Here is a 55,537-nt window from a genome sequence, read left to right as displayed (position 1 = left end):
TGCAGCTTGCCGCCGACCGTGTAATAGGACGACATGGCCGGCAGAATTTCGGTTAGGTCGATACCGGCATCGGCCGCAACATCCTGCAGCGGAATGGCCACGTCCAGGTCCATCATCAGCGTGGTGCCGATTTCGTAGACCTGCACGATGGTCGGCGTGGCGGAGGCCTGGATAGCGGCGGTCAGCTTGGCGAGGGAATCGCCATATGCCCCCTGAAAGATCGGATCCACGCGGATTTCGCCGGCATGTTCGGCATTGAACTCGGCCACGAGGGCCTCCAGCGTGGGGGCATGGGCTGCGCCCATGGAATGCCAGAACGTCACCACTTCTTCCGCCTGGGCCCTGGCGATGAGGCTAAAGCTTGCCGTGGAAAGCAGCATGCCCACCAGCGAAGCGCGCGCGAAGCGGCCTGCCTGTACACGATTGAACGTCATAGTCTCTCCTCCTTGTCGGGTCTTCCCGGTTACATTTGCATTTTGGATATTACATTTGTAATAGAGATGCAACCCCGTCCGGCCCCGGCTATGACGAAGGTCGGAAATCAGCTTTCGGCTGTGGGCGTGGACGAATAGGGATATTGGTGCTGGACACGGGCCGCGCCGACAGCAGGAGGACAGCTATGAGCGCATCGGAAGACCAGGACTATGTAAGAGTTGCCTGGCTCTACTACATGGAAGGCGCGACCCAGGCCGACATCGCGAAAAAACTCGGCATGACCCGCCTGCGCGTCAACCGGATGCTGGCCGAAGCTCGGGAATCGGGGTTGGTCCGCGTGCAGATCAATGCCCGCCTGCAAAGCTGCGTGGAGCTGGAGCGGCAATTGGAGGCCGATTTCAATCTCGAAGCCGCCGTCATCATCCCTACCCCGGAGGATCAATCCCTGATCCCGGTCAATCTGGGCCGGGCCGGCGGTGAGTTCCTGGCGCGCTATCTCCAGGAGAACGAAATCCACGAAATCGGCGTGGGCTGGGGCGAGACGATCCTCCACATCATCCGCAACCTGCCCGAAACCCGCCATCCCGATATCCATGTCAACTCGCTGATGGGCGGGCTGACGCAGGGGCTGGAAATCAATACATTCGAGATTGCCCGCGAGCTCGCCCGTCGCCTCCAGGCGCGATGCAGCTATCTGGTCGCCCCCATCTATGCCGGCAGCGTCCAGTCCCGCGACATCATCCTGGACCAGGAGGTTTTCGCCTTGGCCGACAAGGGGCGCAGCAACGAACTGGCGCTGCTCAGCATCGGCGAATTGTCGCCGCGCTCGCTTCTGGTCCGCCATGGGCTTCCCAAGGACGTATCGATGCAGGAGCTGCAGGCGCTGGGCGCGGTCGGCGACGTCATGGGGCAATTCTTCACCCGCGAAGGCGTGCTCATCCCCCACGGCATCAATGAAAGGGTGATCGCGCTGAGCTTCGAAGAGCTGCGCAAGGTCAAGACCACCATTTTCGCCGCCGGTGGCCGCCACAAGACCGAGGCCATTGCCGGCGTGCTTTCGGCAGGCCTCGGATCGGTGCTGGTTTGCGACGAGGATACGGCAAGGGCGGCCGCCGCCATGGCGACGCGGCCACAACCACGAAATCCGTGAGGGACTAGAGGTAGAATGTGCCGCTTTCGTCGAGGAAATGGCACTGGTGGATGATGACATCATCCTGCCGCAGCAACACCACACTGTAGGACGGCGGCTCGTGGCTGCCGCGGACCCGGCCATCATTCTCGACGAGATCGAGGGCGACCTGATGGCTGAGGCCGGGAATGCCTGAGAACGAAATTCCCCGCCAGATGCCCGACACCGCCCGGTGCAGATGGCCGAAAAAGATGTGCCGGACATTGCCGGCCTCGGCCAGGATTGCCTCGAAGCCGGGATCGTTTATCGCCATCGTGTCCGAACTCGGCATGCCCACCGCCATCGGCGGGTGATGCAGGAACAGATAGCAGGGGCCGGTGGGGTCTTCCGTCAGCACCTGCCTGAGCCAGGCCAGCCGCGCCGCGTCCAGTACACCCTCATGGCTACCGGCCTGCACCGTGTCCAACATGATAAACCGTCGTCCGCCATACCGGACCACATATTGCACGAAGCCTGCCTGATCCGCCGCGACCTCGGGGAAAGCCCGCTGGAAGCTGGCGCGATCATCGTGATTGCCGATCAGCGGGTGCACCGGCAATGTCAGGGGCGCCAGCAAGGTGCGAATCTGCTGATAGGAAGCCACCGATCCGTCGTGGGTGAGGTCCCCCGTCAGCACCGCGAATGCCGCATCCCCATGATGGGCCGCCATATGCGCAACGCATGCCTGCAACCGCGCGGCCGGTTCGAGGCCGTAAAGCCGGAAGCTGCCCACATCGAGATGGGGATCGGTGAAATGGATGAACTTGACGTCCTGCAAAGCCACGCTCCCGGGCCATTGATACAAATGTATTTCTAGTATATCAAAAGTTCAAAACCGGCAAGATGGTGCGGTTCAGGGAGAATGGGCATGGCTCAAGTCGTCATCAGGGATACCTTCAAGCGCTATGGCTCGGTGCAGGTTCTGCACGACATCAACATCGATATCGAAGACGGCGAATTCATCGTTCTGGTCGGCCCGTCGGGATGCGGCAAGTCGACCCTGCTGCGCATGGTCGCCGGGCTGGAATCGATCACTTCAGGCACGGTGGAAATCGGCGGCCGAGTCGTCAACGATCTCGAGCCCAAGGAGCGGGACATCGCCATGGTGTTCCAGAGCTATGCACTCTATCCGCATATGACGGTCGAGCAGAATATGGGCTTCGCCCTCAAGCTCGCCGGCCTGCCCAAGGCTGAAATCGACGAGCGGGTCGGGCGGGCGGCGGCGATCCTGGGTCTCGATACCTTGCTGCAGCGCCAGCCCCGGCAGCTCTCGGGCGGGCAGCGCCAACGCGTCGCCATGGGCCGTGCCATCGTCCGCAACCCGCAGGTCTTCCTGTTCGATGAACCGCTGTCCAATCTTGACGCCAAACTGCGCGTGCAGATGCGGGCCGAGATCAAGGAACTGCACCAGCGCCTCAAGACCACGACCATCTATGTCACCCACGATCAGGTCGAGGCCATGACCATGGCCGACAGGATCGTGGTGATGAAGGATGGCGTCATCGAGCAGATGGGCGCGCCGCTGGACCTGTACGATGATCCTCAGACTACCTTCGTTGCCGGGTTCATCGGCAGCCCCTCCATGAACTTCATCAAGGGGAAGGCGACGCCGAAAGGCTTCGAGACGAAAGATGGCAGCGTGCTGCCCCTACCCGCCGGCCATGGCGGCGACGTGGCGCTTTACGGATTACGTCCCGAACATATCATGATCGACGCGAAGGGCGTGCCAGCCCAGGTCGTCGTGGTCGAGCCCATGGGCTCGGAAACGCAGGTACTTTTCAGGCTGGGCGGGCAGACCATCATCGGCCTCTTCAAGGACCGGCTGACTGCCAATGCCGGGGATATCCTTCACCTGTTGCCTTTGGTAGATCGCGTCACGCTGTTCGACGACAATGGAACGCGTGTGCGCCTGGGAGGGTGACGGTCCACCAGGCGGTGTCAACATAGTTGCGGCCATTCGAAACCATGCTGCCTCAGGTAGGGATAGGCGGTTCACGCCCCTCACCTAAAGCGAACATTGGCTGTGGAGGGTGTATGCCTATCGGTATGATATCTAGATCAGGGGCGGCCAACACATTGCAGTACAGCCTCGATATCTGCGCGGTTGCTATAGGCGTGCAGGCCCATGCGGAGCTGGCCACGACGTATGGTGCTGACGACACCCGCATCCGTCAGCCGGCTATGGTATTGCATGATGGCAGGATCGGTGGAATAGCCATGGCCGCCGGCATCGACCGTACCCACCGTGACCAAATGTGCGGGCAGGCGCGGGATGAAGACCGGCAGGCCGAGACGTTGTAGCCCTTCGCGCAACTCTTCGGCCAAGGTTAGCACATGGGCTTCGATCGCCTTGGTGCCAAGACCCAGGATAAGGTCCAACGCAGCATCCGCGGCATAAGCGCCAGCGAGATTGTAGCTGCCCAGCTCGAACCGCTGGGCATCGGGACGAGGGGTATAGCGCAGATCGCCCATGGCGGAGGCATCGTCGTTGTCGGCGCTGACGCCAGTGCGTGACATATGGACGGGCATCAGCCGGTCCAGCCAGGCCCGGCGCACGTAGAGGAAGCCATAGCCATAGAGACCGAGTAGCCCCTTGCTGGTCGAAGTCGCGAAGCCGTCGATCGGTTCTTGAGCGAAGTCGTGATGAAGGATGCCGGCCGACTGCACGCCGTCGATAAGGAGGAAGATGCCCCGCTTGCGGCATTCGGCGCCCAGCGCCACCAAGTCTGTGCGCTCCCCTGGGGCGAAGCTCACCGAGGCGACCGAAACCAGCCTGGTGCGCGCGTCCATGGCTGATACGAGAGCGCGGACGTCTACACGGCCCTCGGAAGCGGGAATGTTGCGCAATTCGATGCCGCGACGCTGCTGGTGCAGCCAGGGATAGATATTGTTGGGGTGCTCGGCGCCCAGGGCCAGCAGCACATTGTCGCCCTCGGCAAGGGGAAAGGCCGTAGCGATGCTGTTGATCCCGTCCGAAACATTGCGCATGACTGCGATCTCGTCCTCGCCCACGCCGACGAGCCGGGCGAATTTCCGGCGGGAACGGGTGACCATTTCCTCGTGATCCACGCGATTGGCCGAGGCCTGCGCCAGGCGATCGAGAAATACCTCGACGTTGCTGCGCACCGGATCAGCAAGGATGGTCTTGTCGCAGATCGATAGATACGTGGTGCGTGCCAGCGCGGGGAAAAGCGCGCGCACCGCCTCGGAGCCACAGGCAGGATGCGGGTCATGTGCTTGGACTGGGGCTGTTGTGGACATGAAAAGGGTCCTGATGGCGTCGAATGCGAGGTTCAGCCGCGGCCCAAAAGGGCGCAGGCCTGTTCGAGCATGTCGGCGTGATGAGTCGTAAAATTGTCGCGCGTCACCGGATAGGGGCGGTCCGGCATGGCCGGATTGCTTTCGAGCACCTCCCCGTTGGGGCGGATGGTATTGCCGCAGCTCCACTGGAAGGCGGCAATGGGCTGACCCGAGGGCAGACGCAATGTTTCAGTGCCAACCCAGGTTTTCGAAAAGCCTCCCAGCGGCATGCCGATATGGGCGATGCACATCTGGTTGTCGGCGATCTGGGCGGCGACTTGGTCGATATGCGAGCCGCCGAACGGCATGGTCAGCATGACCATGGGGCCGGTGAAATGGGTCACCGCCGGCTCGAGCCAGCCATCGCCATCCATGGGCTGGTGGGCGCATTTGAAGGGCACGGCGGGAGTGGAGCCGCCCTCGGGCAGCGAGGGCAGCACCGCCTCGAGCAGCCAGCGTTTGCGCCAGCCCACCGCAGTCACCTGGCCATCATTGAGCCGCCCTGAGGCAAGGGCCCCGTCGTCCTCGGCCAGCACCTCCTCGACGATGCTAGGAATGGCGTCGCAGCGTCGTAGATCGCCCAGATTGATCCGGAACCGGACCTTGGCGAGGACGCGCAGCAGATAGCCGCCATAATCTCCGCCACGGCTGATGCTGGCGTCGAAGATGAGACCATGGCCAAGCAGATTCTGCTCGATGCAGAGCGCCATCAGCGCATCGACATCGGCGCAAAGGGTCGGGCCGAAGCCGAGCCATTCGAGGGCGATGACGGCGGCATCCGGCGCTAGATGCAGGCGGCAACTTTCCCATTCGCCGAGGCAGGACCAGCCAGCATAGCGGATCGGCCTGGACGGAATGAAGGATTTGGGATCCCGATAGGGTAGTGTGATATCGACGGGGCCAGCGCCCGTCTCGAAAGTGAGCAGCAACTGTTGGCTATGTTCGGGAAGCTCGCTCCCCTGCCGCACGATGTGGTGCGGAAGATGGTACCAGAAGAAGGTCGGGGTCGAGTAGCAATGATAGGGTTCGATCCTGGCCACGTAGTCGGCAAGGGACAGGCCATCGACCGCGATGAGGGTTGCCCCGACCTCCAGACCAGCCGGGAGCGCCAGGCCGGACGCTACGGCGGCAAGGAAGATTCGGGGCCGGTTGCCGCCGAAATCGGTGGCCAATTCGATATCCAGGCGCGGTGCTCCATTGGTGTCGAGCGCCCCGTAATTGCGGATCTTGCGGACTTCGATATCGGGCGGCGGCTCGATGCCACCGGGCACCGCCTCCACCTGCAAATGCCGGTCATGGCGCGTATTGGAGAGCAGGTTGAGCGCATACCAGAGCTCGGCCGGCGTCGTGACATCCAAGAGGGCATCGCGATGCCTGCCCATGTCCCGCGCGACGTCGATGTCGAACAGGCGATTTTTGGCCGGCGAGATGGCCTGGCGCCGCAGGGTCGCGGCCACCAGATGCTCGAACAATTGCTCCCGGTCCGCCCGGGTGCCGATCAGATCGGCGCTATTGGTGTCATGCCAGCGTTCGGCGCTCATGCTGCGGCCTCCACGATAGGGCAGGCATGGCGGTGCGCCCCCGTGCCCATCAGGTTTGGAACGGAAAGGCTGCATTCCGGTCGCCGCAGCGCGCAGCGCGTGTGGAAGGCGCAGCCGCTGGGCATGTTGAGGGGCGAGGGCACCTCGCCGGGTACAGCCTGAAAGATCTGGTTGCGACGCGAGAGCCGGGGGGCGTTTTCGAGAAGCGCGCGCGTATAGGGATGGCGCGGATTGGCGAAGACTTCGGCGGCCGGCCCTTCCTCCACCACCCGGCCCAGATACATCACCATGATGCGATCCGAGATATGGCGGAGCACGCCCAGGTCGTGGCTGATGAAGGCGTAGGTGAGGCCGAACCTGTCCTTGAGGTCCATGAAGAGGTTGAGGATTTGTGCTTGAATGGAGACGTCGAGCGCAGCCACCGATTCGTCGCAGACGATGGTTTCCGGCCGGAGGGCCAGGACACGGGCGACATTGATGCGCTGGCGCTGCCCGCCCGAGAACTGATGCGGATAGCGGTTCATGACATCAGGGGCCATGCCAACCGTTTCGAGCTGGTCGGCCACGAAGTCTTCCAGGTCGCGGCGCGCCAGCAATCCATGCAGGATCGGCCCTTCCCCGATCAGTTCCTTGACCCTTAGGCGGGGATTGAGGACGGAGCCTGAATCCTGGAAGATCATCTGCAATTTGAGGTGGAGCGGCCGGCGCCCGCGCATCACCGGCTGACCGCGATAGGTCACGCTGCCGCCTGTAGGATGCATCAGACCGACCATGGCGCGACCTAATGTGGATTTGCCGCACCCCGATTCACCGGCAATGCCCAGAACCTCCCCTTTGCCCAGCGTGAGATCGACGCCGTTGAGGGCCCGGACGCGCGCCGGGGCGGTCCGCTTGCCGCGGATCAGCCGGACGCCCTTGTCGACCCAGTCCTCGCGGCGGCCAAAGACATGCTCGATGCCCTGCATTTCGAGCAGGGTCTCGATTTTTGCATCGGGCGTCATGGTGATTGCCCTTCCAATGGGTGCCAACAGCGCAGGGCGCGATCCCCGGCGGAACTGGTTTCCAGCATGGGCTGGATGTCGCATTGCGCGCCGGCCCGGTCGCAGCGAGTGCGAAAGGCGCAGCCTTCGGGCAGGTTGAGCAGCGATGGTGTATTGCCGGGAATCTGGTGCAAACGGCGGTCCGCCGCCAGTTCGCCCTCGCCGGGAATGGAGGCGATCAGTCCGCGCGTATAGGGGTGGCGGGGATGGTCTAGCAGGTCTTCGGTGGCGCCGAACTCCACCACCTTGCCTGCATACATGACGGCGATGTGCTGGGCCAGGCCCGCGACCACCGCCAGATCATGGGTGATCCAGATCCAGGCCGTGCCGGTCTCGCGCGCCAGCTTCTGCACCTCGGATAGGATCTGCACCTGCGTGGTGACGTCCAAGGCAGTGGTCGGCTCGTCGGCGATGATCAGGTCCGGCTCGTTGATCAACGCAATGGCGATGGCAACGCGCTGCCGCATACCGCCGGAGAATTCATGCGGAAAAGCCTGCATGCGCTGCTCGGGATCGGGAATGCCGACCCGGCGCATCACGTCCACGGCGCGGCGCTCCGCCTCGGACCGCGACGCCTGGCGATGAGCCAGGACTGTCTCGACGAGCTGGGTGCCGATGCGCAGCGACGGATTGAGCGACATCATCGGGTCCTGCATGATCATCGCGATGCGGTTGCCGCGCAGGCGCCGAAGCTGCTTTTCGCCCAGATGATTGAGCACCACCTCGCCATCCTCGGTATCGCGGAGCACGATCTCGCCGCCCACGATCCGGCCCGGCTCGTCCACCACGCCCAGAATCGAATAGCCGGTAATGGTCTTGCCCGAGCCGGATTCGCCGACCAGGCCCAAAACCTCGCCACGCTGCAGGGAGAAGCTCACATCGTCGACGGCGCGGATCGCGCCCATGCTGGTGAGAAAATGCGTCTGCAGGTTGCGGACTTCGAGCAGGGGCCGGTTCATCGCTTCAGCCTCGGGTTGAACATGTCGCGCAGCCGGTCCGACATGAGGCTGAGGGAGAAGACGGTAAGGCCCAGCGCGATGCCGGGCGCAACGCTGATCCAGTATTTGCCGCCCAGAAGATAGCCGAAGCCATTGGAGATCAGCATGCCCAGCGAAGGCTGCGTGACCGGCATGCCCAGCCCCAGAAAGGACAGGGACGCTTCGATCGACACCGCCGAGGCAAGCTGGATCGAGGCGATGACCATCAGCGGCGGCAGGCAATTGGGCAGTATATGGCGCCACAGGATGCGGAAGGTGGGAACCTGCGCCAATTGGGCCGCCAGCACATATTCGCGGCTCCGCTCGACTAGGGCCGAGGCACGGACATTGCGGGCGAAATAGGCCCATTGCACCACGGCCAGCGCAAAGATGGTCTTGTCGATGCCGCGCCCGAAGGTCACCATCAGCATCATGGCGACGAGAATGGTGGGAAAGCTCATCTGGATGTCGACGATGCGCATGATGAGCGAATCCACCCAGCGTCCCGCATAGGCCGAGACCAGCCCCATCAACGTGCCGAAGACCAGCGCGATGCCCAGGCTCGACAGCGCCACCATGAAGCTGGCCCGCAACCCGAATAAGAGGGCCGAGAGCATGTCGCGCCCATTGGCGTCCGTGCCCAGCACATAGGTCTGCCCCGCTCCGCCTATGGCCCCGGGCGGCAGTTCGCTGTCCATGAAATCGACCTGCATCAGGTCGTATGGGTCTTGCGGCGCGATGAGGGGCGCAAGGAACGCGACAGCGATCAGGATCAGGGTCATGACCAGACCGAAGACAGCGGCATGGCTCTGGGAATATTCGCGCCAGAACCGGCCCAACGGCCGCTCGGAAAAGCGCATGGTGGGGCGAGCGAGAGGAGTGGATGTCATCCTTGCAGCGCCTCGCGGGTCCGCGGGTCGAGCACGATGTAGCAGATGTCAACGATGAGGTTGATGAGCACGAAGGTGAAGGTGAAGATGAGCATGTAGGCGACGACCACGGGCCGGTCGAGCATGTTGATGGAATCGATCAGCAGCTTGCCGATGCCGGGCCATGCGAAGACGGTTTCGGTGATGATGGAGCCGGCGATCAGGCCGCCGATCTCTAGCCCGATAATGGTGATGATCGGGATCATCACATTGCGCAGGGCGTGGACAACTACAATACGGCGCGAGGGCAGACCCTTGATGCGCGCCAGCTTGATATAGTCGAGCAGCATGACTTCCTGCATGCCCGACTTTGCCAGCCGGAACATCAGCGCCATGTTGCCGATGGCCAGGGTCAGGGCCGGCATGGCCAGATGCGCCAGCCCGTCCCGGGTCAGGAAGCTCCAGGCTACGCCGTTGACCTCGACCGTCTGGCCCCGGCCGATGGCGGGGAGGATGGGAAACCACACGGCAAGGCAGAGCAGCAGCATGAGGCCGAACCAGAAATTGGGCAGGCTGAATCCCAACACCGACAGCACGCTTCCGCCACGCGACCAACGGCTTTTGGGAAATACCCCGGCGACAACTCCCAGCGGCAGGCCGATACCAACCGAGATGAGTAGCGAAATGACGGTCATTTCCAGCGTGGCGGGCAGGCGCTGCAGGATCATGGTGGAGACGGGCAGGCTGGTGACATAGGAGCGGCCGAAGTCACCCGCAAAGAGCCGTTCCATATAGTGCCAATATTGCACCCAGAGTGGCTGGTCGAGCCCGAGCCTTTCGGTGGCGGCCTGGATCTGCGCCGCTGTGGCCGATTCATCGGCCAGCACTTCCATGGGATTGCCGATCAAGTAGATGCCGGCAAAGGTGATGAAGCTCAGAACCAGCAGCGTCACGACAGACTGCAGCAGTCTGCGGATGATCATTTCGGTCATGACGTGCCTTCGCTTGCCGGTCGCAAGAGGGGGTGAAAGGGGCGGGCGTCCTGCGACGCCCTGCCCCGATTGGCGCTACTCAGCCGGGCGGGCGAAGAGCGCGTTGCTCACATTGGCCCGCGAGGGCGTATAGACCACCGAGGCGTTGGAGGCCCAGGTCGCCTTGCGGTTGTAGAGCGGGATCAACCCATAGTCCTCGGCGACCACGATGGCCATGGCACGCCGCAGCAGCTCTTCGCGTGCGGCATCGTCCACTGTGGAGGATGCTTCGGTCACCATGGCATCGACTTCCGGGTTGGAATAGCGGCCGCGATTGGAGGTGCCGATGCCATGCTCATGGTCACGGGTGCCGGCGATTCCGCGCAGGGTATAGGCCGCCTCGCCGGTCGAAGTGCCCCAGGAGTGGATCATATGGGCATATTCGAAGTCATTGGTCTTGGGGATGAAGACTGCGTGCGGCATGGTTTCCACCGTGGTCTGCACGCCGGCGCGGGTCCACATCTGAGCCACCGCCTGGATGGACCGGGCGCGCATCGTGTCATCATTGGAAGTCGAAAGCACCACCTTGAAGCCGTCGGGATAGCCCGCTTCAGCCAAAAGCGCCTTGGCGCCTTCTAGATCGAAAGGCTCCACCGGAATGTCGGGATTGAAGCCGAACATGCCCTCGGGCACCAATTGGCTAGCCGGATAGGCATCGTTGCTGAGCCCGCGTTCCACCAGCCCCACACGGTCGATGGCCATGGAGAGGGCGTGGCGCACGCGCTGGTCCAGCATCGGGTTGACCGGCAGGTCATTGCCGGCGAGGTCGGTCGCCTGGCCCGGAATGGGCTTTTCATGCTCGACGTCGATGGCGATGAAGGCGATGCTGCTGGTCCCGGTCGACCACAGGCGCATGTCGGGGTTGGCTTCGATGGTGGAGAAGTCGGTGACCGGCACGTCCGAGATCAGATCGACATCGCCCGACAGCAGCGCGGCGACGCGGGCCGGGTCGGAGCCGATGACGCGCTGCGTGACCGTTTCCCACGCCGGCGTTTCGCCCCAATAATCGTCATTGCGGGCGAATTCGTAGACTTCCCCGATCCGCGCCGACACGAATTTGTAGGGGCCGGTGCCGATCATGGCTTCGCCGGTGACGTAGTCATCGGTGGTCTTGCCCTCGCCCACGGCGCGCGAAACGATCTGCACATCAGCCAGGTTGATCGGCAGGTTCGGGGCCGCGCCCTTGGTGACGACTTCGAGCGTGTGCTCGTCGATGGCGCGGTAGGATTCGATATCGGCCAGCCGGGCGGTGAAAGGGCTGGGGCTGTCGGTGATGGTGGGCAGGCGGTCGAAGGTGAACACCACGTCATCGGCGGTGAAGGGCTCGCCGTTGTGGAAGGTCACGCCCTGGCGCAGGTGGAAGGTCCACACGCCATCCTCGGTCACGTCCCAGCTTTCCGCCAGGCTGGCATGAGGCTGCATGAACTCGTCCTTCCAGGTCAGGCCCTCGAAGACCTGGCCAGTCATGGAAATGTTGGAACTGTTGGCGTGGAAATGGGGATCGATGGAGGTGGGGGCGGACGCCATGCCCATGACCAGTTCCTGCGCCAGGACCGGGGCAGCCCCGAGCGCAGCGAGCAGAACCAGGCTTGTGGCGGTTCGCGCCAGATACATGCGAGAAGAGTCTAGAAATGACATCGTGGGCACCTTTCTCTATGTCAATCTATTGGAGGAAAAGCCGGAGGGCCCGGATATCCGGGATGTCCTCAAGCCCGAAGATGGTTTCGAGGAGGGCGTCGGTCCGTTCGCCCAGGATCGGACCGACGAGATCGCGCGCCTTGAGGATGATGTCCGGGCGCTCCATGGGATGTTCCACCACGCCCCTGACCGCATAGGTTCGCCGCTCGACCTGGCGGCCGTCGGCAAGCCGCGCCCGCACGATGGCCTGGCGGATCGGCCTGGCCTCGGCCAGCTCGTCGGAGGGCAGAAGGGCGATTTTGGCCTTCATCGCCACGACCGCCGGATCGGTGAGGCGGGAATAATCGTGCGAGGCATGGAAGCCGAAGCCGTCATCGACCAGCATCAGGGCCAGGCAATGCCGGCAATTGATGTCGGGAACACCGCGATCCTCAACCACATCGACCACGTGGCTGGGCAAAAAAGCCTCCATCGAGATCACATTGTCCCGGCTGACGTCTTCGTGTTCCATGAGATATTCGAGGGAATCCAGCGCCGCCTGGATGGGCGAGCCGACGCACCATTTCTTGATATTGGTCAGCATGATCTCGAAGCGCGACCCCAGTCCGTCGGTGAGAAGCGCACGCCGCGGCGCGTCGGAGAATGCATCCATGAAATTGCCGCGGCCATGCATGACGTCGTCGGTGCCGTTGAAGCCATGGGCAATCATCGAGGCGGCGGCGACGCCATTGCGCGCCGGCAGGCCGCCGAAATGGAAGGCCTTTTCCATGTGGTCGACATCGCGCATCCAGGTGGCGATGCCCGAGGTCTGCTGCGCGACGTTTGAGAAGACATAACGCATCCGCTCCCGGTCGATCCCATAGAGTGCCCCGGCCGCCGCGGCCGCGCCCCAGCTACCGCCGATGGAATAGGGGCCGTGACCACGGGCATAGATGTGGTTGGGACCCAGAGCCAGGTTCATGCGGGCATAATAGTCGTAGCCCAGCGCCACGGCCTTGAGGAAATCGGCGCCCGAGCGGCCATTGTGCTCGGCCGCCGCCAGCGCCGCCGGCACGATAGCGCAGCCGGGATGCCCGATGGCGGCGGGGTGGCTGTCGTCAGTCTCGTCGGCATGGGCGATGATGCCGTTGATCATGGCCGCATCGGCCGGATGCAGCAGACGCGGACTGCCCACGACGCTGGCGCCGTCCACCGTACCCAGCGTCGTGGAATAAGAAAGCGCCATCTTGCCCACATCCAGATGCACCCCGGTGATCATGGCGCAGAGCGTATCCAGGATATGGTGTTTGGCTTTCTCGACCACGGCGTCCGGCAAGGTGAGGGCCAGCGCTCCAGCCGCATAATCGGCCATCGGTACAATTTCGCTGGCAGTGTCGGGCGAGGCCATTTCGGTCCAGGGGGGCATTGATAGAACTTTTTCTCCAGCGGAATGCAGCTTGGAGAAAAAGCCTAGCGTGGGTTTGCCCCTGGGTACCAACCCATATATGGAATAGTGTTATTCCAAAAAGTGCATAGGTGGACCTGAACTCGGCATGGACCTGAATTGGATCGAGGACTTCCGCACGCTTGTGGAGACGCGCAGTTTCAGCCTGTCGGCGCGGCGGCGCAGCATCAGCCAGTCGGCCTTTTCCAAGCGCATCCGCTCGCTGGAGCGGGTGTTCGGGGGTGAGCTGGTCCAGCGCAAGCATTTGCCGGTGACGCTGACGCCCCTTGGCGAGCAGCTCTATCGCGACAGCGAGGCCATTGCCGAAAGCGTGCGCCTGGCGCTGGAAAATGCGGCCCAGCTTGAAGGCAAGGGCCAGAACGAGGTCATGTTCTCGTCGGCCAGCAGCCTTGCCCAGTCCTTCTATCCGCAATGGATCACGCGCAAGAAGACGTTAATGTCGGAGATCATCCCGCTGATGCTCTCCTCGCGCAGCTGGAGCGAAGACGGCATTGCCCTGCAGCAGGGCCAGGTCGATTTCTTCCTGAGCTATTGCTCCCCCGAAATCCCCACCGTGTTCGACCGGCCCGAATTCGATTTCCGTGTTCTGGGCCTCGAGCAGATCGTTCCGGTCAGCGCGCCCAGCGCCAATGGGCGCGAGCCCCTTTTCAGCCTCGACCGGGAAGGCATCGAGCCCATGCCCTATCTTGCGCGACTGCCCGGCTCCTATATCGGCCATATGGTGGATATGCTGATCGAGCGCCTGCATCCCCCCACGGTCCGGGCCTTTGCCGGCACCAATGGCGAGAACCTGCTGGGTTTGCTGATCCATGGCAATGGCATCAGCTGGATGCCGCAGAACCGTATCGGCGAGCAATTGGCCAAGGGAACCCTGCTACCCGCCGGCGGCGCGCGCTGGCAGCTCGAAGTCGAGGTCCGGCTCTATCGCCGGGCCCGGCGCGAACGGCCCATTGTCGAAAAGTTTTGGAACTCAATCAGTCAGCGCGGTGACGAATTCCCTGATCGAGCTGTTTAGGTAGGGTAGCCACGGCGTTCTAATGGTGGGCGAAAGCTGCCAATCCGTGCGGGAATACTGCCCCTTCATCCTACGCCAGGACGATCTGGTGCCCCGGAACTATCTTCGCTCTATCCTGGTGCCGTCGCTGTGCCTTCCAATAAGGTACACATTTGTCGGCAGCAAGGACGTCTCGCCGCCATCACCAATGTGAAACAAATTGGCGTTCAGTTTTCTGGACAGAATGGCGCACCCGCTGCGATATAGACGGGCACTGTAGTTGTTGGGAAATTTCAGTTCACACGACCAACTGAATGGCCGTTTAGCGCCCCATTTCGGCCATTCAGACCGCCCTTCAGCTTTCCTAAAAGCAGACATCGGCGTGCAACGAAGTGAGCGACCGTGTCGGGGGTGAGCCGACTGGCAGCTTTCGGCTTCAATCTCGCGAAAGCTTCCTTAAGTGATCCGTGTTCTGTGTCGGTGGAAGCTCCGAACAGCTTTAGCCGACCTGAGCCGTGGGACGGAACAAAATCTCGTTCACATCCACGTCCTCTGGCTGCTCGATCGCGAAGGCCACCATTCGCGCGGACGCGTCCGCGGAAATGCCGACGGAAGCAGCCTTGGTCGTTGCTTCCATGATGTCCTCGTCGCTGATGATGCGTTCCTACCGTCTGCGCGGGCGTGGATTTTGCTCGTAAAGCCGCCGCGGCTTCGACCCCCCTTATGAGTCCACCCTTTTGCGCCCGCTGCCTGAGAGTGGCCGCGCACCGCAGTGCTGTCGATCATGTGCTGCCAGTCGTCGGTGAGCCGCAGTTCCACCTGCGTTTCCAGCAAGGCGTCCCAGACGCCTTGCTCGGCCCAGCGCCCGAACCGGACATAGACCGTGTACCACTGGCCATAGCGCTCATGCATGTCACGCTAGGGGCAGCCGGCCCGCAACACATAGAACATTCCGTTCAGAAAGCGCCGGTTGTCCAGGGCAGGCCGAGGCCACCGACCACGCTCGGCTGGCAACAGCGCACCCGCCAGTGCCCACTCATTATCCGTCAAATCGCCCCGAGCCAAAACTGCCTCCCGGAAAGGAAGCATTGAATCAGTCACGCGGCGGATTTTGGGAATCCCTTGTCAACAGGATCTAGAAGATCATTGATGGCGATCGGCATGATATAATGGTGTTGGGCTCCACCTCTAAGGAGGCGCTGTACTGAGCGGCATTGATCTCGCCGCCGAGCCGCTCATTTCACCTTTTCAACCGTGAAGTCGAACGTCGCCACGACGACGTCGGCGATCTCCACGATGATTTTGTGATCACCGGTGGGATCGCCGTCGCCGACGCACCAGGCGTTGCCGATCCAGCCGTCATCGGGCACGAGCGATAGATGATTGGTGGCCGAACGGCCGTCATCGGAATAAAGTGTCGATGCGTGGGCCTCCCAGGTTCCGGCCGGCTCCGGCAGTGTCAAGGTTTCCACCACGTCGACCGCGCCCGCGTCAACGTCGAGGCGCAGTCCCCATGCCCAGCACCCCTCCCGGGGAAGGTAGGGAACGACATCGCCTTCGCGGACATCAGGCGTTCCATCCTGCCCACGCAGGTAGACGATGAAATTGCGATCCACCACCCGAGGGAGGACGGGCGCGGAAGGCTTCTCGGCCTTCGCTTCGGCATCGGGCGTGCCCATGCGCTGCTGATGCTGCCGCAGGTTCTCCTCGCGCTGGTGGTCGAGATGGATGGATAGCCAGTCCATCTGCGCCGAGGCTGGTCCTGCGAACGATCCGACACCGGCGGCGACGACGAGGGCGAAGACATATTTCATGGCGATCACGTTCTCCAACTAAGTGCTTCATCTAAACCTGAGACGCCGGGCGACCCTTCGGGATTGGTGGGGAAGCGCATTTTTTCATGACGCCGGCGCGCCTCGCGTAAAACCCGGCCTTCCGGCGCATGCCGCAGTATTGCCTCAAAATGGATCAGAGTGGCCCAAGGCGAAGGAGAGACATGACGATGCGAAAAAAATCTCTTGGTCCTCTTGGCCATCGCGCTGCCCGGAGCGAGTGGCATGGGACAGGTGGCGCTCGCGTCGCCGGTCCCCGGGCTCGTGCTGACCCAAGTGTCGCGCCTGCCATCTCCGCCCGCATCCGCGGATGCCGGATATTGCCAGCGTCTGTTGATCACCCCGGCTACTGAAGCCGGCGCATTGGCACGGGATCTCGGCTGGGCTGTCACCGCCGAGCTGAAGCTGGGCCCCTATGATGCCGTAAGCTTCGCGGGCGGGTTCGAAGCCGGCACCAGCGGTTCGTGCCGACTCATCGATGGCAATGTCGGCATTTTCGAGCGGGACCGGCTTGTGCATCTGGTCTACGCGGAGCCGGACGCCGAGCTCGGCATCGGCAGGATCGAGCCCTTCGAGACGACCGGCATCAGGATCTGGAGCGGAGACTTTCTTCCCCAACCCATCGCCGACCTCCATGAAGATGAGAACGGAACTGTTTCCCTCGAGATGCCGGCGGCGCTGGAGCGTTTTTGCGAGGGTGAGGCGGAGGTCCCCAATATTTACGGCATGCCAATAGCCCAGGCACGCTCGATATTGGCCGACCATGGCTGGTTGCCCTTTCGCTCCATCCTGCCGGGGCAGGAAGCCGATCCGCGCAGCCAGGCGCTGTTGCAAGCGGGAATGACCGAAGTCGAGACCTGCTCTGGTACCGGCTTCGGGTATTGCTCCTTGCTCTATGAAGGCCAGTTCGCGCGCCTGTCGGTGACGAGCGTGGGCGAGGGCGACGCTGCAATAACGCCGCCTGTCGCCGGCTACGCTGTTTCCTGTGCTCTTCCCGGCGGCTCTTGACCGTCAACATCGCGCGCCCGGCAACGAATTGCGAAAATTATCGTTCCCGACCAAAGGGACTGCCCGCCGCGGCGTCTTATGGATGACACGTATCAAGGAGGGCTTCTCATGCACCGTTTTCCGCTTACTGCCATCGCCGCCACCCTGCTGCTGGCTGCGCCCGCCCTGGCCCAATCGGACCAATTGGGCGTGCCGGGACCGATCTCCTTCGAGGACCGGGCTTATGAGCTGGCCTGGACCGCCCAGCCGAGCGACAATTACTTCAAGCAGGAATATGTGCCGGAAGGCCAGAGCGTCGAGACCTATAGCGAGATGATCCTCGTTGAGGCCGTCGCCGGCGCCATCACGCCCATGCAGGCCGCCGCCCTGCAGGTGCAGTCGCTCGAGGCGCGCAGGGGCAGCGATCCGGTGTTCAATTACGACATCATCCAGAACGAGGCGACGGGGGAAGTGCTGCTCGATTTCCTGGTCAGCGATCTGGCTGCCGACCCGGTGGTGATCGAATGGAACGCCTATCGCTATGTGCCGCTGGCCGAGGGCGAAGGGGTCGCGCTTTTCGCGGTCAGCCGCCGCGGCTATGGCGAGGAGGGCGCCCGCAGCTTCATGGGCGGGCTGGGCGCGATGCGGAGCGCGGCGATCAAGGCGCTGAGCGCGCACGACCTTCCGGCGATCGCCATCGCACCCTGACCGACCGGGAGGCAAAAGTCCCGTGCCCAAAGCGCATCTGGCGTCGATCCTGCTGGCCCTGTGCCTGTCCCTGCCGGTCTGGGCGGATGAGGCGGAAGACTTTGCCGAAAGGCTGAGCCAGGCCGTAACCGCCCACACGCTGGCCCATGCCTATCTCGACGCCTGCGACGCGGCCTATCCCGAAAGCAGGTCGGTGCGCCGCGACGTCATGGCCGGCTGGAGCCATCGCTCCGGTCTTGCCGACTATGAACGCCTACTGTCCGGCGCCGGCGACGCCTTTCCCGATCTCACCGCGGGGGTGGAAGCCTATCGGGCGCAAACGCGGGAAGCGGTGAGCGAGGCCATCGCGGCGGATGCGGCGCCTTGCCAGGATTTTGCCGCAACGCTGGCGGAGGAGCGGTTCGATATCGCCACGGCGATGCGGCGCCTGGTCCGGGACGCCGATGATTTCGGCATCGCCCTCCCCGCGCCGACGCCTTTGGCCCTGCCGGCGCTCATGGAGGAAGCCATACCGCTCGCGGCCCTATGGACGCGGGCGCTCGAGATCATGGACGCCGTCGGGAGCAAGGTGGGGGCCGAGGGCAATCGTGATTTACGCGAGGCGCGCGAGGACTATCTGCTCGCCTGGCTCGAGGCCCATGGCACGGTCCAGGCCATTGGCCGCGTCATCGCCGAGGACGAATTGCGCGAATGGCGCGGCGACCAGCAATCGAGCCTCAAGCTCAGTTGCAGCGGCTTCGCCAGTGCCGAGGATCGGGCCCTTATGGAGACCAGTATCGGGCAGGACATGCTGGTGGCCGGCGAGCCCAAATGGGTACTGGAGCAGGCGGTGGGCGGCGTCATCAATCTGGGCAATTGCCAGGTCGCCGCGGCCCCGGCGCCATCCAGTCCGAGCCTCGATGACAGCGCCGGGCTGATGCTGCGCCCGCTCGAATTCGACGAGGCCTTTGCCGGGCCCGATCAGGGGATACGCCTGAGCGAGGTGGACCGGGTGCTTTACCTCGCCGACTTCACCAATCGCCTGGATGGCTTCGGCAATGGCTATACCGACCGGCAGGAGGACATCTATGTTCTCTTGCGCGACGGCACGGCCTATCGCCACGACTGGGCCTTTGCCTTCACCGATCTCGACACGGAGCTGTCCCGCTATCGGGAGCCGCAACTTTGGTTCTCCTGGACCGAGCATGGGGGCAAGCCGGTTCTGCTGGACAGCGGCGGTCGCGAGATCGACCTGGCCGACGCGCAGCTTCTGGCACCCCTGCCCGATGACCAGCGGCTGGACCAGACCTACTATTATCTCAATGTCGGGACAGGCGGCGTGCGCCGCGACCGTGAATATGCCTTCGCCGCCGATGGCACCGTCAGCTATGCGCGCAGCGGGCTGGTCGCCGGCAATTTCGGCACCAGTTTCATCGCTGTGGTTCCGGGCGAGGCGGCGCCCTCCCGGCTCGGCTATCGCTTCGAGGATTTCACCATGATCATCGACGGGCCGGAAGGGAGCGAACGCCATTTCGCGGCGATGATCGCAGGCGACGATCCGAACGCCCCGGATGAATTGCTGATCGGCGGCCAGGTCTATTGGAACCGGGAGGGCCAATGAGGGGGACAAGTTGGAACGTTTCACCGATCTCCTGGTCAACCGCCGGGATCAAGCCCCAGCCGCTCCAGCACCGCCTCGCGCCCTTCCGCATCCCAGATTTGTCGGCTGAGCGCCGCCGAAACGGTGAATCCAAAGCCGTCATGGACGAACGCCTCCCAGCGCTGCAGCTCGCCGAAGCCGGACCGCACCACAAGAATGTCGGCCGGCTCCGCCCCGACCAAGAGGGCATCGGTGACGCTGATCGTTTCCGCCGCCGCCTTGGGTCCGGAAACGAGCTCCTGCTCCACCCCGCTCGGTTGCACGACATAGATGCCGAACCGCTCGCCCGCATTGCGGACGCCGATGCCGACCTCGCCGAATTGCCGCAGCTCGAGGGGAGCCACAAGGTCGAGATCGAGCGGCCGCCCAGGCGGATTGGGCTGCATGCCCATGCGGTATGGCTCGGCTGGAGGCGGCTCCGATTGCGGCGTGGGGACGCTGATTAAGGCCGGTGCTAGAACGAAGGCCAGCGCAGCGGCTGTCGAGGCCAGCCCGGCGCCCAGGATCGCCTCCATCCAGGTGCGGCCGAAAAAGGGTCGTTTCCGCTCCTTGTCCGGGCGGCGCATGCTTTGCCGCGCGAAAAGCTGCTGGGCCGTCGCGATGGTCTCCCCCATCCGCGCCGCCGAAGGCTCGGGGATATGGTCGGGCGGCAGGCGCGACAGTGGATCGTGTGACGCGGCGTTCATAGCAGCTCCCTCAATGCCTTGCGGGCATTGTGCAGATGCCAGGCGACGGTGACCTTCTGGCAGGACATGATGCGCGCCGCCTCCTCCTGACTCAAGCCCTCGCCATGCACGAGGATGACCGCTTCGCGCTGTTTTTCGGGCAATTGGCGTACCGTGTTCCAGATATCGGCGACGTGGCGCTGTGCTTCCTGATCGGCCTCCACATGGTCGGCAACGAAGGCCGCCGCACTATCGGCGAGCTTTTGCCGCCGCATCTGTGCCCGCAGCAGATCGCGGGCGGCGTTGATGGTGATGCGGTAAAGCCAGCTGGTGAAGCTGGCGCGGCGGTCGAAGCTGCCCAGGGTCGTTGCAAGCCGCATGCATACGGTCTGCGTCACGTCCTCGGCATCGCTTTTGTGGCCCAGGACACGGAAGGCCACGCGGAAAATGAAGCGATATTGATCGGCAATGAGCCGGTTGAAGGCAGCCTGGTCGCCGCGCTGGGCCCGGATCACCAAATCCTCGAGCGCCGCGCCATCCAAAGCCTGTCCATCCAAGACTCGCTCCTCATGGCTCGACGAATATCTGGGTCCAAATGTGCTGCATGATAGAGGAAGCGACAAAGAGGCAAAGCCAAATTATTGCGGTGGCACCATAAAACAGCCATGGCCGGCGCGTGACCGCGCTGGCCAGAGCGGCGATGAGATAGACGCCATAGGCGCCCAGGTAACAGCCGAGCACGATCAGGCCGAAAAGCCAATTCTGGTAATAATCCGGGTTGGACGTGCCGGGAATGCCCATCACCCAGAAGGCAAATCCGGCCGCTGCCGCCAGGGCGCCCATGCTCGGCACGCCGAAGCCGAAGGCATGCAGAAAAAATCGCAACAGGGCACGGCCCAAACCGGCAGGGGAAAGGCTCACCGAGCGGGCTCCATTTTCACGGTAATATTCTTGGCCTCCAGCAGACGAATGATGGCGTCGATATCGCGGTTCGCCGTTCCATGCAGCAGGGAGCGATCGAGGGGCCCGAACAGCATGTCCTGGAAATCGCCGCCCAGCCGGTCGCGCTCCAGCGGATCGGCGCCGCGCTGCAAAAGCCGCAGCACATTGCCGAAATCCCTGACCGACGCCGCCAGCAGCAGCGGCGTCATGCCGTTGCGATCGGCATGGTCGAGAGCGGCGCCGCGATCCAGCAGCAGGTCGACATTGTGCTGCCTTTGCGTCCGCAAGGCCGAAAATAGCGGCGAGCGGCCAATCGCATCGGGCGCATCGGCATCGCCGCCATTGTCCAGGAGATGGTCGAGATAAAACACCGTCTGATAGCGGGCCGCGGTGTGCAGCGGAGTTTCCCCGTCATGGCCGAGCTGGTTCGGATCGGCGCCGAGACGGAGCAATTCGCGGAAACCTGTCCGGCCGTTGCGCAGCATTTCCCATTGCAGCAGCGTCATGTCCTCCTTGCCCGGAGTGTTGAGATCGACGCCTTGTTGCGCCAATTCCCGCATGCGCTCGACATTGCCCTCCAGCATGGCCGCGGCCATGTCGCGCTGGCCGGAATCGGTGAAATAGGCGGAAGGGTCGGCGTGCTGACCATTCTGCGACAGCAGCGCAATGGCCATGGCAGCGGCCAGCACGATCCCGATCGCCAGTCCTATACGCCGGAGCCAAGCCAAGCTTTATTCCCCCGTACCGACAGCCAGAAGCGGTACGCCGCTGTTCATCATCAGCATCTGCAAAAGCTCACGATAGGCAGGATTGCCTTCCCCCGACTCGACGTCCACCGTTACCAGCCCGGCGCAGAGGCTGTCGCTGCCCGGCACGGCCGTCGCGGTGGTTTCCAGCAGCGGCGTGCGCATGGTTTCGGACCAGCGCGCCGCGATAGTCTCGGCCGCTGCTGCGGCGCTGGCACAATCGGCAAAGGTCAGCGACAGCGCCAGCTGGGGCCTTTCAGCCTCCATATCGGCGATGATGCCGCCAAGGAAAGGCGCCATGCCCGCGCCCGCAGCCTTGGCCGCTTCAGCCCATTGGGCACGGACCTCCTCCGGCGACTTGCCCAGCAGATCCGCCATGTCCGGCGATGACAGCCCCACTAGGGGCGAGATAACCACGGCCTGCACGATTTCGCCCTGCTTCAGCCCGGCAAGTCCGGTAAGGGCCGTGGCGACGAGCGGATTATCCGCCATCGACATCTGCCCGCCCAATCCCGCAAGGCGTGGCGCTTCGGTCTGGATCAGGGCCGCTCCCGACGCATGCACGAAGCTGGCCTGGCCGACCTTGCCCCGCCAGGGATCGGCCGGATCGCGCCGCGCGGGATCGATCCGCCCGGGCTCGCCATTGCCCAGGCTGTCCATATCCGCCGGCGCGAAGCCGCGCGCGGCCAAGGCTTCAAGCGCCGAGGCGGCCGCCGCCTCGGTGGTCAGGCCCCAGATCGTGGTTTCGGCCGGCGGATTGCCATAGGTGAGGAGATAATCGAGCGCGCCGAGCGGCAATCCTGCTTTTTCCTCCCAGACCGCGCTCGGTGCGGCGCGCAGCGTCTCGAGTGCTCTGCCCGCCCCCAGATAGTGCCGGAAAGCGCCCGCATCGCCACCATCCGCCTGCGGGGCGATGGCGCTGAACCAGGCATGGATGGGCCCGCTTTCACTGAGAACAGCGTCGGGAACATGGCCCAGACCAGCCTCGATGGGACTTTGCGCCTGGGCGGCAAGGGGCGAAAGGGCCATCAGGGTCAGGGTTGCAATCAGGCGCATGAAACTCTCCTCATTTGGGGTCTATATCGATAGGACGCGCCACAACGGCGAACGCTTGGCCGGAGCGACAAAAAATCTAGAAATGTCGAAGCAGGGCCATGCAGCTGGTTTCCCCCAGACCCAGCGTCTCGAATTCGGGCAGGTTGGCGCGCACGCGAAAAGCCTCGGCAGGCGGATTCGCATCGTTTCCGGCAATGATAGCGGCGCGTCGGTCAAGGAGTTCAGCTCGTTCGCGCATGTCGGCCAGCGCCTGCAGCCAGATCCCCGCGTCCGGGGCCAGCGCGGCATCGATCCGTGCCAGCTCGCTTTCAGCCATCACCCAGTCCCGGGCCATGGCGCGCAGTGCCGGCACGGCGGCGGGATCGAAGGCCTCATCCTGAAACGCGGCGAGCACGGCCTGCACTCCCAATTCGCGCCAGGCCTCGAAACCATTGCCCAGCCGCCGGTCGACAATGGCGGCGCAGATGGGCGCAACCGCGGCGATGAATTCGGCTTGTTCGGGCGGATTGCCGGGAGAGGACAGCGCATGCTGGCAGTCCCGATCACGAAAACCCAACCGGTCCAGCGCCGCCAGATAGGTATCATTGTCGGGAACATCGACGCCCAGATCGTGGATGTTCGGCCATTGCCAATGCTCCAGATCGCCGAGAAAGCCGATGCGTACAAGGCGCTCCGCCATCTCCGCCTCGGCGTAGTCGAGATAAAGCCCGAGAGCTTCCGCCTCCTCGTCGCTGGCAGGCGCCAATGCCTCGAGGCCGTCAACCAGCGCGCCGATGTCTCGATTGACGGCTGCGAGGAGCGTGATCAGCCTTTGCGCCGTTGCGGGATCGGGCGGTTGCCGTTCGCTCATCTGCCGGGCCAGGATCGCCACCGCCTCTTCCTGCGCCGTCCTGAAGAGGAATGGATCACGGGCGTCGATGGAGGCGCGGCACAGGCGATTGGCCTCTGCGGCAAAACCCGGTTCCACTGCGAGGGCTGCGGGCGAGAAAAGCAGCAAAGATGCGGTGGTGGCAGCGACAAAGACGGGCGAAATATTGGAAGGCATCGGCGGCTCCATGGGTCTTGTCCTTGTCAGACGCGTCAGCCGGAGCAAAGTTTGGTGGCGCCATCCATTTTTCCACCCGGCCGTCACCAGCCAAAAGTTTAGTCGTAGCCGCAGGTTGCCATGATTGGACGCTGCGCAGCCCTCAATTTTGGCTGTCATTACCAAGAAATTTCCAGGCGGGACCGTCTCATGATCAAATCCTTTCGATGTGAGGCCCCCATGTTCGGCAAAATCGTCTTCTCCCTGACCTTGCTTCTCGGCCTTGCGGGTGCCGCCCGGGCCGAACTGCTACCGCTGCCCGAGCCTGGCGAAAACCTTTGGGGTCTCGGGGCCACCGGGATAATGTGCTATCAGGAGCCGTGCCCGCGCTATGGGGTCTTTCGGATCTACCAGGACGGCCGGTTCGAGCTGCCGCTCTCGCGCCGCAATCAATCCCAGCCGCCGCCGTTGCGCGCCGATGAACGAGATCGGGCGCGCATCGAACGGGCGTTCGAAACGGGTGGATGCGTGATGGCGGAAGGCCATTTCGAGGGCAGGACGCTGGTGGTGCGGCGTGTCTGGGGCGATTGCCATGATCTTTAGGCCCACTACCGGGAAGATCCTGGTCGCGGTCGTGCTGGTGGCCGGGCTCGCCGCTTGCACGCTCTGGGTGATCGCGAGTCCCTGCGGCAGGATCGGCAACGATGGCTGCGAGGTTGCCCTCCACTTGCGCAATATCGTGGTGACCGGCGACACAATGGTGGTCGATGGCGACGACCACCTCTGGGTCGCCGGCGTCCACTACCGGGATGGCCGACAGAACCGGCTGAACGCGGCAATGGTGGTGGTTCGCCTCGATCCCGAGACCGGGAAGGAATTGAACCGATTGGGTTTGGGCTATTAAGGCCTGCCGGATCAATTGCGGCTCTCCCCCATCGGCGAAGGCTTCGCGATCAGTTGTAACGCGGTCTATGTCTAGACCTGCCGCGTGGCGACCGCCCGCGCAAAACCGAGGCCGCCCAGTTCGACAAGGGCCGGCAAGCTCTCTTGGGCCACCGGGATCGCTCAAAACATCGCGCCACCCAGTGAGGGCCGCGTCTCCGAATTTAAATATTCTGCCTCGGGGCGGATTCTTTTCGCCCATATGGCTCATCTGGTCGAGACCGGTGAGGTCATTCTCACCCGGCAGCAAATGCTGGAAAGCCCCAGCGGAGTTTTGGCGGCCGCGGACGGCGAAGCCCATGGCGGCCCGGCGCCGCAACCCTGACCAGCCTCGCCGCGCCGGATCAGCTCAGCATCGCTATCAGGGGGTCAATATTGGACGCCGATATGGAGTGCGCCCCTGAGGGTGGACAAATCGGCTTGAGGAATTGACTAGGCCCGGGGCGGGTTTCGAAATCTCCGACCGGCAGGCCGGGCATATTGTGAAGACCGTAGATTTCATCAAATGGAAACCGCTCCATCAGCCCGTCATCCAGCATGGCGAGCGCACCCTTGCTCCCTTCTTCGGCAGGCTGCTCACGGCAGGTTTCGGCAGTCGTTAAAGTCCTCCTGAACGGCGGCAACTGAATCGATGGGAGACCGACGGTTCTGAGCACCGAGATAGCGGCGGCGTAGGGGTGGGAAGCGGACTGTCGGCTTCCAGTCGAAATGCTCCGGATGGTGCCGCAGGGACTCACCCATGCCACGCACTCCGAAAGCCTCGCTGACCATCTACAGCCTTCGTCGCGAGATTTCTTGGATGCCCGATCGAAGTTGAGCGTCCAACTCTGCTCTCAATCCTCCAAATCTGACCTTCTGCGGATTGAGGCGATCGCGTCAGCCTCCAGATCGTGGTTAAGATGCTGCAGACATGATGGCATGGTCTCTTATCGCCCTCAGGGCACGGAAGCTCTCATGCAAGGTGCTGCGCTTCGAATTGGCCACGCCGCGGCAGGACCGCGGCACCCCCATCGAGGGCATGCTGGTGGCCCGGAGCCCGAATAAGGGCGCCCGGCGTAGCGGCCGCAGACTGCTGACATGGGCTGACATGATGGTGACGCATGGTCTTTTGAAAGGCGGCGCTGGTGCCGCTAGGAGAGGAGCCAATGACCAATATCAATCGCCGCACCTTTACCAGTTCTGCCATTGCCGTCCTCGCCACGGCCGGCCTTGGCTCGGGTTCCGCCATGGCGCAATCGAGCCTCACCAAACCCCAGCCGACGGGCATCGCCATTCCCGAACAGGAACTGGCTGACCTCAAGGCGCGGCTGCGCTCGGCCCGCTGGCCGGTCGAGGTCGATCCTGGCCAGTGGACCCGCGGCGTGCCGGAGGACTATATGCGCCGCGTCGTCGATTACTGGGCCAACAGCTTCGACTGGCGCGCCATCGAAGCCCAGCTCAACCAGTATGAGCAGGTCAATTTCGAGCATGAGGGCCAGGTGCTGCATGCCTTCCACGTACGCTCCGCCCGGCCGGACGCAATTCCGTTGGTGCTGATCCATGGTTGGCCCAGTTCGGCGGTGGAATATCTCAAGGTCATCGAGCCGCTGACCAATCCCGCCGAGGGGCAGGCATTCCACCTGGTCATCCCCAGCCAGCCCGGCTTCGGTCTGTCGCCGGCCCCCAGCCAGGCCGGCTGGACCTCGGTCAAGACCGCCCAGGCGATTGCCGGGCTGATGAGCGACCTGGGCTACGAGCGCTATGCCATCCATGGCAGCGACATGGGTGCGGACGTGGCCGGGCAACTGGACCAGGTCAGCGCCGGCAAGGCGATTGGGGTGCATATGGCGACCGATACCGACACCATCGTTGCGGTGGCCTCCTTCATGGGCGCCGATCTTTCCGCCAACACCGTCCTCAACGACGACCAGAAGGCCCGTGTCGGGGCCAAGTTTGGCGCATTGCCCGACAGCATGGGCTATATCGGCATCCAATCGACCCGCCCCAAGACGCTGGGTTATGCGCTGCACGACTCTCCGATCGGCCAGCTAGCCTGGATCGTCGAGAAATTCGATGCCTGGACCAATCCGGGCAAGGCGTTGCCGGAAGATGCGGTCGATCTCGATCAACTGCTGACCAATGTCACGCTCTATTGGTTCGGCGGTGGCGGCGCGGCCTCGGCCAATGCGGTCTATGAGAGCATGAAGGCCATGGGCTGGGCGCCGCCGACCGACACGCCGCAGGGCGCTTCGGCCTTCAACGCCGACGATCTGGCCCGGCCACTCTTTGACCCCGAAGCCAGATTGTCGTTTTGGCGAGAGCATGCCGAGGGCGGTCATTTCCCAGCTATGGAAGAGCCCGAGCTCCTGGCCAGCGATATCAGGGACTTCTTCACCAGCCTCGCTGGCTGACGGCTAGGGCTAGGCAAAGCGGGGCGGGGCTTGGCAAAACCAGGCTCCGCCTTGCTGTGAGCCCGCCATGAACGTTATCCGCTACGACTTCCGCTCCGACACCGTCACCCGTCCCTCCAGGGCTTTGGCTGCATACTCGGCGAAGTTGGATGTTGGATACTAGGCGCCGGGCAAATGTCCGCTTACACGGCTCTCGCAACGGCGGCCAGTACGGCTGATATGGGGTCGGATTCTGACAGATTCACCCATTCGACCCAGCGTCAGGTTTCTGTAATTCGGCGCCTAAATCCAGACAGGCAGGAGACGGCCCCATTTCGGACCATCGAGGTCCTCCACCTGAGGCGTTTGTTGCTTTGGGCTAACCGACCATAATTGCAATAGCGGTGTTTGTGCCTTGCCAGGGATAGCCTCACCCTGGCGGTATGATTGCCCACGACATCCAAGAGCTGACCCTCGAGCCGCCGGACGCTAACATCGCGTCGGATGCCGCCTTGGCATGGGCGCGCTGCCCCGGCGCGGACCCGTCACATGCCTATCTTGCGCGGTATCGACTGCCGCGGCTACTGCTCCGGCAGATCGGACATTATCTTGTCGCGCCGATTTCCGATCTTTCCGAAACCATCGTCGGCCTGCGCCTTGTCGACCCTTCCGGTGCCAGTGATGCCTGGCCTAAAAGGGAAGCGTGCGCGCCGGTTATCTTCGGCAGCCTGCACGGCCCGACCGAGGCCATTATCGTTCGAGGCAGGCTCGCGGATGCCATGGCTATTCATGTGGCATCGGGGATCTGCGTTCTGCATGTTCCGCCCGAAGCGGACGCACAGGACCTTCGTCGCCGGGTGCTGGCGACGCATCCTAGGATGAAGGTGCTGATTGCCGAGCAATCCGCTGCCGCGTCCGGTCCGATGGGAAGCGCCGGCCACAGGGTGGAAGAGATTATCGTCCCACCCCCTTATTTCGGCTGGGCGGAGCTCCATGCCATTCATGGCCCAGATGCCGTCTGCTCCTGGATTGATGACCCAATGGTCGTTTTTCACGACGTCGCAATGCCGAGAAGCCTTGTCGTGCGCCATTCCGGTGCCTGGCTGACGTCGCCTGAAGAGCTCGGACCGATCCGGGTCAGCGGTCCGGTCGTTGCCGTCGCGCTTGCCCATGATGAGCGGCAGGTCGGCTGGCGCCGGCTATTGTGGTTCCGGGACCGTGATGGACGCGAGCGGCATCTGACCGTAGCCGAGGAGCATATGCTCCTGTCTCCGCGCAAGGTGGTGGCGCGCCTCGTCGACGCCGGCCTCGAGCTGGCTCGCCCGGACTTGGCATCGGCGCTGATGGCCGAACTCGCCCGAACGCAGGTTGAGCGCAGGTTCATCATCGTGGATCGCGGCGGCTGGCATGGCGGCCACTATGTGGGATCGCGTGGCACCATGGGACCCGATAAAGGTGCTCTGCCTGTCCAGGAAGGAGTTTTCAGGCCTGCGATGCGTATGCCGCCGCAAGCGCTGGAGACCTGGGGACAGGACATTGCCGCTTTCGCCGAAGGCAATAGCAGACTGACGATTGCCCTTGGCACGGCCCTGGGTGGCCTGGCCATTGGCCTGCTACAGGGCCAGGCCAGTTTTGGCGTTCATCTGCGCGGTCCTTCGAGCATCGGCAAGTCGACGGGCCTTCGAGTGGCTGGGTCTATCTATGGCCCTCCGCGTAAGGAAATCCGCTCCTGGAGCTCCACCGAAGCGGGCCTCGAAGCGGTTGCCGCGCGCCACCATAATCGTATCCTCATCCTCGATGAGCTCGCGCAGATCGCGCCGGAAGCTGCCGTGCAGGCGGGATATCTGCTGGGGAACGGTGCTGGGCGCGAACGATCGGGGAGCACCGGCCGGGGCCTGCCCACACAGACCTGGCAGCTGACCTTTTTATCCTCAGGGGAGATCGGCCTCGAAGAAAAGATCGCCGAGCGCGCGAGCGCGCCGGTCATGCGGGAGGGACAGGCTGTACGGCTGATCGATCTCAACGCCGATGCCGGCAAGGGGCATGGATTGTTCGACACAATACATGGCCATGCCAGCGGTGCGGACCTGTCTGACCATCTCAACCGCGCCGCGGAGGCCTCGCAGGGCGAAGTCGAGCAAGCCTTTGTTGCGGCTCTCGCCGAGGACGCCGATCGATCCCGGGCTTTGCTGGCCACCTATCGTGAACGCTTCATCGCGGACCATCTCCCCGATGACGCGGATGGCATCACCCGCCGGGTCTTTTCCAATCTGGGATTGCTTGCCGCCGCCTGCGAGCTGGCCAGCAGGTTTGGGGTGCTGCCTTGGCCGGAAGGCAGCGGCATGGCGGGCGTGGCCGCCTGCGCATGGGACTGGCACAAGGCGCGCGTCCAGCACCGGCCGGCCTCTCCTGCCGAAGCGGCGCGGGCCTGGATGGAGCAGAATGCCGGCATGCTGGCGCCCTGGGAAGCCGGAGAGGCGCCAGGCCCCGTGCTGGGCTATATCCGCTCCGGGCCGCAGGCCGCCTATCTGCTGCCGGAGGGATGGCGCGCCCTGTGTGGCGAAATCCCGGCCCTCCGCATGAAAGACGAGCTGATCCGCATGGGGATGTTGCGGCATGCGCCGGCGCGTCTGCCCGGCGCAGCGCTGCGGAAGTTCTACATCATCACCCTGGACCCGAGGTAACAGCGGTAACCTGGTAACCCGCCCACGCCACGGCCACGGCAGTTGTTACCTCTTTTACCGTGTTACCGCGGGTCCAGGTTCCATACCATCATTCGCTTGCTGTATTCCTTGTCGCTTTCGCCGGGACGACGGGTACGAGCGAGGCGGCGGTGATCGTGTTTCTGCCGAGCCTCGAACAGTGCCGGCCCGAACAGCCCACCAAGGGTTCGATAGCGCGCCAGGACCGCCCGAAGGGTATCCCGGTTTCGTCGATGAAGGTCTCGATGATCTCGACCGTCTCACCGGGATAGCGCTCGGCCAGGCGTCCTCGGGCCTTGGCCAGGTGGCCGCATCAGCCCAGGTCATTGGCCTGCCTCATTGTCTCACTCCCCGAGCCTGGGACCGAGCCGATAGTAGCGGCTGACGGTTCTGGCCCATCCCGCCTGTTCATCAGCCGCGAGGATTGCCGAGGTGGTGATGCAGCCATCCGGTAAGAGGGGATGGCCGCTGACGAAGCCGACTAGACGCACCAGCCCGGCGGCGAGAGGTTGGACGGCCCATCCGCTCAGGAGCGGCGCATTGGCCAGTTCGGCTTCGCCAGGCACGAACCCGGCCTTGATGCGCTCCGCTTCACGGAGGAGGGCAGCGACGGTTTCCTTGGGCAGGATGCTCATGACAGCCTCCGACGCCTGTGGTCGGGGCAAGTGGTGCTCCGCCAGCCATTCGCGCTCTGTTCCGAACCAGGCGCGCCGCAGGCTTCGCAGACATGTCCCGACAGGTGCTCGGCCGCGGAGATGATCGCGTCACCGAGGTCAGGCAGGTCGCCATGCCAGTAGAATCGCAAAGTGCCGTATTTTTCCTTGATCTGGTCCGGCGCCCACTGCCGGTCCGAGGCGATCTCGTCGAGCCAGGTAAAGGCGGCGTCCAGCAGATCGGTCCACCCTGGCAGACACTCGAAGCCGACCGTCGCTCGCTTGTGCTTCTGGTGCAGGGCCTGCAGGTCCGCCTCGACCGGCGGCATGGCCAGCGGCGTGAGCGGCGCCGCCCGCTGCCAGCGCAGGCGCTGCATGCGGACCACCAGTTCGATAATTGTTTCGCGGCGGAACGGCGGCCTGCGGTGATAGGTGGTGCCACCAATCGCCCTGTTCGGCCTGCCCGGCGCGATGTGTACGGCCAGCATTTCGGGTGAAGAACCGGCGACGGTCAGCTTCGCCAGTTCAGAATCGCCATCGAGCGTGGCTTCAATCAAGGTCCGGGTTTCAGTCGCGATGGTCATGATCGGCCTCGTAGAGAACGTCTTCAATGGCGGCGAGCGCGATCTCGACAAGCGCGGCTTCGATCAGCGTCAGCCAGGAACGGCCCAGGCCGATGGCCAACGCCGCGCGAATATTGGCAATGGTGGGGCGCTCGTCACAGGCAACGAGCGCCTCGCGCTCGGGCCCCTGCGGCAGGGTGCGGATGCATAGGGTGATCGCATAGTCCCAGGCGTGAGCCGCAATGCGAACCTGATCGATTTTCGGCATCAGATCCTCCCTGGCGTGAGAGCGCGATCTTCGATGTCATCGTCCGCCTGGCCAGGACTTTCGGCGTGGCTGGCATCGAGGATTTCTGCCAGCCTGTCGCCGGTAATGACGCGCTCGACCAGCAGGACCTCGACCAACCGGAAGACGTCGTCCTGGCGTCGACTGACGATTTTGACGGCACGGTCGAGGAGCCGATCGAGTTCAGCGGCGATCGCCGTCCATAGCGAGACACCATTGTTCCACTGACGTGGATCACTCGTCGTCGCATTGGTCAGGGGTCCATAAAGCCCGAGATCGAGCATGGCGCTACGCAGCGCGGTATTGGCGATCTCGAGGTCGGCCTCCGCACCGCTGTCGGCACCATTGCCCAGCACGGTGTCGGCAGCCCTGCCGGCCAGCACCATGGTCACCAGGTTTTCGACGTCGCCCCGGGTCAGCAACCCATCCGTGAGTTTCGGCTTGACCCAACCGCCCATGTCGCCGAGGCGAAGGATAGAAACTTCCACAATCGGCAGGTTTAGCGCATGGGCTACCACGGCATGACCGGCCTCATGAATGGCGATGCCGCGATCGGTCTCCGGCGACCGATTATCGGGCGGCGCGACCAGCGCCATGAGGTCACGCAGCGCCAGCGGCCGGTCCTCGACACTGGCCTTGGCAATGGCCGATTGGCACCAGCTCTCAATCTGCGCCGGTGTGGCCTCGACGGCCAGCCGGGCCAATGCTGCGATGCCACCGGTGTCGATCCGCTCGCCCAGGCAGGCCGCGAACATGCGCCGGCGATCATCAAGGGCCGGGAGCAGGACAGACACTTTGCGCTCCAATCGCCCGGGGCGGATGAGCGCGCTATCCAATTTGCTGTAATGGTTGGTGGCACCGATCAACATGATCGGCTTGTCGAGTTTCCGCAGCCGGTCGACCTCCGTCAGCAGGAAGGTCACGACAGGTGCCCACCAGGACGCATCATCAGCATCCATATTCGCCCGGTTGGGGATGGCATCGATCTCGTCGAGCAAACCGACCACCGGTTCCTCCGACAGGGCGATGTCGTCGAAGAACTTTCGGGCCGCGCGGATGACGTCTCCCAAATGCCCGCCGGACTCGGCGAACCAGGTTCCCACGGACGTCGAAACGAAGCGCCAGCCGGCCGAGCAGGCCAGCGCGCCGGCGACGGTGGTCTTGCCGGTCCCGGGCGGCCCTTCAAGGCAGCTGAAGCGCAGGGCCGACGCATCAACCTTGCCATCGGCTGCATGGCGCATGAGCGCCAGCGTTTCGAAGGCCCAGACCGAGACAGCTTCGGTCATTGCCAGCTGTTCAAGGGGGATTGCCGCCATGCCTTCTTCCGGCATGCTGCGGGCATGTGAAATGCGGCGCAAGTTGATGACGCAATCCCGCGACGACAGGCCGGGCCGGATGGCGACGGTCAGGTCGCGGATGGAGAGGCCCTCCACATCGGCAGGCAGGAGATTGCGAACGGTGCGTCCGGTCAGCATGCGAATGGTCTTGCGGATCACCGCCAGGTTCGGGCTCTGCACCGTGATGATCCCATCGGCGCCCGCGAGCGCCTCCGGCACCAGCATCTGCTCGGGATCATGCGAAATCAGAATGACGCTTCGGCCTTTCTCGAGCAGGTCGAGTTCGGTACGTCCCTGCGCCTCGTATCGGCCGCCGGTTTTCTGCCGCTCGGTGTAGGCCGCGACCATGATCGTCCGGTCCTGGCCAGAAAGATGGCGTTCGAGCAGCCCGGCCGCGATCTCCTCGGCGGTCCTGATCACGATGAGGCGGGGCCGGGACTTGAGCAGGCGCTTGAGGCGCGGCGTGAGTGCATCCTCAAGCATGCACTGGGCCAGGGCGTCGCTGGTCTGCTCGGCCAGCGGCGGAGGCGTGTTGTCCTCGATATGAGCTTCGTCGTCAGTATCGGGATCGACTGACGGGGTGCGCAGAGAAGAAATGGACATGTGGTTTCTCCAGGCGGCGGCCAGGGCCGCGCCACGCGTGAGAATGAAAACAGGCGATGAGACGAAGGAGGGAGACCGCCCTAGCGTGCCGGTGCGGCGAGGTCGGTGTCGATCGGCTGCCAGCCGCCACGCCCCTGCCCCTTGCTACCGACCACGAAATGCATGGCGGCAGAGGCCGACGAAAACACCATGTCGCGCGTCAGTACATAGCTGAACCCGTCATGGGCCAGTTCCAGAATCCCCGCATTGCGCCAGGCGGACCGCAGATAACTCACCGAGGCATTGGCGCTGGCGACGCAATCGAGCCGGATATCGGAGCCGCGCAACAATACCCATTTATCATCGGCGCGGCGACAGGCGAGGGCCATGTGGCCCTTGCCGAAAGCGAGCTCCATCACCTCGCCTTCAGGAACCTCGTCGAACGCCCGCACCGGGGCCAGCCGGCCTTCTTCCGCGCAGGGCCCGGCCAGCACGATGCGGGGGGCTGAGATTGACGAAAAGATGGCCTTCACGGGCGAGGGCGTGACAGGCCGTGGCTGCCAAAAGATTGAGCTCTTCATAGCGCTCCGGCGAAATCTGGGCCCCATCCGGCGTGCCATTCACCAGTGCGACTTCCCGCGCCGCCGAAACGCGGCAATGGATGATACGCTCGAGCACCAGTGCATCGGTCTCGCTCAACCCGTCATGGGCATCGGTGATGGTGATGACAGCATCGACATCGGCGATCGGCTGCGAGCCCGTGGCAACACGGCGGCCCACCTCGGAGCCCATGCCGACATAGGCCTGCGCGCCGGAGAGCAGGATATAGACACCGGGACGGTGCAAGGCCTCGGCGCGGCCCATTGCGCGGCGCGCACGGCCCGGGCTGACGATGACGCTCGGCTGCATGCTGGTGACACAGAGGGACACGGCATTGTCGGGCAGGCCGCCAGCAGTCGGCAGAACGCCACCCGGCGCTGAAGGCGTCGGGTCATCGTCGGGGTCGGCCGGCGCCACGCGGGTAAGCAGAGTGTGCTGGTCCAGCACGCCCGAGCGGATATCGGCCTTGATGATACCCGCGGTGATCAGGACCTGGATCGCACCTGCCGGATCATCATGGCCCTCCAGCGCGACCATGACGTCGCCGACGCTGGCCGCGCCGGTGTCGTCAATTGTGGCCAGGATCAGGACCTGATCAGTCGGGCGGACCAGGTCGTGCTGCACCAGTCCCGATGCGATCGCGATCGGGCTAGAGATGGCGGAAGAAAAATGGGGTTTGTTCGACGCCGCAGCGCCGCTAGAAGAATAATAGGTCATGTATGCCTCTGCTCGTACAGGGGTTATGTGGCTCAGGCTGACGGAGGGTTTGCAGACTCTTCGTCGGCCGCCCTTGCAGAGGCGGCCTGCCGGCCAATCAAGCCGGAATCGGCCTGACGCAACCAAGATGCGAGATCCTTTGACGGAAAACAAGGACTCAGGCCGGCTTGCTCGATCGCGTGGTTAACGTCTGGTGACAGTACAGTTTGGCGCCAGAACTGTCTCATGCGGCGGAGATAGGTACGACCGTTTAGGGGCCGACAGCCGCCCGACCGCTTTTGGTCACGGCACGATTGAAAGCAGACATTTCGTGTGCGGTCGCGCCGAAGGTTTGTCTGGGGCCTGTCGCGGAACGACCGCGCTTGAAGGCATCAAAGACCCAGCAGTTTCATGGACATGGCTTTTGCCAATGCCTGCTCGCGTGTCGCCGCCTTTAACTTACCTCTGGCCCGCCGTACGTGCAGTTCCACGGTCACGGGCTTGATATCCAAGCGGTCGGCGATCTGCTGGGTTCTGAGGCCGGCGGCCAGGTGAATGAGACAATCCCTCTCTCTGCGGGACAGCACGGGCCTCTCGTCATCGAGCGGTGATCGCGGAAGTCCGTCCATACGCTCATGGGCATAAAGGGCAGCCAGCCGGAGCATGGTTCCGTGTTCGGCCTGGATCTTTTCCACCTCGGATCGTTTCAAGGTCGATCCGATATTCCAACCGCCCATGCCTCTCTCGTCTGCCTTGTGAAAGGTGCAGGAAAACCCCGAGCGCATTCCGGCCTCTCGCGCGGTCAGGATCACCTGACGTTCGCTCTGGGTAAGATAGCTATAGAGCTCCAGATAGTCCGCCCCGGTCTGCCGCGGGTCGAGACTGGCGCAGCAGTAGCGGAAGAATGGGTCATCCTGCGGGTTGCAAACGTCGGCATAGTATTCGCCAAAGCTATCTGGGTATGAGCTGAGGATGTGTTGCGAATGGGTCCGCAGGTCCGCATAGATGATCCGGTCAAATCCATGCTCCGCAAAAATACCGCGAGCAGCATCCCAGACAAGATCGCGCGTTGTCGCCTCCACGATCCGATCGACTATTGCCTCGATTGCCATCCCTCCCCCTTTTGCCCGCGCATATAAGGATTTCCATAGATTGCGCAGCTTGCGCAGGATTTGTCTATTGCCTCAACACTTTGCTGGTCATTCCAGCGGAGCGACAGCCGGGGGGCCGGTCGTGTTGCAACTCTCGTGTGCAGCGCCAGGACAATGAGGCGCGAAGTGACATATCTGATCTGGGCAGCGCCATGCACCCTATGGGCCAGCCGCCTCACCACCATGCGGAAGGGGCTCATCGGGCCTTTGGCTCTGGCCACATCCTGCCTCACCCTGCCGGCGATGGCGGTGGTCTACCCCGCCGATGTCAACGCACATTTGGATGCCGAGATCGAGCGCTTCATCGGCGCGCCCGGCTTTTTCGAGGTCGACCCGGCCTATTTCGACTCGCCCGAATGGAACAGTGTCGAGCGGTTTCCCTTCGGCGACTCGCCCTATACCGATTATCGCGACTGGGGCATGTCCGACGCCGGCAAGGCGATCATGGCGCTGGAAGCCTTCGAACCGGCCCTGCCGCACACGCGCTATCGCATCAGCGTGACCCATGTCGATGGCAATGCCGAATATCCCAACGTCATGCGGCTGGTCGAGGTGGTCCGTTTCAATGTTGGTCCGGCGCTGGCGGCCAGCAACCGGGAGAGCTATGGCGACCAGTTCACGCCAAGCGCAGAAGACATCGGCGTTGGCGGTGACACCGCGTGGCGGTTCGCCATGTTCAGCTCGCAGGGACTGCCAAACCAGATCGCGGCACTTTCGCGGCGCCATCTAAACCAGGTTGACGCGCAGCGCTATGATTGCCTGGGGGTCCCCTGCCTTGCCCTGGTCGATCCTGGCGACGAAGGCACGAACTGGACCGACATTACCGTCGACGAAGATGGCGATATCGAACCCTACCGGAAGCGTGACGACCGCGGTCTCTCCGTGCCCACGCGGGTCGCCGATCTGCTGAGCGACCAGGCCCTGTCTGACGAAGACCTGGGCATGGTGATTTCCAGTGACGTCATTGGCCAGGATACCATCACCAATGGCGTGATGTGGCGGGCCGATCGCCAGGAATGGGTCAAACGCTGGGAGCTGGCTGGTCTTGCAGCGCGCTGGAGCCGCGCTGCGAACTTCCATCCCGTCGCGTCGGCAGAGCCGGATCCAGGCTACCTCACCGCGGTCAGCGTGGCGACGGAGGTGCCGGCCTGGCAATACGCCCTGCTGTTCGAAACGAACGGACAGCCGACACGCCGATATGATGTGCTGACCAATGGTGAGGGCGCCTCATTTCGCGCTGATGGTCTCGATATTGTCGGGGTCTCAGACATGCCCGGCTGGGCCTATGGCCATATGCCCGGAATTGATGCGGCGCTGAAATTTTATCCCACGCGTGGCTTTCCGATTGATGCGCCTCTTCTGACCAGCCGCGTCCTCGACACCGGCCGGCGAGAACAGATGGGGCGTTATGTGGCGCGTGAATTGCGGCTCGTGGCGTCCATTCCCCATGCTAGCGATGGCACACATCGCGTCTGGACCGGACCGATCTGGGCCATAGACGACTTGCCAGCTGCCCCCGGTCTGCCTGAACTGCCCGGTTCGCCATTCGCCGGCACCGCGTTGGGCCTGTCCATGCTCCAGGCATATGTGGGACGGGAACTGGCCGAGCTGGGAATGATCGCGCGCGCCGAAATCACGCTCCACCTCGGGTTGAACAGCAGCGATATCGACAGGCTGTTGCTCGACGATACCGACAATACGCGGATGAGCCTCAATTCGACCGCCAGTCAGATGGTCCGCATCCGCATTGGCGGGCTGCAGGCGGCGCCAGAAGGTGCCTTCGCATCCACCTTTGCCGACGCGCTGCTTTTGGGCACAGGCGACTGGACCGGAACGCTGCCGCCATCGACCGTGCCCCTTCTCGATAACTGACGCACCAATTCCTCTGGAGACGCAGCAGATGTTCGCACCCCTCATCATTCACTCCCGGAAGGCCCGCTAATGTGGGATTTTTCGATTTCCCGCTCGCTCGGGCTCATGGGCAAGACCATGCCCTTCATCCTGCTGCGCGTTGCGGTCTATTTGGGCATGGCGGCCGCCTATGTGATCGTCACCGGTACTGGCGCCGGCATTGGCTGGGGCGTCGGTGCCTTTGGTGACGATGGTTTCCGCACAGGCTCAATTTTCTGGGGTGGAGCCATCGGCTTCGGCCTGACCGCCGGCGTGCTCTATTTTCTGCGCGAGTATATCCTCTATGTCGTCAAAGCCGGCCATATCGCCGTGCTTGTCGAACTGCTGGACGGGCGGCAGATGCCCGAGGGCAAGTCGCAGGTGTCCTACGCGACATCAGTGGTCAAGCAGCGCTTTGGCGAAGCGAGCGTGTTGTTTGCCATCGACCAATTGGTCAAGGGCGTCCTCCGCGCGGTCACCGGGCTGATCCAGGGCATTGCCGCCTTCCTGCCCATTCCGGGCCTGCAGCAGATCACCGGCCTTCTGCGCGCCTTCCTCAATATTGCTGTCGGCTTTGTCGACGAGGTGATCCTGGCCTATGCCATCCGCACCGGCTCGAGCAATCCCTGGGCCTCGGCGCGCACGGCCCTTGTGCTCTACGGGCAGAACTACAAGCCCATGCTCAAGAACGCTGCCTGGCTGACGCTGATCGTCTATGGCCTGTCGTTTCTCGTGTTCCTGCTCATGCTCGCCCCTGCCGCCGCGCTGGTCTGGTTCATCCCCGGCGCCTGGTCGGCGGGCGGCTTCGTCTTCGCGCTGCTCTTTGCCTGGTCGGTGAAGGCCGCGCTGATCGAGCCCTTCGCCATTGCCTGCATGATGGATGTCTACTTCCGCACCATCGAAGGGCAGGCGCCGAACCCGGAATGGGACGCCAGGCTTTCGGGCATGTCCAAAAAATTCGCCACCATCAAGGACAAGGCCGCCGGCTGGCAACCCGCCCCGGCGCCCGGCGCGAGCGGCTCCACCATGCAGGGCGGGGCGACGACATGACATTTCATCATCAGACATTTGGAGGGACGTCCGGCATGCGGGCTCGATTGAAGGATTTGGGACGCGTGGCGCTGTTGAGCGCTGTCGCCGGGCTGGCCATGCCGGCCGCAGCACAAGATGCGGATAGCGCCTCCATCCTCATTTATGACGCGTCCGGCTCGATGTGGGGCCAGCTCGATGGTGGTATCAGCAAGGTCGAGATCGCTCGCGAAGTGATCGGCGACTTCTTCGCCAGCCGCGACAATTCCATTCCCCTTGGCGTCATCGCCTATGGCCACAACCGGCGCAGCGATTGTTCGGACATAGAGGTGATCGCCAATGTGGGGATCAATGATCCTTCCGGGCTGTCGTCGAGCCTCAACCGCCTCAATCCGCGCGGCATGACGCCGATCACCGACGCGATGTCGCTGGCCGCCTCGATGATCCCGCCCACTGCGGAATCGGCCGACATTATCCTCGTCACCGACGGTCTCGAAACCTGCGAGGCCGACCCCTGCGCGCTGGCCGCGCAATTGGCCAATGAAGGCATCGCCATCCGCGCTCACGTCGTGGGTTTCGGACTGACCAAGGAGGAAGGCGAGGTCATGTCCTGCGTGGCCGACGCCACGGGCGGCCTGCTGCTCACCCCGCAGACCGGACAGGAACTGGCCGATGCCCTGCGCCAGGTGGCGCAGGTCGAGCCAGCCCCGGCGCCTGAGCCCGAGCCAGTTGCTGAAGCCTTTTTCGACATCGGCCCGAAGGCCGAAGCCGGGCACAATTACACAATCTCGTTCAAGGGCACCGCGCGCAATGTCGACTATGCCGGCTTCACGCGGCGCGGCGAGGGGGCGCCGGATGTGAGCCCGTCCTATGGCGTGCTCGGCGGCGCTGCCGCCGGCAGCAATCCGTTCACCAGGCGCGCCCCGCTTGAGGCAGGTGAGTATGATTTGATCCTGGCCGTGACCGGCCAGGGCGTCATCGCGCGCCAGCCGATTGAAGTCGTTGCCGCCTCGAACGGCTTCGATGCCATCGGGTCGGTGGAATCGGACAAGCGCTTTGAATTTACCTGGCGCGGGCCCAACCAGGTTGGCCAGCGCATCGTCATCGCCCGCCCCGGTGCTGCGCCTGACGATTATTTCGATAGCTGGGGCTATCCCTATAACAACAGGCGGACGCAGAGTATGGGCCTGACGGCGCCGGCGGAGGCTGGCGTCTACGAACTCCGCTACATCTCCGGCAATCAACGCGAGATCCTATTTTCGCGCGAATTCGGCGTCGGTATGCCCTTCGAAGATGCCGACCAGACCAATACCGCCGATCTCGCCGCCCAGGCCGCCGCGGCCACCCGGGCCGCACCGGGGCAGGATGACCTGCCCATGGTTCCGGCCATTTTCCGCCTGCCGCCCGACTATCCGCAGGTGCCGCATGAATGGTCGGCCATTCCGCTCGATCCCGACATGAGCCCGGAAGCCTGGGCACCCTCGGGCAAGACCGTGACAGGCGAAGGCGTCTTCGAGCCCGGCCGCTATGAAGTCACTGCCGACTGGGGGCCCAAGGACACCTTCAAGGGCGTCGTCGAAGTCCTGCCCGGTCAGGCCAATGACTTCGTCATTCCGGCCATGAGCGAGGAGGACCCTTTCGTCCCGACCCTGGACGGCCCCTGGCAGATCCTGGGCGTTCCACCCTATCAGGTCCAGGCGGGCGCCGACCAATTGCTGACACTGGCGCTGGACCACCCCTATCCCGATGCCCCGATTGGCGGCAGCTGGACAGCCGGCCAAATGCTGGCTGGCCCGCAGGCTGCTGGACGGGAGGGGGGCTTTTCCAGCGCCACGCTCGAAAACGAGGTGCTGCAGATGACCTTCACTGTGGGCGACCCGATCCCCGAGCCCATGACGCTTTATCTCACCCCCTATGAGATCGGCTATGCCGGAACCCTCTCCTCCGGCGCCATGGGCATCAGCGTCGTCATGTGGCCCGGCGGCTACACTCCCCCCTCGCTGTCCGAAATGCGCGAGGCCGTGCACGGGCCTGCACCCGGTGATTTTGTCGATATGACATCATCGGCGCCCGAGGTCTCCGCGCCCTCCCAGCCCGCCACGGCCGCCACCGTCCCTGTGCGTCTGCGCACGCCGTTCGAAATCGGCGATGTGGGCGTGCAATGGTCAGCTATCCGCACCGATGTTCAGGAAATGGACATCGCCTTTGCCAGCAATGACTTGGAGACCAGCTTTGTCACCGATCTGGCAGCCGGTGGCACCTATGAGGTCGAAGGCATCAATCTGGACGCCGGTATCGTCCTCGCCGACACCATCACCGTTGATCCCAATGGCCGCAATGACTTCGAAATTCCGCTGGCCACCGGGAGTGACGGCGACACCGGCCCTGCCGATCAGGGGCTGGGCGAGGATGTCGCCTTTGTTTGCACCAACACGCCCTCGGGCTGTCCTGTGACCCACGCGGCCAGCGGCATATCCCTGACCCTGCCCAATGACTGGGCGATGAGCGAACCCTACTTTTACGAGACGGCGGGTGGCGCCGGTAGCGATCTGCCAACCGCCAGCTTCTTCTGGGAGAGCTTCGGCACCGTCAACACCATCGAGCTCAATCCGCACCAATGGCTGGACTCCAATGGTCGCTGCGCGCCCGTCGACTCCAGCCAGCTTTGCTACATGCAGGGCCAGGACATGATGGTCGACGTCATTTTCGAGATGATCCGCGACACGATGAGCGTGACGCCGCCCGGCAGGCAGGCAGCGGCGGCCGAATCCGAACGAAGCGGCGCCGTCTACCCCATCGATCTCAGCAACACCACGCCCGAAGCGTTTCGGCAAATGCTGTCCAATTGAGGAGCCCGACAATGAAGATGCGCACGAGAAATGCGGCCCTGGCTTTGGGTCTGGCAGCGGGCTTGGCGATTCAGGTCGCTCCGGCCCAGGCACAATATGTCCAGACAGCGGTCTGCGGAACGTCCGGCTGCACCTGCAAGGTCAGCACAGTGACGATTGAAGAGGTCGAGGCAACGCTGCGGCTGAAGACGGAAGTAGGCGCGATCGACATGATCTTGGTCCAGGACGCATCCGGGTTCAGTTGGCAGGATCTGACGCCCGCCCAGCTTGACCGCAAATATGGCGGTGATGGGTCATGCCCACTGCAACTCGCCGATGAATTCACGCCCGAGGATGGTCTGTGGCAGATCAGTGTCGGCACCACCGACACCTCCGCCTGCCAGATGGTCAGGGGCCAGATACCAGGCGGCATGACCAGCCAGACGCGCCAGATCATCTGGAATGGCGTGTTCCATCCCGAAAAACTGTTCATGGAAGCCCGCGGCATGTTCCACTGGACCGAAACCGGCCGGCTGAACTGGCGCGGCGTGCTGGTCGATGAAACCATGTCGGCCAATGGCGGCACCTCTGGCGCCGGCGTCATCCAGACGGTCCGCATGGTCAGCCCCACCGAAGTCACCGGAAACAGCGTCTTCGAATATGACCTGGCCATTCCTGGCCTCGATGCTGCGGCGGCAGCGATCATTGCCGGGATGCAGTGCAAGACGGTAACACCGTTCACTGCGCGCAAGGTGGGCTAGTAGGCGGCGCTCACCGCAGCGCGCCTCGATCGGTGCGGAGGCTTGTCGGCCTCGCTGAACTTGGAGAGGTCGCTCGCCTATGCATTACGGCTGCTTCCGGGACATGGCGCGACCAGCCTCTATGACCGAAATGGGGCGCGTTACGGCCCGTCGGCTTCCGCCCAGTGCCGCCGGTTGCTCGTCCCTCGCGATGAACGCGAAAGGCAGCCGTCTTATCGTGGTTGCACGCTTCGCGCCTGAAGGTCCGGTCGCGCGTTCTGCGCGCCCGGACCTGGCCAAATGCTCCCTGGTAAGTTGGACGATTTGAGAGGGCCCCCTCACCCCCAGCGCACGGTGCGGGTCGGCGAGCGTGCCGGCTGGGTCAGCCAGCGGCCAAGCAGTTGAAAGCTCCGCCGGGCCTTGCGCAGGTGCCAGCGCAAGGTGGCGGCCAGGATCGCGCGCATGCTCATCGCGAGGCTTCCCACTGCGCCACGGCATCGGGACCAGCGGGAAAGCGCTGCTGGCCGGTGGTGTCATTGGCGGCCCGCCACACGGCCTCGGCCACATCGATTTCCCGCGTCGTAACACTGGGAACGGCAAAGGCCTCGAAGATCGGCCGTGCAAAATCGGCATAGGCCGGTGGGATCAGGTCGGCAATGGGCAGTTCGGTATTGGCGCCGAACCGCGTCGTGGGCGCATAGCCGGGCTCAACCAGCTTGACGCCAATGTCGAAGGCAACCAGCTCTTTGGCCAGCGACCGGGAAAAGCCCTCGATGGCGGTCTTGGTGGCGGTATAGGCGGCGGCGAACGGCGAGGGCGACAGCACAACGCTTGAGGTGACGTTGACGATGACGCCGCCGCCCTGCTGCCGCATCTTGGGCAGGATGGCCTGGATCATGGCCATGACCCCCAGGGTATTGGTTTCGAACAGGCGGCGCACCTGGGCCATGGGCGAGGCCTCAAACGCCCCCACCATGCCGATGCCGGCATTGTTGACCAGCACGTCGATGGGGCCGGCTGCCGCCAGGCAGGCTGCGATACTGTCGGCATTGGTGACGTCGAGGGGCAGGACGTGGAGGCGGTCGGACTGGGCGAACAGGTCCGGCTGCGGGTGGCGCATCGTGGCGATGACCCTCCAGCCCTGGTCGTGGAAGTAGCGGGCCGTTTCCAGGCCATAGCCGGACGAGGTGCCAGTGATGAGAACAGTTTTCATGGAAATTTCCTTTGGTTGGTATGGGATAGGGGCCGAAGTCGCTCAAGGATTCAGGCGAGGGTCTTCAGGACGCGGCTGAGCCAGGCGCTGCGGGCAGCGCGGGCTGCCGTAGACAAACCAGCATCGGGGAACATGGCATCGAAGCCGTGGAAGCCACCGGCCCAGATGTGCAGCTCGGCCTGGCCGCCCGCTGCCCAGATCTTGCTGGCATAGGCGACGTCCTCATCGCGGAAGACTTCGGCCGTGCCGGCGTCGATATAGGTGGTCGGCAGGTCTGCCAGATTGGTTTCGAGCGCCGGCGAGATGTAGCTGGAGATCTCGCCCGTCTCGCCGTCGAGCACAGCCTGCCAGGCAAACAGGTTCTTCTCGCGCGTCCAGACGCCGGGCTCGCCGGCATATTGCTGGCTGGACGGCGTTGCGTTGCGATGGTCCAGCATCGGGCAGATCAGGATCTGGGCTGCAATGGACGGGCCATTGCGGTCGCGCGCCATCAGCACCGTGCCCGCCACGAGGCCGCCACCGGCGCTGGCGCCAGCCACCACGATACGGTTGGGATCAATGCCGAGGTCCCCGGCATGGGCGGCAAGCCACAGCAGGCCCTGGTAGCAGTCCTCCACCAGAGTGGTGCCCGAGACTTCGGGCGCTAGGCGATAGTCTATGGTCACCACCACCGCGCCATGCTGGTCGAGCCAGTCGAGCGGGATATCGAGATTGGCGAAGCGATCGCCCATCACCATGCCGCCACCGTGCAGCCAGTAGATGCAGGGGGCATTCTGCGTGGGCGCCGACGGCCGGAGCACGGTAAGGGGCAGGCTGGCGCCATCGGCGGCAGTCACCGCGATCTCGCGGCGCTCGAGCGCACGGCCATTGAGATAAGTTTCGGCGGGCACTGCATACTGGCGCATCTGCGCCAGAAGTTCGGGATTGAGATCAACACCGAGCGGGAAGTCGGCGAGCTTGGTGCTCAATTCAGGGTCGAGGGCGGGACGGGGAATGGACATGGAAGGCTCCGTTTTGAGGGTGTGGGTATGCGCGCCCGGACATCGACCGAGCGGGGGCTGAGTGGGCTAGGTGGGGCGGCAGCTAGGCTAGGATGGCCTTGCCGCCCACGGGGATGGCGTCGGAGTAGATGGACTCCCCGGCAATCAACGGGGCCAGCTCGGCAACGAAGGCCTGGGCCTCCTGGCTGGCGAAGAATTTTGCGTGCGCGTCCTGGCTGGTCCAGCCTTCTGCAACGCTGACCAGATCGGGATTGCTGGCCGAGCGGCTGACCAGGAACACCACGCAGTCATCATTGCCCAGCGACGGGGCGGCCAGGAGAAGCGCGACAAGGGCGTCGCCCTGACCTCTGTGAGCGGGGAAGGCGGCGTGAAAGCCGTGTTGTATCGTCATGGGTCTTTTCCTTGATGGAGTGGGTAAATTGCGCAGCACGGGGTCTCATGCTGCAGGGGCGTGTGGTCAGCCCTGCTGCGGCAGGACGCCCAATTGCTGCAGGACCGTCATCGTGTCCGGCCAGATCCAGAGCTCTGCGACCTTGCCATCGGCAATGCGGAAGACACCGGCGCCCGTCGCGGACAACACGCCGCTGGGCCCCATGGCCCCGAGATAGGGTGCCGACTGCGTCCCCTCATAGCGACCCCGATAGGAGACCTTGTCCCCTTCAGCGACCAGCTCGACGATCGGGTGGGTGAGGTTCGGCACGGCGGTGACGAGCCCGACGGAGAACTCAAGCGCTGCATTGAGGTTCATGTCCGGAGAGCCGGCAATATGGAGTATGAATTCCGGCGTCACCCATTCGGCGGGCGGGGACTTCTGAGCATCAAGGCCTTCGAAGTAGTGGCGGACGATCTGCTTGTTCTGTTCAGACATGATGGTCTCCGGTGGTTTAGGTCCGGCGGGCCCTGTCGTCCGCCGATGTCTGCACTGAACCACCGGTAGCTGCTCCAGCGTTAGGCGCATCCTCTCGCGTTATTGCACAATCCTATCATTGTGTAGAATTAAGCACGACGTCGTTGCTGGTCCGTGCTAGCAACGAACCTGCCAATGTGGAGAGAGTGCCATGCCGCTGGACGAACTGCGCAGCCTTATCAACCGCCATGCGCGGGCTGACATGACTACCCCGATCGAAGGGGTGCTCATTGCCCGTCATGATGTCTCAGAGCTGGAATCCTCGATGACCAGCTCGGTCATGGCGCTGATCGCCCAAGGCATGAAGCGCCTAGCGCTGGGCGACTGCGTCTATGAATACGGCCCGGGAGAGTATCTGGTCTCTTCGCTGGACCTGCCAGTGAATGGCCAGTTCATCGATGCCCGTCCAGACTGTCCGGCACTGGGCTTTGGCATGGTGCTGCACCCCGCCAGCATTGCCGAACTGCTGCTACAGGCGGGCGCACCCGATCTGCGCGATGGCCGGGGCAGCCCGCCAAGCGGCATGACGGTGAGTACAGCGCCGGCCGCACTGCTGGATGCGGTTACGCGCCTTATCCGCCTGCTCGATTCCCCACGCGATATTCCCGTTCTTGCCCCGCTGATAAAGCGCGAAATCCTCTGGTTGCTAATCGTTGGGGACCAGGGGGCGGCCGTGCGGCAGCTCGGCCTAGCCGACAGCAATCTCAGCCACATCGCTCGGGCGGTGCGCTGGATCCGCGACCACTATGCCCATGCCTTTCGTGTCGAAGACGTGGCGGCGATCTGCGGCATGAGCGTCTCGGCGTTCTATCGCAACTTCCAGGCCGCAACTGCGATGAGCCCGATCCAGTTTCAGAAGCAGATCCGGCTGCAGGAGGCCCGGCTGATGCTGGCTGCGCAGCATAGCGATGTGGCGGCTATCGGCTATCATGTCGGCTATGACAGTCCGTCCCAGTTTAGCCGCGAATATCGTCGCCAGTTTGGCGCGCCGCCCAGCAAGGATGCGGTCAGACTGCGCGGCACGGCGGCACCAGCAGGGGCCGTGTTCTAGCGACAGCCCGTGTGAGCGCCCAACCTCAGACGGACCACGTCGCGCCACTTGACGGCATGCCGTTTCGCTGCCGCCTAGGTGCGGCTGGCTGCCTGTCCTTGGGACGCAAAACGGGCGGGCCGAAATCCACCGGAGTCCTCGGTTTTCGTCCGCCAAGTTGAATGTCCGCTTTTTGGAACTGGTGAAGCCCAGGCGAACGGCCGATATGGGGCGCGTTGCCGACTCGGCGGCCACCTATTCCAAAGCGCCATCGGCAACCAGCCGTACACGGACCCACGGACCCACGGACCCACGGACCCACGGACCCACGGACCCACGGACCCACGGACCCACGGAGGGGTGCCGCCCGTTCCATGCGCAATCAAGCCCTATGTCACGATCAGGTAAAATCGTCGTCTCGGGCCGCGCGTTTGGCTTCGCTGTCGCGACCACCCTTGCGGCGTAGATAGGTCCGGAACCAGGCCGACAATTCAAACAGACCAGGACGGCCATCGGACACAAGGCCCTGGTCGATATAGCGTGCGATCAGGGCGTTGACGGTCACACCGTCCGCATCCGCCTTTTGCTTGAGGGCGCTAATACCTGGACGCGGCAGCCGGATGCGCACCTCGCGTATGTTCCAAATCGGGCGATCTGTCGCGATCGTTTCCGAGGTTTCATCTTCCGCCTTCATCACGCCACCTTCTGCTTCGTGGCTTCAGCAAAAATGGCAGCAAGAAGTCGACGCATCTCCCTGTCGCCAATATCGCCCGGCCTATATTCGGACACGCCCAACCCACGCTCCATGGCGTCCAGATACTGCACCCGTCGACCAATAATGGCAGGCAGCACGGCACCCTGTTCTGCATAGCGCTCAACATAATTGCGGGTGCGCGGCAGCGTTTCTCTGATGACCATGGTCAGCGCGATGCTGGCCGGTGTTCCGGAGACTGACCAAAGCCGGCGGAGCGGCGCAGTCGCCTGCAAGTCCAGCGGCGAAGGTTGGGAGGGGGTCAGCATAAAGTCGGCCAGATCGAGCGCCCGCTTCATACCCGCAATGTCCCGACCAGGCGTATCGATGACGATAAAGTCAAAGCCATTTTTCTCGGCCCAGGCAATCGCCTCTCCGATCCGCGCCTGGCTTGCCCGGCGCACCACGAGGCTTCCCTCCTGCCGCAACTTGGCCCACCGCATGCACGATTCCTGACCGCTCTCCCCATCGATGTCGGTGTCGAAAATAATGGTCTTGAGTCCGCCTCGATACGCCGCCACGGCGACGCGGACGCTCCCCCAGCGGTCCAAGAGGCTTATAGGCGATTAAGCGAGTACATGGTCGCTGCCAGCACTCACCCCGCTGGCGTGTCCTCTATCACTTCGGGGGAGCTTAGCCTGCGGTTCAATCGCGATTACGTGGCCCGCGCCCTTCAGAATTCTGGGGCGGCTGACCTGTTGCGCCCCTACCGGCGTCTGGGAGTACATTAATGGCGATCTGGGATATTTTTAAGCGCGAAAAACGCTCTGTCAGCAGCACCGGTTACACGGGAATGTTGATCGGTGCGCGGCAGGACTATCTTGCTGGCACCACGGGCATTGCCGAGTTGACCGGGACCGTCCAGTCCTGCGTGACGCTCTGGGCCAATGTTCTTTCCCTCGCGGACGTGAACGGCACAGCCATTCTCGATCGGCACACAATGGCAATGATTGGGCGTGCGCTCGCTTTGCGTGGCGAGGCCGTGTTCTATATTGGCGACACCGGTTCGCTGGTTGCCGTATCCGATTGGGACCTATCGACCCGGAATGGCAAGCCCTATGCCTACCGCCTGTCCATTAGCGAGGCCGGGGGCAACAAGTCGATTACCGCTCTGGCCGCTGAGGTCCTGCACTTCCGTATCGGTTCGGACGCTACCAGCCCTTGGCAGGGCAGTGCCCCTTTGCATCGGGCGCGCCTATCTGCCGGTCTTCTCCATTCGGTCGAGACTGCACTTAGCGAGATTTACGAAGAGGCCCCGCTTGGCTCGCAGATTGTGCCATTTCCTGAGTCCCCTGACGTTGATATGGAAGCCCTTGGCCGTGGGTTTAGGGGCCGTCGCGGTCGCGTTCTTCTTCGCGAATCCACCTCTGTAGCTGCGGCTGGTGGCGTCGCACCGCAACAGGACTGGCGGGGCAATGACGTTACCCCTGACATTCGCGGCGCACTGCCGACCGAAACGCTCGATGCGGCCCGCGCATCGGTCCTAAGCGCCTTTGGCGTGCTGCCCGCTCTGGTTGGTACGTCCGCCCAAGGCAATCTCGTTCGCGAGGCCCAGCGGCACCTTTGCACGTACATGTTGCAGCCTATCGCTGCGGTCATGGCTGAGGAGGCGTCCAACAAGCTGGGCGGCAATGTCGTCATCGATACGCTGCGGCCCGTGCAGGCGTTCGACACGGGCGGCAGGGCACGCGCTCTTGCCACGATCATTCAGGCCCTTGGCCAAGCCAAGGAACTGGGCGTCGATCCCGAGCAAGCGCTCAAGCTGGTCCATTGGGAGGATTCGGTATGAAGGGCCTAAAGCGGCACCGGCAGCGCCTGAAGAACCTCGCCAACGTCAATGTGCAGTCCGGGCTGGTTCGGGCCGCATCTAACATTCGGGACGATGCCAAAGCCTCGATTATAGATGGATTCGGCGTTCCGAGCGCGGCGGGCCAGTCACCCCACAACCAGACGGGCGCACTTCGGGCCGGGATCGTATCCGGGCCGCTGGGTACGAACGGGGCGCACGTCACGAGCACGGATTCAGCGTCGGCCAGCATCGAATTCGGCCGATCAGACGCGGCGGCCCGGCCGTTTCTTCGGCCCGCGGTCCAACGCAATTTGAAAGAGATTAGCCGCACGGTGGGCCAGGAGGTCCGCATCAATCTGCGGCGAACATAGGTTCGGTCGGCGCATGGGTTTTCCGTAGCCCGTTGTACATAGTGCGCCGCCGTCCAGCCCACCGGGGTATTGTCATGCTCCCCCGGTCGGCCATTGGCTGGATGTGGTCCATAACTCCAGCCAAAAAGCCCCGTCCGGTCCTTACAGGGAGTCGGGCGGGGCATTTTTATGCGCGACGGCGCACAGTCTCCCAAACTAGATAAAACCCGCCGCTCTCGCTAGGCTCGCTGGCTCTAATAACTTCCCAGTCATTTGCATCAGTCACTGCCTCCATGAATTTACGACCGGGTTCTAACGAAAGGTCGTCTTGGACCATCGCCCTATTTGCCCATTTGCGCTCGACCAGCTGGGTGGCTTCTTTATCCGAATACCGAGATAACCAAGTTTTCTCTTCCATGAAATTCCTCCCTGTTTTGCGCCCTAAAGGCACCACACTCCAGCGGCAACTACAACCCCTTGACCGTGAGATATAACTCGGTTAGTGTGAGATCATGCACAGAGACGCAAACACCTATTCGCTGACCCCTGCCGAAGTTACGGCCATGACAGACCTCACGGTGGAAAACCTGCGAGACTGGCGGCGCCGTGATCTTTTGAAGGTTTCGGCCAGCTCCAAGAAAACGGGCGCTGGCTCTATAGTGGCCGTGATGCGCTGCTGCTCGGCCTAGCAAAAGTGCTGGTGCAGAGCGGGCAATCGATCCCTTTCGCCCTTTGGATCGCGAATGAATGCGAGCTTTCTGTTCGCCATGCCATAGCCCCCAGCGACGACTATGCAGCTTTCGCGGCTCGATACTTCCTGTTCTGGTCAGAGAAGGCCGGAACGCCTTGGATTAGGCAGACAGGGTTCGAGCTGCAAAAGCTCGGCACCAATGACCTTTCCGATGTCGCAAAAGCAAAAGCACCTGGCGTTTTTGTGGTCGATACCGCCCAGTTGGCGGCTGCCGTGCCAGAACTGCTTCGCACCATCGTTGAGTGGGGCTAATGGCCAACCGTCCCGCAACAATCCGTAAGACCGACATCGAGCGCACTGTAAAAGGTGTTCTGGCCAGCGGCCTTGCCATTTCGCGGGTCGAGGTCGAAGGCGGCAGGCTTGTCATATACACCGGCGATGCCGTCGAAAACGAAACCCCCTTAGAGGCGTGGAGACGCGCAAATGGTGCGGGCTAAGCTCGTAGGCATCAACACCGTTCGCAAACGGCTCGCTGATGGCTCAATCCGGCTTTATTATTATCACCGCGCAACTGGCCGTGCCCTGGCTGGCAAGCCGGGGTCGCCCGAATTCCTGCGCGGATATGGTGAAGCCGAAAAGAGTCTTCTGGACCGGCTCAACGGCACCTTTGATGGCCTTGTGCGCGACTACACCCTTTCCCCCGAGTTCGGAAAGCTGCGGGCCAGCACACAACGCGAATACAAGCGGATGCTGACCAAGGCCGAAGTCAAGTTCGGCAAAATGCCCGTTGCGGCCCTAGAGGACCCCCGTGTCCGTAAGGACTTCATGGACTGGCGAGCGGAGGTGGCACGCGATTCCGGTGAGCGCGAAGGGGATAACCGGCTTTCTGTCGTTTCGGCCATGCTGACCTGGGCGCGCGATAATGGCGTGGTCTTTGCCAACCATGTCGAAGGCTTTAAGCGGCTCTACCATAGCAACCGCGCGGACATGATCTGGCTTCCCGAACAGATTGAAGCGGTGATCGCTGTGGCCCCGGTTGAAATCCAGCGGGCGCTAATCCTCGCGCTGCATACCGGCCAGCGCCAGGGCGACCTGTTGCGCCTCTCTTGGAACAACTATGACGGGCAGTACCTATCCCTTCGCCAAGGAAAGACCGGCCAGAAGGTCGATATACCTTGCACCAAGGCGCTAAAGGCAATGCTGGACGGCATGGACCGAACCGCCGCCGTGATCCTCACGACCAAAACCGCGCGTCCGTGGAAGCCGCGCTATTTCAAAGCCCAGTGGGAAGCCGCGGCTCGAGCCGCTGGCATCTCCGGGCTGCACTTCCATGACCTTCGCGGCACGGCTGTTACGATGCTGGCCGAGGCGGGCGCTACGGTCCCCCAGATAGCTTCGATCACGGGTCACTCACTCAAGACAGTGACCTCGATCCTAGAGAAATACCTTGCTCGAACCCGCGTTCTCGCGAGCGAGGCTATCACCCTTTTTGAGAACGCACCCAGCACAAAGTTTGCAAACCAACTGCAAACCGGCACATCGAAAACCATACGAGGTAACGCTAAGTGATTGAAATAATTGGCGCGCCCGAAGAGATTCGAACTCCTGACCCCCAGATTCGTAGTCTGGTGCTCTATCCAGCTGAGCTACGGGCGCGCAGGCCGTCGTGGGACGGCAGTTCAGGCGGTGGCGGAACGCTCAATGGCCTGAAGCGGCGCAACCCATACATGGGCGGTTCCGCCTTGGCAAGCGCGTCGATGACAGTTTTTCGTCACTGACCGGCCGCTGGCCCGCGGCATGAAGGCAGCGCGAGCTTTTTCGAGAGCGAGCACCATGTGGCATGCGGGAGAAACGGGCGGAGGAGAGGGCGCAGTGGCGTTGTTACGACGGACCGGCTCCCGGAAACGCAATCGTTAGACCTGGACACGCAGGGTGGTGGGCAGGATCAGGTCGAAGCGCGTGCCGGTGGGCTGGTCGGCCAGCAGCAGCTTTCCGCCATGCGCCTCGGTAATTTCGCGGGCGATGGCCAGACCCAGGCCGGTGCCGCCGGCGCGGGCGGAGCCCTCGAAGGCCACGAAGAGGTTTTCCCGGGCGCGCGGCGGCAGGCCGGGGCCGTTGTCGCTGACCGACAGGGTCACGGCTTCGTCGTCCTCGCTGACGATGACGGAAACCTGGGGTGACGCAATCGTGGTGCCGGCCGCTTCGAGCGCCTCGCGGGCATTCTTGAGCAGGTTGAGCAGGACGCGACCGAGCTGGCTGGCATCGACATTGAGCACCAGCGTCTCGGGCACCTGATTGGCGAAGCCGATCGCGGGGTGGCCGACCAGGCGGGCCTCGAAAGCCGCGTCCTCCACCAGCGCCAGCATGGCGACCGGCGCCAGCACTGGGGGCGCCGCGGTTTCGCGGCCATAGTCGAGCACCGACTGGGCGAAACCGATGGCCTTGTCCAGTGTGGTGACGAGGCGCGGCGCCAGCCGCTGCACCTTGGGATCGTCAAGCGTCGCCACCTGGTCGGACAGCAATTGCGCCGAGGTCAGGGTGTTGCGCAGGTCGTGGTTGATCTTGGCGACGGCCAGGCCCAGATCGGCCAGGTGCCGGCGCTGGCGCAGCATGGAGAAGAGATCGGATTCCATGGCGGCCAGTTCGCGCTCGACAATGCCGATTTCGTCGCGCCGGGCCGAAGGGGTGATGATGAGGCTGGCATTTTCGGGGGCCTGGCGGAAAGCCAGCATATTCTGGGTCAGCCGGCGCACTGGATAGATGAAGAGAAAGCTGGCCAGCAGATAGAGCGCCACCGCGGTCACGGCGGCAATGGCGAGCGAGACAATCCCGATCTGGCGGGAATAGGCCAGCATGTCCTGGCGCAGCGGGCGTTCCGACATCAACAGTTCGACCAGGCTGTCATCGAGATCGCCCTGCCCCACAATGCGCAGGGTGCGGTCGGGCGTGGCGAAGAGCACGTCGATGGCACCCACGATCAGCGTCATCAAGTCGGCCTGGCGCATGTCGGCGGTGACCACCACGTCGGGCCGCACGGGACTGGCCAGTTCGATGAGCTGGCTCTGGCCCTGGCGGCGATAGACGATGGCGTTGGCGCCGGCCGAGGTCAGCAGCCGATCAGTCAGTTCCCGCGGCAGCGCCATGACGTCGGGCACCGCATCGAGCACGCGCGCCGCCACCACGCCGACGCGCAGCCGGTCATCGAGCCAGTTGGCGCGGAACGTGGCCAGCGAGGGCAGATACACCACAACCTCGACCAGAAGTATCACCGCGATGATGGTGGCGATGAGCTTGATCGAGAGACCGGAGAACCGGCCGGGCGGGACACTGCGTTCGGCTGTCATTGCAAATCATTATAGGGAAAGCCGGGCGGGGCGTAAGCCCCCGGACAAGGGATCAGGGCAGGAAGCGCGCAAGGCCGGGCAGGCGGCGTTTCCAGCCGGGCCGCTCCTGCTGCGCCAGGTGCCGGGCGGCCAGATCGAGCAGCGCCGCGCCGATGCTCGATTGCGGCAAAGCCAGATGCGCGAGATCACCGGGCGTCAGGCCGCGCGACACGGCCAGCGCCAGCATGGCGATGATCTCGCCGACACCGGGGCCTACGGCGCCGGCGCCGGTAATGGTGCCCTTGCTGCCGATGACCAGGCGGACGGCGCCCTGCATCTGCCCCATGGCGCGCGCGGCATCGGTTTCGGCCAGGTTGGCGCGCAACACGCTCTGGCCGGCCCGCAGCGGCTTGTCACCGGCAAAGGTGCCCAACTGGGCCAGGGCAGGTTCGGTGGCCACGAAGCGGGGGAGTTTATGGGGATCGAGCCGACCATTGCTCTGGCCCACCAATCGCTCGACCAGCAGCCCGGCCTGCCTTGCGGCGACGTGCGGATGGTCCTGGCCAGCCGCGCCGCCAATGGCGCTGACACGGCCATTGGAGGTCTGCCCATCGGAACCGACCAGCAGGTGGTCGGGCCGCAGGCGATCGCGCCGGAGTTTCAGCTTGTCGAGCAGTCTGGCATCGAGCACCGGCGCCCGGCCCATTGCGACCAGGATATGGGAGACATCGAGACCGTCTTCGCCGGCCGGGGTATGCAGCGTAACGCCGGTGCCCTGGCTGCGCGGCACGATGGCGGTGACCTCGGCATCGTCGCGGATGACGATCCCCTCCTCGCGCAGAATCTGCAGCAGGATCGCTACCAGTTCGGGTTCGAAGCCAGCCAGCATTCCGCCCTGCGGCACGATAGTCACCATGGAGCCGAGCCGGCGATAGGCCTGTGCCAGTTCGAGCGCCTGCGGACTGCCGCCAATGACCACGAGATGGCTGAGCTTGCGGATATTGTCGGCAATGGTCTCGGGCGTGAAATAGGGTACGTCGTCGAGCCCCAGCAAAGCGGGAATCACCGACTGCGCGCCGGTAGCCAGGGCGAATTGGCCGGCGCGAATGGTGGTGTCGCCACAGCGCAGGCTGCGCTGATCGACAAAGCTCGCCGCGCCCTCCAACGTGATGACGCCCAGAGCGGCCAGCCGTTCCACGGCATCGCGCGGGGCGGCGGTGGCGGCCAAGGCGGCGGCATGCTCGGTGATAGCGCGGAAATTGGGCTTGGGCGCCGGCGTATCGAGGCCAACCTGGTCGGCGGTGCGGATGGCATGCGCCCGCGCGGCGCTGGCGAGGAAAGCGGCGCGGCGCAAGCTGCCCTGGGCGGGATCGACCCGGTCGGTACCGGGAATGTCGACCAGCACGACGTCGAGCCCCCGCTGCCGGGCCAGAAGGGCCAGATCGATACCAAGGGCGCCGGCGCCGATGACGCAGAGATCGGGTCTGATTATGTCTGCCATTGCCGCCAGTGGCCAGAAGAGATGGTAGTGGGCTTTATGGGGTGATACCGCTCCGAAAACAACGGGGCAACAGGCGCAAGGAAGTCGTGGCGTCCGCGTTGACTTGTGCCCGCGTTTTCCCTATAGACCCCACCAACCCGCACCGTGGGCGCCTGGCGCTTGATGTGTGTCCGAAATTCTTGCCTTGAGCAGCCCAATAAGAGGAACCGTGCCACGCGCGGTTTGATGTCATGAAGCGTACATACCAGCCCTCCAAGCTCGTGCGTGCCCGCCGTCACGGTTTCCGTGCGCGTATGGCCACCAAGGACGGTCGTGCGATCATCAACAAGCGCCGTCGCGACGGCCGCAAGAAGCTCACGGCCTAAGGCTGCGTGGCCGCATGACGGCCATCGAGCAGAAGCCTGGTGCCCTGCGCCGGCTGACCAAGCGGAACCAGTTTCAACGGGCCGCCCGGGGCAATCGCGCCGGGCGTTCTGCGTTTGGGTTGCAGGTGATCGCTGCTGAGAGTGCCGAGCCCGGCATCGGCTTCACGGTGACGAAGAAGTCAGGCAATTCTCCCCAGCGCAATCGCATAAAA

Annotated in this window: 57 protein-coding genes, 1 tRNA gene and 2 pseudogenes (1 of these 60 cut by a window edge); 22 read left to right on the top strand and 38 right to left on the bottom strand. The window is 63.5% G+C overall.

What is annotated here, in order from left to right:
• A protein-coding gene (locus NVV79_RS01710; protein ID WP_303985616.1) for an ABC transporter substrate-binding protein crosses the window boundary here: on the bottom strand, positions 1-434 show its 5' end (the start). The gene continues 910 nt to the left of window position 1, outside the view; only the first 434 of its 1,344 coding nucleotides appear in the window; its start codon is at positions 432-434; its stop codon lies beyond the left edge, outside the window.
• 185 nt (positions 435-619) lie between these two features.
• On the opposite strand from NVV79_RS01710, the gene NVV79_RS01705 reads away from it, so the two are divergent.
• Positions 620-1,585, top strand: coding sequence for a sugar-binding transcriptional regulator (locus NVV79_RS01705; RefSeq protein ID WP_303985614.1), 966 nt, complete (start codon positions 620-622; stop codon positions 1,583-1,585).
• Between the two features lie 4 nt (positions 1,586-1,589).
• Here the strand turns inward: NVV79_RS01705 and NVV79_RS01700 are convergent, their stop codons facing one another.
• Positions 1,590-2,381, bottom strand: coding sequence for a phosphodiesterase (locus NVV79_RS01700; protein ID WP_303985612.1), 792 nt, complete (start codon positions 2,379-2,381; stop codon positions 1,590-1,592).
• Between the two features lie 90 nt (positions 2,382-2,471).
• Between NVV79_RS01700 and NVV79_RS01695 the strand changes: the two genes are divergently transcribed.
• Positions 2,472-3,524 (top strand): ABC transporter ATP-binding protein, encoded by a 1,053-nt coding sequence (locus NVV79_RS01695; RefSeq protein ID WP_303985609.1) that lies wholly within the window; start codon positions 2,472-2,474, stop codon positions 3,522-3,524.
• Between the two features lie 137 nt (positions 3,525-3,661).
• On the opposite strand, the gene NVV79_RS01690 is transcribed toward NVV79_RS01695, so the two are convergent.
• The 8 genes from NVV79_RS01690 to NVV79_RS01655 all read right to left on the bottom strand — a co-directional run bounded on the left by NVV79_RS01690 (position 3,662) and on the right by NVV79_RS01655 (position 13,404).
• On the bottom strand, positions 3,662-4,864 hold the full coding sequence (locus NVV79_RS01690) for an aminotransferase class V-fold PLP-dependent enzyme (RefSeq protein ID WP_303985607.1): 1,203 nt from the start codon (positions 4,862-4,864) through the stop codon (positions 3,662-3,664).
• Between the two features lie 32 nt (positions 4,865-4,896).
• On the bottom strand, positions 4,897-6,444 hold the full coding sequence (locus tag NVV79_RS01685) for a hypothetical protein (protein WP_303985605.1): 1,548 nt from the start codon (positions 6,442-6,444) through the stop codon (positions 4,897-4,899).
• Positions 6,441-7,445, bottom strand: coding sequence for an ABC transporter ATP-binding protein (locus NVV79_RS01680; RefSeq protein ID WP_303985603.1), 1,005 nt, complete (start codon positions 7,443-7,445; stop codon positions 6,441-6,443). The genes NVV79_RS01685 and NVV79_RS01680 overlap by 4 nt, the downstream gene beginning before the upstream one ends.
• A complete protein-coding gene (locus NVV79_RS01675; RefSeq protein WP_303985601.1) occupies positions 7,442-8,443 on the bottom strand; it encodes an ABC transporter ATP-binding protein in 1,002 nt (333 codons plus the stop codon). The genes NVV79_RS01680 and NVV79_RS01675 overlap by 4 nt, the downstream gene beginning before the upstream one ends.
• Positions 8,440-9,351, bottom strand: a complete 912-nt coding sequence (locus tag NVV79_RS01670) for an ABC transporter permease (RefSeq protein WP_303985599.1) — start codon at positions 9,349-9,351, stop codon at positions 8,440-8,442. The genes NVV79_RS01675 and NVV79_RS01670 overlap by 4 nt, the downstream gene beginning before the upstream one ends.
• Positions 9,348-10,322, bottom strand: a complete 975-nt coding sequence (locus NVV79_RS01665; protein WP_303985598.1) for an ABC transporter permease — start codon at positions 10,320-10,322, stop codon at positions 9,348-9,350. The genes NVV79_RS01670 and NVV79_RS01665 overlap by 4 nt, the downstream gene beginning before the upstream one ends.
• Before the next feature lie 75 nt (positions 10,323-10,397).
• Positions 10,398-11,999, bottom strand: coding sequence for an ABC transporter substrate-binding protein (locus tag NVV79_RS01660; RefSeq protein WP_303985596.1), 1,602 nt, complete (start codon positions 11,997-11,999; stop codon positions 10,398-10,400).
• Between the two features lie 25 nt (positions 12,000-12,024).
• Positions 12,025-13,404, bottom strand: a complete 1,380-nt coding sequence (locus NVV79_RS01655; RefSeq protein ID WP_303985595.1) for an MmgE/PrpD family protein — start codon at positions 13,402-13,404, stop codon at positions 12,025-12,027.
• A 127-nt stretch (positions 13,405-13,531) separates the two neighbouring features.
• Here NVV79_RS01655 and NVV79_RS01650 point away from each other — a divergent pair, with 127 nt between their 5' ends.
• Positions 13,532-14,458, top strand: coding sequence for a LysR family transcriptional regulator (locus tag NVV79_RS01650; protein WP_303985593.1), 927 nt, complete (start codon positions 13,532-13,534; stop codon positions 14,456-14,458).
• A 478-nt stretch (positions 14,459-14,936) separates the two neighbouring features.
• Here the strand turns inward: NVV79_RS01650 and NVV79_RS01645 are convergent.
• The 3 genes and pseudogenes from NVV79_RS01645 to NVV79_RS01635 all read right to left on the bottom strand — a co-directional run.
• Positions 14,937-15,092: pseudogene (locus tag NVV79_RS01645) on the bottom strand (oxidoreductase); the annotation flags it as partial.
• A gap of 263 nt (positions 15,093-15,355) precedes the next feature.
• Positions 15,356-15,526 carry a transposase gene (locus NVV79_RS01640; RefSeq protein WP_303986373.1) on the bottom strand — a complete coding sequence of 57 codons (171 nt, stop codon included), beginning with the start codon at positions 15,524-15,526 and terminating at the stop codon, positions 15,356-15,358.
• A 146-nt stretch (positions 15,527-15,672) separates the two neighbouring features.
• Complete coding sequence (locus NVV79_RS01635; RefSeq protein ID WP_303985589.1) at positions 15,673-16,269, bottom strand: hypothetical protein; 597 nt, start codon at positions 16,267-16,269, stop codon at positions 15,673-15,675.
• Positions 16,270-16,494: 225 nt separating this feature from the next.
• Between NVV79_RS01635 and NVV79_RS01630 the strand changes: the two genes are divergently transcribed.
• From NVV79_RS01630 to NVV79_RS01620, 3 genes are all read left to right on the top strand, one after another.
• The gene (locus NVV79_RS01630) at positions 16,495-17,277 is read left to right on the top strand and encodes a PASTA domain-containing protein (protein WP_303985587.1); all 783 of its coding nucleotides are present in this window, start codon (positions 16,495-16,497) and stop codon (positions 17,275-17,277) included.
• A 108-nt stretch (positions 17,278-17,385) separates the two neighbouring features.
• Positions 17,386-17,964, top strand: coding sequence for a hypothetical protein (locus NVV79_RS01625; protein ID WP_303985585.1), 579 nt, complete (start codon positions 17,386-17,388; stop codon positions 17,962-17,964).
• A gap of 22 nt (positions 17,965-17,986) precedes the next feature.
• The gene (locus NVV79_RS01620; RefSeq protein WP_303985583.1) at positions 17,987-19,564 is read left to right on the top strand and encodes a hypothetical protein; all 1,578 of its coding nucleotides are present in this window, start codon (positions 17,987-17,989) and stop codon (positions 19,562-19,564) included.
• Positions 19,565-19,599: 35 nt separating this feature from the next.
• Here NVV79_RS01620 and NVV79_RS01615 read toward each other — a convergent pair whose 3' ends face one another.
• From NVV79_RS01615 to NVV79_RS01590, 6 genes are all read right to left on the bottom strand, one after another.
• The gene (locus NVV79_RS01615) at positions 19,600-20,289 is read right to left on the bottom strand and encodes a hypothetical protein (protein ID WP_303985581.1); all 690 of its coding nucleotides are present in this window, start codon (positions 20,287-20,289) and stop codon (positions 19,600-19,602) included.
• Positions 20,286-20,825, bottom strand: a complete 540-nt coding sequence (locus NVV79_RS01610) for an RNA polymerase sigma factor (protein WP_303985580.1) — start codon at positions 20,823-20,825, stop codon at positions 20,286-20,288. The genes NVV79_RS01615 and NVV79_RS01610 overlap by 4 nt, the downstream gene beginning before the upstream one ends.
• A 10-nt stretch (positions 20,826-20,835) precedes the next feature.
• The gene (locus NVV79_RS01605) at positions 20,836-21,189 is read right to left on the bottom strand and encodes a hypothetical protein (protein ID WP_303985579.1); all 354 of its coding nucleotides are present in this window, start codon (positions 21,187-21,189) and stop codon (positions 20,836-20,838) included.
• Positions 21,186-21,938 (bottom strand): ankyrin repeat domain-containing protein, encoded by a 753-nt coding sequence (locus tag NVV79_RS01600; RefSeq protein ID WP_303985578.1) that lies wholly within the window; start codon positions 21,936-21,938, stop codon positions 21,186-21,188. Before NVV79_RS01600 ends, NVV79_RS01605 begins: the two co-directional genes overlap by 4 nt.
• Positions 21,939-21,941: 3 nt before the next feature.
• Entirely contained in the window at positions 21,942-23,012 is a 1,071-nt protein-coding gene (locus tag NVV79_RS01595; protein WP_303985577.1) for a hypothetical protein, read from the bottom strand.
• A gap of 76 nt (positions 23,013-23,088) precedes the next feature.
• Positions 23,089-23,883: a hypothetical protein gene (locus NVV79_RS01590; protein ID WP_303985576.1), complete on the bottom strand. Its 795-nt coding sequence runs from the start codon at positions 23,881-23,883 to the stop codon at positions 23,089-23,091.
• A gap of 393 nt (positions 23,884-24,276) precedes the next feature.
• Between NVV79_RS01590 and NVV79_RS01585 the strand changes: the two genes are divergently transcribed.
• Positions 24,277-24,639, top strand: a complete 363-nt coding sequence (locus NVV79_RS01585) for a hypothetical protein (RefSeq protein ID WP_303985575.1) — start codon at positions 24,277-24,279, stop codon at positions 24,637-24,639.
• On the top strand, positions 24,629-24,940 hold the full coding sequence (locus NVV79_RS01580) for a hypothetical protein (protein WP_303985573.1): 312 nt from the start codon (positions 24,629-24,631) through the stop codon (positions 24,938-24,940). Before NVV79_RS01585 ends, NVV79_RS01580 begins: the two co-directional genes overlap by 11 nt.
• Positions 24,941-25,412: 472 nt before the next feature.
• Here the strand turns inward: NVV79_RS01580 and NVV79_RS01575 are convergent.
• Positions 25,413-25,553 (bottom strand): annotated as a pseudogene (locus tag NVV79_RS01575) (M20/M25/M40 family metallo-hydrolase); the annotation flags it as partial.
• A 570-nt stretch (positions 25,554-26,123) separates the two neighbouring features.
• Between NVV79_RS01575 and NVV79_RS01570 the strand changes: the two are divergent.
• On the top strand, positions 26,124-27,368 hold the full coding sequence (locus NVV79_RS01570) for an epoxide hydrolase family protein (RefSeq protein ID WP_303985571.1): 1,245 nt from the start codon (positions 26,124-26,126) through the stop codon (positions 27,366-27,368).
• Between the two features lie 422 nt (positions 27,369-27,790).
• On the top strand, positions 27,791-30,031 hold the full coding sequence (locus NVV79_RS01565) for a DUF927 domain-containing protein (RefSeq protein ID WP_303985569.1): 2,241 nt from the start codon (positions 27,791-27,793) through the stop codon (positions 30,029-30,031).
• Positions 30,032-30,393: 362 nt separating this feature from the next.
• On the opposite strand, the gene NVV79_RS01560 is transcribed toward NVV79_RS01565, so the two are convergent.
• The 7 genes from NVV79_RS01560 to NVV79_RS01530 all read right to left on the bottom strand — a co-directional run bounded on the left by NVV79_RS01560 (position 30,394) and on the right by NVV79_RS01530 (position 35,878).
• Positions 30,394-30,684, bottom strand: a complete 291-nt coding sequence (locus NVV79_RS01560) for a DUF6634 family protein (RefSeq protein ID WP_303985568.1) — start codon at positions 30,682-30,684, stop codon at positions 30,394-30,396.
• Positions 30,681-31,286 (bottom strand): hypothetical protein, encoded by a 606-nt coding sequence (locus tag NVV79_RS01555; RefSeq protein ID WP_303985567.1) that lies wholly within the window; start codon positions 31,284-31,286, stop codon positions 30,681-30,683. Before NVV79_RS01555 ends, NVV79_RS01560 begins: the two co-directional genes overlap by 4 nt.
• On the bottom strand, positions 31,270-31,533 hold the full coding sequence (locus NVV79_RS01550; RefSeq protein WP_303985565.1) for a hypothetical protein: 264 nt from the start codon (positions 31,531-31,533) through the stop codon (positions 31,270-31,272). Before NVV79_RS01550 ends, NVV79_RS01555 begins: the two co-directional genes overlap by 17 nt.
• Positions 31,533-33,371, bottom strand: coding sequence for an AAA family ATPase (locus NVV79_RS01545; RefSeq protein WP_303985563.1), 1,839 nt, complete (start codon positions 33,369-33,371; stop codon positions 31,533-31,535). Before NVV79_RS01545 ends, NVV79_RS01550 begins: the two co-directional genes overlap by 1 nt.
• Before the next feature lie 200 nt (positions 33,372-33,571).
• Complete coding sequence (locus NVV79_RS01540; RefSeq protein ID WP_303985561.1) at positions 33,572-33,886, bottom strand: DUF4357 domain-containing protein; 315 nt, start codon at positions 33,884-33,886, stop codon at positions 33,572-33,574.
• 10 nt (positions 33,887-33,896) lie between these two features.
• Positions 33,897-34,787: a hypothetical protein gene (locus NVV79_RS01535; RefSeq protein WP_303985560.1), complete on the bottom strand. Its 891-nt coding sequence runs from the start codon at positions 34,785-34,787 to the stop codon at positions 33,897-33,899.
• Positions 34,788-35,158: 371 nt separating this feature from the next.
• A complete protein-coding gene (locus NVV79_RS01530; RefSeq protein WP_303985558.1) occupies positions 35,159-35,878 on the bottom strand; it encodes a LuxR family transcriptional regulator in 720 nt (239 codons plus the stop codon).
• Positions 35,879-36,043: 165 nt separating this feature from the next.
• Here NVV79_RS01530 and NVV79_RS01525 point away from each other — a divergent pair, with 165 nt between their 5' ends.
• The 4 genes from NVV79_RS01525 to NVV79_RS01510 all read left to right on the top strand — a co-directional run bounded on the left by NVV79_RS01525 (position 36,044) and on the right by NVV79_RS01510 (position 42,425).
• The gene (locus tag NVV79_RS01525; RefSeq protein ID WP_303985556.1) at positions 36,044-37,789 is read left to right on the top strand and encodes a hypothetical protein; all 1,746 of its coding nucleotides are present in this window, start codon (positions 36,044-36,046) and stop codon (positions 37,787-37,789) included.
• A 69-nt stretch (positions 37,790-37,858) separates the two neighbouring features.
• A complete protein-coding gene (locus NVV79_RS01520; RefSeq protein ID WP_303985554.1) occupies positions 37,859-38,857 on the top strand; it encodes a hypothetical protein in 999 nt (332 codons plus the stop codon).
• Between the two features lie 65 nt (positions 38,858-38,922).
• A complete protein-coding gene (locus NVV79_RS01515) occupies positions 38,923-41,685 on the top strand; it encodes a hypothetical protein (RefSeq protein ID WP_303985552.1) in 2,763 nt (920 codons plus the stop codon).
• Positions 41,686-41,696: 11 nt separating this feature from the next.
• A complete protein-coding gene (locus NVV79_RS01510; protein WP_303985550.1) occupies positions 41,697-42,425 on the top strand; it encodes a hypothetical protein in 729 nt (242 codons plus the stop codon).
• 317 nt (positions 42,426-42,742) lie between these two features.
• On the opposite strand, the gene NVV79_RS01505 is transcribed toward NVV79_RS01510, so the two are convergent.
• The 5 genes from NVV79_RS01505 to NVV79_RS01485 form a co-directional block, all read right to left on the bottom strand.
• Positions 42,743-42,874 (bottom strand): hypothetical protein, encoded by a 132-nt coding sequence (locus NVV79_RS01505; RefSeq protein WP_303985548.1) that lies wholly within the window; start codon positions 42,872-42,874, stop codon positions 42,743-42,745.
• On the bottom strand, positions 42,871-43,617 hold the full coding sequence (locus NVV79_RS01500) for an SDR family oxidoreductase (RefSeq protein ID WP_303985546.1): 747 nt from the start codon (positions 43,615-43,617) through the stop codon (positions 42,871-42,873). Before NVV79_RS01500 ends, NVV79_RS01505 begins: the two co-directional genes overlap by 4 nt.
• A 50-nt stretch (positions 43,618-43,667) precedes the next feature.
• Positions 43,668-44,618: an alpha/beta hydrolase gene (locus NVV79_RS01495; protein ID WP_303985544.1), complete on the bottom strand. Its 951-nt coding sequence runs from the start codon at positions 44,616-44,618 to the stop codon at positions 43,668-43,670.
• 82 nt (positions 44,619-44,700) lie between these two features.
• The gene (locus NVV79_RS01490; protein WP_303985542.1) at positions 44,701-45,009 is read right to left on the bottom strand and encodes a putative quinol monooxygenase; all 309 of its coding nucleotides are present in this window, start codon (positions 45,007-45,009) and stop codon (positions 44,701-44,703) included.
• A gap of 66 nt (positions 45,010-45,075) precedes the next feature.
• On the bottom strand, positions 45,076-45,486 hold the full coding sequence (locus NVV79_RS01485; protein ID WP_303985540.1) for an ester cyclase: 411 nt from the start codon (positions 45,484-45,486) through the stop codon (positions 45,076-45,078).
• 190 nt (positions 45,487-45,676) lie between these two features.
• Here NVV79_RS01485 and NVV79_RS01480 point away from each other — a divergent pair, with 190 nt between their 5' ends.
• Positions 45,677-46,576 (top strand): AraC family transcriptional regulator, encoded by a 900-nt coding sequence (locus NVV79_RS01480; RefSeq protein ID WP_303985538.1) that lies wholly within the window; start codon positions 45,677-45,679, stop codon positions 46,574-46,576.
• 379 nt (positions 46,577-46,955) lie between these two features.
• Here the strand turns inward: NVV79_RS01480 and NVV79_RS01475 are convergent, their stop codons facing one another.
• Positions 46,956-47,249, bottom strand: coding sequence for a hypothetical protein (locus NVV79_RS01475; protein ID WP_303985535.1), 294 nt, complete (start codon positions 47,247-47,249; stop codon positions 46,956-46,958).
• Complete coding sequence (locus NVV79_RS01470) at positions 47,249-47,749, bottom strand: ParA family protein (protein ID WP_303985533.1); 501 nt, start codon at positions 47,747-47,749, stop codon at positions 47,249-47,251. The genes NVV79_RS01475 and NVV79_RS01470 overlap by 1 nt, the downstream gene beginning before the upstream one ends.
• 287 nt (positions 47,750-48,036) lie before the next feature.
• Here NVV79_RS01470 and NVV79_RS01465 point away from each other — a divergent pair, with 287 nt between their 5' ends.
• Positions 48,037-49,095: a phage portal protein gene (locus tag NVV79_RS01465; RefSeq protein ID WP_303985531.1), complete on the top strand. Its 1,059-nt coding sequence runs from the start codon at positions 48,037-48,039 to the stop codon at positions 49,093-49,095.
• On the top strand, positions 49,092-49,466 hold the full coding sequence (locus NVV79_RS01460) for a hypothetical protein (protein ID WP_303985529.1): 375 nt from the start codon (positions 49,092-49,094) through the stop codon (positions 49,464-49,466). The genes NVV79_RS01465 and NVV79_RS01460 overlap by 4 nt, the downstream gene beginning before the upstream one ends.
• Before the next feature lie 166 nt (positions 49,467-49,632).
• On the opposite strand, the gene NVV79_RS01455 is transcribed toward NVV79_RS01460, so the two are convergent.
• Complete coding sequence (locus NVV79_RS01455; RefSeq protein ID WP_303985527.1) at positions 49,633-49,863, bottom strand: hypothetical protein; 231 nt, start codon at positions 49,861-49,863, stop codon at positions 49,633-49,635.
• Positions 49,864-50,139: 276 nt separating this feature from the next.
• Between NVV79_RS01455 and NVV79_RS01450 the strand changes: the two genes are divergently transcribed.
• From NVV79_RS01450 to NVV79_RS01440, 3 genes are read left to right on the top strand one after another with little or no spacing between them, the layout of a single operon-like run.
• On the top strand, positions 50,140-50,448 hold the full coding sequence (locus NVV79_RS01450; RefSeq protein WP_303985526.1) for a hypothetical protein: 309 nt from the start codon (positions 50,140-50,142) through the stop codon (positions 50,446-50,448).
• Positions 50,448-50,633, top strand: coding sequence for a hypothetical protein (locus NVV79_RS01445; protein ID WP_303985524.1), 186 nt, complete (start codon positions 50,448-50,450; stop codon positions 50,631-50,633). The genes NVV79_RS01450 and NVV79_RS01445 overlap by 1 nt, the downstream gene beginning before the upstream one ends.
• The gene (locus NVV79_RS01440) at positions 50,620-51,705 is read left to right on the top strand and encodes a tyrosine-type recombinase/integrase (RefSeq protein WP_303985522.1); all 1,086 of its coding nucleotides are present in this window, start codon (positions 50,620-50,622) and stop codon (positions 51,703-51,705) included. The genes NVV79_RS01445 and NVV79_RS01440 overlap by 14 nt, the downstream gene beginning before the upstream one ends.
• 10 nt (positions 51,706-51,715) lie before the next feature.
• Here the strand turns inward: NVV79_RS01440 and NVV79_RS01435 are convergent.
• The 3 genes from NVV79_RS01435 to NVV79_RS01425 form a co-directional block, all read right to left on the bottom strand.
• Positions 51,716-51,792: transfer RNA gene (locus NVV79_RS01435), tRNA-Arg, on the bottom strand.
• Positions 51,793-52,049: 257 nt separating this feature from the next.
• The gene (locus NVV79_RS01430; RefSeq protein ID WP_303985520.1) at positions 52,050-53,480 is read right to left on the bottom strand and encodes a HAMP domain-containing sensor histidine kinase; all 1,431 of its coding nucleotides are present in this window, start codon (positions 53,478-53,480) and stop codon (positions 52,050-52,052) included.
• A 52-nt stretch (positions 53,481-53,532) separates the two neighbouring features.
• Positions 53,533-54,960, bottom strand: coding sequence for an FAD-dependent oxidoreductase (locus NVV79_RS01425; RefSeq protein WP_303985518.1), 1,428 nt, complete (start codon positions 54,958-54,960; stop codon positions 53,533-53,535).
• Positions 54,961-55,190: 230 nt separating this feature from the next.
• Here NVV79_RS01425 and rpmH point away from each other — a divergent pair, with 230 nt between their 5' ends.
• Positions 55,191-55,325, top strand: coding sequence for a 50S ribosomal protein L34 (gene rpmH / locus NVV79_RS01420; protein WP_127751898.1), 135 nt, complete (start codon positions 55,191-55,193; stop codon positions 55,323-55,325).
• Positions 55,326-55,339: 14 nt separating this feature from the next.
• A partial coding sequence (locus tag NVV79_RS01415; protein ID WP_303985512.1) for a ribonuclease P protein component occupies positions 55,340-55,537 on the top strand: 198 nt, incomplete at its 3' end.

This window comes from Devosia ginsengisoli (genome assembly GCF_024707105.1).
Lineage (GTDB): Bacteria > Pseudomonadota > Alphaproteobacteria > Rhizobiales > Devosiaceae > Devosia > Devosia ginsengisoli_A.
Note: the sequence above shows the minus strand (reverse complement) of the source record. Positions and strands in the feature narration are given on the sequence as shown.

Excerpts from the sequence above, each read along its gene's own strand:
- NVV79_RS01705 (WP_303985614.1), top strand. The coding sequence starts at position 620 with ATGAGCGCATCGGAAGACCAGGACTATGTAAGAGTTGCCTGGCTCTAC.
- NVV79_RS01695 (WP_303985609.1), top strand. The coding sequence starts at position 2,472 with ATGGCTCAAGTCGTCATCAGGGATACCTTCAAGCGCTATGGCTCGGTG.
- NVV79_RS01690 (WP_303985607.1), bottom strand. The coding sequence starts at position 4,864 with ATGTCCACAACAGCCCCAGTCCAAGCACATGACCCGCATCCTGCCTGT.
- NVV79_RS01685 (WP_303985605.1), bottom strand. The coding sequence starts at position 6,444 with ATGAGCGCCGAACGCTGGCATGACACCAATAGCGCCGATCTGATCGGC.
- NVV79_RS01680 (WP_303985603.1), bottom strand. The coding sequence starts at position 7,445 with ATGACGCCCGATGCAAAAATCGAGACCCTGCTCGAAATGCAGGGCATC.
- NVV79_RS01675 (WP_303985601.1), bottom strand. The coding sequence starts at position 8,443 with ATGAACCGGCCCCTGCTCGAAGTCCGCAACCTGCAGACGCATTTTCTC.
- NVV79_RS01670 (WP_303985599.1), bottom strand. The coding sequence starts at position 9,351 with ATGACATCCACTCCTCTCGCTCGCCCCACCATGCGCTTTTCCGAGCGG.
- NVV79_RS01665 (WP_303985598.1), bottom strand. The coding sequence starts at position 10,322 with ATGACCGAAATGATCATCCGCAGACTGCTGCAGTCTGTCGTGACGCTG.
- NVV79_RS01660 (WP_303985596.1), bottom strand. The coding sequence starts at position 11,999 with ATGTCATTTCTAGACTCTTCTCGCATGTATCTGGCGCGAACCGCCACA.
- NVV79_RS01655 (WP_303985595.1), bottom strand. The coding sequence starts at position 13,404 with ATGCCCCCCTGGACCGAAATGGCCTCGCCCGACACTGCCAGCGAAATT.
- NVV79_RS01650 (WP_303985593.1), top strand. The coding sequence starts at position 13,532 with ATGGACCTGAATTGGATCGAGGACTTCCGCACGCTTGTGGAGACGCGC.
- NVV79_RS01640 (WP_303986373.1), bottom strand. The coding sequence starts at position 15,526 with ATGCTTCCTTTCCGGGAGGCAGTTTTGGCTCGGGGCGATTTGACGGAT.
- NVV79_RS01630 (WP_303985587.1), top strand. The coding sequence starts at position 16,495 with ATGGGACAGGTGGCGCTCGCGTCGCCGGTCCCCGGGCTCGTGCTGACC.
- NVV79_RS01625 (WP_303985585.1), top strand. The coding sequence starts at position 17,386 with ATGCACCGTTTTCCGCTTACTGCCATCGCCGCCACCCTGCTGCTGGCT.
- NVV79_RS01615 (WP_303985581.1), bottom strand. The coding sequence starts at position 20,289 with ATGAACGCCGCGTCACACGATCCACTGTCGCGCCTGCCGCCCGACCAT.
- NVV79_RS01595 (WP_303985577.1), bottom strand. The coding sequence starts at position 23,012 with ATGCGCCTGATTGCAACCCTGACCCTGATGGCCCTTTCGCCCCTTGCC.
- NVV79_RS01585 (WP_303985575.1), top strand. The coding sequence starts at position 24,277 with ATGTTCGGCAAAATCGTCTTCTCCCTGACCTTGCTTCTCGGCCTTGCG.
- NVV79_RS01580 (WP_303985573.1), top strand. The coding sequence starts at position 24,629 with ATGATCTTTAGGCCCACTACCGGGAAGATCCTGGTCGCGGTCGTGCTG.
- NVV79_RS01570 (WP_303985571.1), top strand. The coding sequence starts at position 26,124 with ATGACCAATATCAATCGCCGCACCTTTACCAGTTCTGCCATTGCCGTC.
- NVV79_RS01565 (WP_303985569.1), top strand. The coding sequence starts at position 27,791 with ATGATTGCCCACGACATCCAAGAGCTGACCCTCGAGCCGCCGGACGCT.
- NVV79_RS01560 (WP_303985568.1), bottom strand. The coding sequence starts at position 30,684 with ATGAGCATCCTGCCCAAGGAAACCGTCGCTGCCCTCCTCCGTGAAGCG.
- NVV79_RS01555 (WP_303985567.1), bottom strand. The coding sequence starts at position 31,286 with ATGACCATCGCGACTGAAACCCGGACCTTGATTGAAGCCACGCTCGAT.
- NVV79_RS01550 (WP_303985565.1), bottom strand. The coding sequence starts at position 31,533 with ATGCCGAAAATCGATCAGGTTCGCATTGCGGCTCACGCCTGGGACTAT.
- NVV79_RS01545 (WP_303985563.1), bottom strand. The coding sequence starts at position 33,371 with ATGCTTGAGGATGCACTCACGCCGCGCCTCAAGCGCCTGCTCAAGTCC.
- NVV79_RS01540 (WP_303985561.1), bottom strand. The coding sequence starts at position 33,886 with ATGGAGCTCGCTTTCGGCAAGGGCCACATGGCCCTCGCCTGTCGCCGC.
- NVV79_RS01535 (WP_303985560.1), bottom strand. The coding sequence starts at position 34,787 with ATGACCTATTATTCTTCTAGCGGCGCTGCGGCGTCGAACAAACCCCAT.
- NVV79_RS01530 (WP_303985558.1), bottom strand. The coding sequence starts at position 35,878 with ATGGCAATCGAGGCAATAGTCGATCGGATCGTGGAGGCGACAACGCGC.
- NVV79_RS01520 (WP_303985554.1), top strand. The coding sequence starts at position 37,859 with ATGTGGGATTTTTCGATTTCCCGCTCGCTCGGGCTCATGGGCAAGACC.
- NVV79_RS01510 (WP_303985550.1), top strand. The coding sequence starts at position 41,697 with ATGAAGATGCGCACGAGAAATGCGGCCCTGGCTTTGGGTCTGGCAGCG.
- NVV79_RS01505 (WP_303985548.1), bottom strand. The coding sequence starts at position 42,874 with ATGAGCATGCGCGCGATCCTGGCCGCCACCTTGCGCTGGCACCTGCGC.
- NVV79_RS01500 (WP_303985546.1), bottom strand. The coding sequence starts at position 43,617 with ATGAAAACTGTTCTCATCACTGGCACCTCGTCCGGCTATGGCCTGGAA.
- NVV79_RS01495 (WP_303985544.1), bottom strand. The coding sequence starts at position 44,618 with ATGTCCATTCCCCGTCCCGCCCTCGACCCTGAATTGAGCACCAAGCTC.
- NVV79_RS01490 (WP_303985542.1), bottom strand. The coding sequence starts at position 45,009 with ATGACGATACAACACGGCTTTCACGCCGCCTTCCCCGCTCACAGAGGT.
- NVV79_RS01485 (WP_303985540.1), bottom strand. The coding sequence starts at position 45,486 with ATGTCTGAACAGAACAAGCAGATCGTCCGCCACTACTTCGAAGGCCTT.
- NVV79_RS01480 (WP_303985538.1), top strand. The coding sequence starts at position 45,677 with ATGCCGCTGGACGAACTGCGCAGCCTTATCAACCGCCATGCGCGGGCT.
- NVV79_RS01475 (WP_303985535.1), bottom strand. The coding sequence starts at position 47,249 with ATGAAGGCGGAAGATGAAACCTCGGAAACGATCGCGACAGATCGCCCG.
- NVV79_RS01470 (WP_303985533.1), bottom strand. The coding sequence starts at position 47,749 with ATGCGGTGGGCCAAGTTGCGGCAGGAGGGAAGCCTCGTGGTGCGCCGG.
- NVV79_RS01465 (WP_303985531.1), top strand. The coding sequence starts at position 48,037 with ATGGCGATCTGGGATATTTTTAAGCGCGAAAAACGCTCTGTCAGCAGC.
- NVV79_RS01460 (WP_303985529.1), top strand. The coding sequence starts at position 49,092 with ATGAAGGGCCTAAAGCGGCACCGGCAGCGCCTGAAGAACCTCGCCAAC.
- NVV79_RS01455 (WP_303985527.1), bottom strand. The coding sequence starts at position 49,863 with ATGGAAGAGAAAACTTGGTTATCTCGGTATTCGGATAAAGAAGCCACC.
- NVV79_RS01445 (WP_303985524.1), top strand. The coding sequence starts at position 50,448 with ATGGCCAACCGTCCCGCAACAATCCGTAAGACCGACATCGAGCGCACT.
- NVV79_RS01440 (WP_303985522.1), top strand. The coding sequence starts at position 50,620 with ATGGTGCGGGCTAAGCTCGTAGGCATCAACACCGTTCGCAAACGGCTC.
- NVV79_RS01430 (WP_303985520.1), bottom strand. The coding sequence starts at position 53,480 with ATGACAGCCGAACGCAGTGTCCCGCCCGGCCGGTTCTCCGGTCTCTCG.
- NVV79_RS01425 (WP_303985518.1), bottom strand. The coding sequence starts at position 54,960 with ATGGCAGACATAATCAGACCCGATCTCTGCGTCATCGGCGCCGGCGCC.
- rpmH (WP_127751898.1), top strand. The coding sequence starts at position 55,191 with ATGAAGCGTACATACCAGCCCTCCAAGCTCGTGCGTGCCCGCCGTCAC.